Origin of the sequence: Streptomyces sp. NBC_00876, assembly GCF_045207435.1 — a bacterium.
Classification (GTDB): Bacteria; Actinomycetota; Actinomycetes; order Streptomycetales; family Streptomycetaceae; genus Streptomyces.
Genome location: NZ_CP108800.1, coordinates 860,887 through 918,557, shown reverse-complemented (window position 1 = coordinate 918,557; position 57,671 = coordinate 860,887). Strand labels below are relative to the sequence as shown.

At 70.9% G+C, this 57,671-nt stretch carries 38 protein-coding genes, 2 pseudogenes and 1 riboswitch (2 of these 41 only partly in view); of the genes and pseudogenes, 20 read left to right on the top strand and 20 right to left on the bottom strand.

What is annotated here, in order from left to right; translation table 11 throughout:
* The 4 genes from OG782_RS03940 to OG782_RS03925 all read left to right on the top strand — a co-directional run.
* Window positions 1–1,041: the final stretch of a glycosyl hydrolase family 95 catalytic domain-containing protein gene (locus tag OG782_RS03940; RefSeq protein WP_406447989.1), read on the top strand. 1,860 nt of this gene lie to the left of the window's left edge; only the last 1,041 of its 2,901 coding nucleotides appear in the window; the start codon falls outside the window, past its left edge; its stop codon occupies window positions 1,039–1,041.
* A gap of 193 nt (window positions 1,042–1,234) precedes the next feature.
* The gene (locus OG782_RS03935; RefSeq protein ID WP_406447988.1) at window positions 1,235–2,221 is read left to right on the top strand and encodes a hypothetical protein; all 987 of its coding nucleotides are present in this window, start codon (window positions 1,235–1,237) and stop codon (window positions 2,219–2,221) included.
* A gap of 55 nt (window positions 2,222–2,276) precedes the next feature.
* On the top strand, window positions 2,277–4,124 hold the full coding sequence (locus OG782_RS03930) for an HSP90 family protein (protein ID WP_406447987.1): 1,848 nt from the start codon (window positions 2,277–2,279) through the stop codon (window positions 4,122–4,124).
* Between the two features lie 2 nt (window positions 4,125–4,126).
* A complete protein-coding gene (locus OG782_RS03925) occupies window positions 4,127–7,111 on the top strand; it encodes a hypothetical protein (protein WP_406447986.1) in 2,985 nt (994 codons plus the stop codon).
* Window positions 7,112–7,180: 69 nt separating this feature from the next.
* Here OG782_RS03925 and OG782_RS03920 read toward each other — a convergent pair whose 3' ends face one another.
* The 3 genes from OG782_RS03920 to OG782_RS03910 form a co-directional block, all read right to left on the bottom strand.
* The gene (locus OG782_RS03920) at window positions 7,181–8,743 is read right to left on the bottom strand and encodes a mucoidy inhibitor MuiA family protein (protein WP_406447985.1); all 1,563 of its coding nucleotides are present in this window, start codon (window positions 8,741–8,743) and stop codon (window positions 7,181–7,183) included.
* 8 nt (window positions 8,744–8,751) lie between these two features.
* Window positions 8,752–10,779, bottom strand: a complete 2,028-nt coding sequence (locus tag OG782_RS03915) for a DUF4139 domain-containing protein (protein WP_406447984.1) — start codon at window positions 10,777–10,779, stop codon at window positions 8,752–8,754.
* Between the two features lie 150 nt (window positions 10,780–10,929).
* A complete protein-coding gene (locus OG782_RS03910) occupies window positions 10,930–11,985 on the bottom strand; it encodes a PASTA domain-containing protein (protein WP_406447983.1) in 1,056 nt (351 codons plus the stop codon).
* Window positions 11,986–12,302: 317 nt separating this feature from the next.
* On the opposite strand from OG782_RS03910, the gene metG reads away from it, so the two are divergent.
* Window positions 12,303–14,024: a methionine--tRNA ligase gene (gene metG, locus OG782_RS03905; protein ID WP_406447982.1), complete on the top strand. Its 1,722-nt coding sequence runs from the start codon at window positions 12,303–12,305 to the stop codon at window positions 14,022–14,024.
* Between the two features lie 19 nt (window positions 14,025–14,043).
* Here the strand turns inward: metG and OG782_RS03900 are convergent, their stop codons facing one another.
* Window positions 14,044–14,460, bottom strand: coding sequence for a Fur family transcriptional regulator (locus OG782_RS03900; protein WP_406447981.1), 417 nt, complete (start codon window positions 14,458–14,460; stop codon window positions 14,044–14,046).
* Window positions 14,461–14,877: 417 nt separating this feature from the next.
* On the opposite strand from OG782_RS03900, the gene katG reads away from it, so the two are divergent.
* A complete protein-coding gene (gene katG / locus OG782_RS03895) occupies window positions 14,878–17,115 on the top strand; it encodes a catalase/peroxidase HPI (protein WP_406447980.1) in 2,238 nt (745 codons plus the stop codon).
* 62 nt (window positions 17,116–17,177) lie between these two features.
* Here the strand turns inward: katG and OG782_RS03890 are convergent, their stop codons facing one another.
* Window positions 17,178–19,388 (bottom strand): HelD family protein, encoded by a 2,211-nt coding sequence (locus OG782_RS03890; RefSeq protein WP_406447979.1) that lies wholly within the window; start codon window positions 19,386–19,388, stop codon window positions 17,178–17,180.
* A gap of 223 nt (window positions 19,389–19,611) precedes the next feature.
* Window positions 19,612–20,481: a peptidoglycan DD-metalloendopeptidase family protein gene (locus tag OG782_RS03885; RefSeq protein WP_406447978.1), complete on the bottom strand. Its 870-nt coding sequence runs from the start codon at window positions 20,479–20,481 to the stop codon at window positions 19,612–19,614.
* Between the two features lie 128 nt (window positions 20,482–20,609).
* Between OG782_RS03885 and OG782_RS03880 the strand changes: the two genes are divergently transcribed.
* The 6 genes from OG782_RS03880 to OG782_RS03855 all read left to right on the top strand — a co-directional run bounded on the left by OG782_RS03880 (window position 20,610) and on the right by OG782_RS03855 (window position 27,288).
* A complete protein-coding gene (locus tag OG782_RS03880) occupies window positions 20,610–21,698 on the top strand; it encodes a GH25 family lysozyme (RefSeq protein ID WP_406447977.1) in 1,089 nt (362 codons plus the stop codon).
* A 136-nt stretch (window positions 21,699–21,834) separates the two neighbouring features.
* Complete coding sequence (locus OG782_RS03875; RefSeq protein WP_406447976.1) at window positions 21,835–22,386, top strand: FABP family protein; 552 nt, start codon at window positions 21,835–21,837, stop codon at window positions 22,384–22,386.
* A 364-nt stretch (window positions 22,387–22,750) separates the two neighbouring features.
* Window positions 22,751–22,938, top strand: a riboswitch (cyclic di-AMP (ydaO/yuaA leader).
* A gap of 5 nt (window positions 22,939–22,943) precedes the next feature.
* A complete protein-coding gene (locus OG782_RS03870; protein ID WP_406447975.1) occupies window positions 22,944–23,867 on the top strand; it encodes a transglycosylase SLT domain-containing protein in 924 nt (307 codons plus the stop codon).
* Window positions 23,868–24,061: 194 nt separating this feature from the next.
* A complete protein-coding gene (locus OG782_RS03865; RefSeq protein WP_406447974.1) occupies window positions 24,062–25,555 on the top strand; it encodes an FG-GAP repeat protein in 1,494 nt (497 codons plus the stop codon).
* 177 nt (window positions 25,556–25,732) lie between these two features.
* Complete coding sequence (locus OG782_RS03860) at window positions 25,733–26,812, top strand: dihydrodipicolinate reductase (RefSeq protein WP_406447973.1); 1,080 nt, start codon at window positions 25,733–25,735, stop codon at window positions 26,810–26,812.
* Entirely contained in the window at window positions 26,809–27,288 is a 480-nt protein-coding gene (locus tag OG782_RS03855; protein ID WP_406447972.1) for a carboxymuconolactone decarboxylase family protein, read from the top strand. Before OG782_RS03860 ends, OG782_RS03855 begins: the two co-directional genes overlap by 4 nt.
* A 74-nt stretch (window positions 27,289–27,362) precedes the next feature.
* On the opposite strand, the gene OG782_RS03850 is transcribed toward OG782_RS03855, so the two are convergent.
* Window positions 27,363–28,949, bottom strand: coding sequence for a GMC oxidoreductase (locus OG782_RS03850; protein ID WP_406447971.1), 1,587 nt, complete (start codon window positions 28,947–28,949; stop codon window positions 27,363–27,365).
* A gap of 248 nt (window positions 28,950–29,197) precedes the next feature.
* On the opposite strand from OG782_RS03850, the gene OG782_RS03845 reads away from it, so the two are divergent.
* Entirely contained in the window at window positions 29,198–29,386 is a 189-nt protein-coding gene (locus OG782_RS03845) for an antitoxin (protein ID WP_406447970.1), read from the top strand.
* Between the two features lie 179 nt (window positions 29,387–29,565).
* Here the strand turns inward: OG782_RS03845 and OG782_RS03840 are convergent, their stop codons facing one another.
* Window positions 29,566–29,739 carry a hypothetical protein gene (locus OG782_RS03840; RefSeq protein WP_406447969.1) on the bottom strand — a complete coding sequence of 58 codons (174 nt, stop codon included), beginning with the start codon at window positions 29,737–29,739 and terminating at the stop codon, window positions 29,566–29,568.
* 100 nt (window positions 29,740–29,839) lie between these two features.
* Here OG782_RS03840 and OG782_RS03835 point away from each other — a divergent pair, with 100 nt between their 5' ends.
* A complete protein-coding gene (locus OG782_RS03835) occupies window positions 29,840–32,404 on the top strand; it encodes a SpoIIE family protein phosphatase (protein ID WP_406447968.1) in 2,565 nt (854 codons plus the stop codon).
* Window positions 32,405–32,467: 63 nt separating this feature from the next.
* Here OG782_RS03835 and OG782_RS03830 read toward each other — a convergent pair whose 3' ends face one another.
* Together OG782_RS03830 and OG782_RS03825 are read right to left on the bottom strand one after the other, a co-directional pair.
* Window positions 32,468–33,793, bottom strand: a complete 1,326-nt coding sequence (locus OG782_RS03830) for a geranylgeranyl reductase family protein (RefSeq protein WP_406447967.1) — start codon at window positions 33,791–33,793, stop codon at window positions 32,468–32,470.
* Window positions 33,794–34,211: 418 nt separating this feature from the next.
* Window positions 34,212–34,634 (bottom strand): annotated as a pseudogene (locus tag OG782_RS03825) (potassium channel family protein); the annotation flags it as partial.
* Window positions 34,635–35,051: 417 nt separating this feature from the next.
* Here OG782_RS03825 and OG782_RS03820 point away from each other — a divergent pair.
* A complete protein-coding gene (locus OG782_RS03820) occupies window positions 35,052–37,658 on the top strand; it encodes a SpoIIE family protein phosphatase (RefSeq protein WP_406458826.1) in 2,607 nt (868 codons plus the stop codon).
* Window positions 37,659–37,730: 72 nt separating this feature from the next.
* Here OG782_RS03820 and OG782_RS03815 read toward each other — a convergent pair whose 3' ends face one another.
* A complete protein-coding gene (locus OG782_RS03815; protein WP_406447966.1) occupies window positions 37,731–39,914 on the bottom strand; it encodes a discoidin domain-containing protein in 2,184 nt (727 codons plus the stop codon).
* 472 nt (window positions 39,915–40,386) lie between these two features.
* On the opposite strand from OG782_RS03815, the gene OG782_RS03810 reads away from it, so the two are divergent.
* Entirely contained in the window at window positions 40,387–41,823 is a 1,437-nt protein-coding gene (locus tag OG782_RS03810) for a helix-turn-helix domain-containing protein (RefSeq protein ID WP_406447965.1), read from the top strand.
* A gap of 69 nt (window positions 41,824–41,892) precedes the next feature.
* Here the strand turns inward: OG782_RS03810 and OG782_RS03805 are convergent, their stop codons facing one another.
* On the bottom strand, window positions 41,893–45,381 hold the full coding sequence (locus OG782_RS03805) for a M28 family peptidase (RefSeq protein WP_406458824.1): 3,489 nt from the start codon (window positions 45,379–45,381) through the stop codon (window positions 41,893–41,895).
* A gap of 482 nt (window positions 45,382–45,863) precedes the next feature.
* Between OG782_RS03805 and OG782_RS03800 the strand changes: the two genes are divergently transcribed.
* Window positions 45,864–46,778, top strand: coding sequence for an oxidoreductase (locus OG782_RS03800; RefSeq protein WP_406447964.1), 915 nt, complete (start codon window positions 45,864–45,866; stop codon window positions 46,776–46,778).
* Between the two features lie 43 nt (window positions 46,779–46,821).
* Here the strand turns inward: OG782_RS03800 and OG782_RS03795 are convergent, their stop codons facing one another.
* The 4 genes from OG782_RS03795 to OG782_RS03780 form a co-directional block, all read right to left on the bottom strand.
* Entirely contained in the window at window positions 46,822–48,132 is a 1,311-nt protein-coding gene (locus OG782_RS03795; protein WP_406458822.1) for a serine/threonine-protein kinase, read from the bottom strand.
* A 110-nt stretch (window positions 48,133–48,242) separates the two neighbouring features.
* Complete coding sequence (locus tag OG782_RS03790) at window positions 48,243–48,968, bottom strand: HAD family hydrolase (RefSeq protein ID WP_406447963.1); 726 nt, start codon at window positions 48,966–48,968, stop codon at window positions 48,243–48,245.
* 24 nt (window positions 48,969–48,992) lie between these two features.
* Entirely contained in the window at window positions 48,993–49,478 is a 486-nt protein-coding gene (locus OG782_RS03785; protein ID WP_406447962.1) for an Lrp/AsnC family transcriptional regulator, read from the bottom strand.
* Between the two features lie 136 nt (window positions 49,479–49,614).
* Window positions 49,615–50,205: a lytic polysaccharide monooxygenase gene (locus OG782_RS03780; protein WP_406447961.1), complete on the bottom strand. Its 591-nt coding sequence runs from the start codon at window positions 50,203–50,205 to the stop codon at window positions 49,615–49,617.
* Between the two features lie 261 nt (window positions 50,206–50,466).
* On the opposite strand from OG782_RS03780, the gene OG782_RS03775 reads away from it, so the two are divergent.
* Together OG782_RS03775 and OG782_RS03770 are read left to right on the top strand one after the other, a co-directional pair.
* Window positions 50,467–50,628, top strand: coding sequence for a hypothetical protein (locus OG782_RS03775; protein ID WP_406447960.1), 162 nt, complete (start codon window positions 50,467–50,469; stop codon window positions 50,626–50,628).
* Between the two features lie 74 nt (window positions 50,629–50,702).
* Window positions 50,703–52,202, top strand: a pseudogene (locus OG782_RS03770) (heavy metal translocating P-type ATPase); the annotation flags it as partial.
* 61 nt (window positions 52,203–52,263) lie between these two features.
* On the opposite strand, the gene OG782_RS03765 reads toward OG782_RS03770, so the two are convergent.
* The 4 genes from OG782_RS03765 to OG782_RS03750 all read right to left on the bottom strand — a co-directional run bounded on the left by OG782_RS03765 (window position 52,264) and on the right by OG782_RS03750 (window position 57,136).
* On the bottom strand, window positions 52,264–53,859 hold the full coding sequence (locus OG782_RS03765; RefSeq protein ID WP_406447959.1) for an amidohydrolase: 1,596 nt from the start codon (window positions 53,857–53,859) through the stop codon (window positions 52,264–52,266).
* Window positions 53,860–53,941: 82 nt separating this feature from the next.
* Window positions 53,942–55,072 (bottom strand): thiolase family protein, encoded by a 1,131-nt coding sequence (locus OG782_RS03760; RefSeq protein WP_406447958.1) that lies wholly within the window; start codon window positions 55,070–55,072, stop codon window positions 53,942–53,944.
* A complete protein-coding gene (locus OG782_RS03755) occupies window positions 55,065–55,232 on the bottom strand; it encodes a hypothetical protein (RefSeq protein WP_406447957.1) in 168 nt (55 codons plus the stop codon). Before OG782_RS03755 ends, OG782_RS03760 begins: the two co-directional genes overlap by 8 nt.
* A gap of 329 nt (window positions 55,233–55,561) precedes the next feature.
* A complete protein-coding gene (locus OG782_RS03750) occupies window positions 55,562–57,136 on the bottom strand; it encodes a class I adenylate-forming enzyme family protein (protein ID WP_406447956.1) in 1,575 nt (524 codons plus the stop codon).
* Window positions 57,137–57,558: 422 nt separating this feature from the next.
* Here OG782_RS03750 and OG782_RS03745 point away from each other — a divergent pair, with 422 nt between their 5' ends.
* Window positions 57,559–57,671, top strand: the beginning of a protein-coding gene (locus OG782_RS03745) for an MFS transporter (protein ID WP_406447955.1). 1,246 nt of this gene lie beyond the right edge of the window; only the first 113 of its 1,359 coding nucleotides appear in the window; the start codon lies at window positions 57,559–57,561; the stop codon falls past the right edge of the window.

Here is a 57,671-nt window from a genome sequence, read left to right as displayed (position 1 = left end):
CATGTGCAGCACATGTACGGAGCCTGGCCCCTGCACGAGATCAACCCCGAGCAGAAGCCGGATCTGGTGTTCTCGGCACGCAAGGCGCTCAGGCTGCGCGGTGACGAGAACTACTCGGCCCACGGCAGCCTCTACCGCGCGCTGGCCTGGAGCCGGCTGAAGGACGGTGCGGGCGTCTACGACAACATCCGCAAGGTGCTGGGCAGCAACATGGTGTGGCGCTCGCTGGTGACCTCCCACAACCCCGACCTTCACATCTACAACTGCGACGCCGCCAACGCGCTGCCGGCGATCATCGCCGAGTCCCTGGTGTACACCCGGCCGGGCATCCTGGAGATCCTCCCCGCCCTGCCCGAGCAGCTGGCCCGGGGCACGATCCGCGGCGTACGGGGCCGCAACCGCGTCCTCGTCGAGAGCCTCACCTGGGACACCGCCGCCCGCACCGCCACCGTCACGCTGGTCTCGGACCTCACCCAGACCATCACGTTCGTCTCCCGTCGCGGCATCACGTCGCTGTCCACGACGGTGGCCGTGAGTGCCTCCTCGCTGGGGTCCCATGCGAGGGAACTGTCCCTCAAGGCGGGGGTCCGCACCCAGGTCACCGTCGGCATGCTCGCCGGGGTCTGCCGTGTGGTCAACAGCGCCAGCGGCAAGGTCCTCGACGTGGCGGACGAATCGACCGGCAACGGAGCCCCGGTCATCCAGTGGCCCTGGACCGGCGGTGCCAACCAGAAGTGGAGACTGCTGCCGGACTACGACGGATCCTTCCGCCTGTCCAACCTGAACAGCGGCAAGGTCCTCGACAACCCGGCCGCCTCCACGACCCACGGTCAGCCCCTGGACCAGTGGACGGACACGGACGCCCCCAACCAGTGGTGGAAGCTGGTGCCGGCCGGGACGGCGGGTCACTACCACCTGGTCAACGTCTCCAGCGGTCTGTACGCGGCCGTCGAGAACGGCTCGACGGGCGACGGAGCCAGGATCGTCCAGCTGCCGGCCGACGGCTCGGCCGGCCAGGACTGGACGATCGCCGGACTCTGACCCTCCCCGCAGGGAGTTCCCTTCCCACGGCGCCGGCGTGTGCGGTCGCCCCGGTCCAGTGGCCGGGGCGACCGCCGTTCCGCGCCGAGAGGGCCGGATTCATGAAGCAACCGTGAATACCCTGTGGAAGTGATGTCGTAGTGGCCCCTTATGCTGCACCGGACGATCACGCGGGACCAGGGGAGGGCGCGGCATGTTCGGCAAGTTTTTCGGCAGGGGTGGCGAGAGACCGGAGGCGGATCCGCACGCCCTTCCCGTCCCCCGCAGGCAGAAGAACGGGATGTACACGCTGCGCGCGCTCGGGGACACGCGGGTGCTCGCGGCGGTCGAGGCGGCCGGCGCGGGTGACTGGGAAGCGGTCAAGGCGGCCGTGGCGCCCTTCGATCTCGGCAGTGATCACCAGGTCCTGGGTGAACTGGCCGACGTGGACGGTGTGCAGGACTGGATCGGCTGGGCCGTCGAGGAGGACAAGGAGCACCGCGCGACGGCTCTGCTGATATCCGGCACGCGATACATCAACTGGGGCTGGGAGGCGCGCACTTCCGACCGGGCGGTGAACGTGACGCGGGAGCAGTGGCGGGTCTTCCGCGAGCGGCTCGAGATCGCCGAGGAGCAGCTGCTCGAGGCAGCCGAACTGCGGCCGGAATGGGTCACACCGTGGAGCCGGCTCCTCACCTCCGGCCGCGGCATGTCGCTGGGCGTCTCCGTCAACGAGACCCGGCTCGATGCCGCCCTGCGCCGCGCCCCGCTGGACCTGGAGACCCACGTCGAATGGCTTTCGCAGCTGCAGCCCCGCTGGAGCGGTGAACCCGGCGAAGCCATGGCGTTCGCCCGTGACACGTTCGCCCGCGCCCCGCAGGGGGACCGGATCGGCTGTGTGATCGCCATGGCGCACATCGAGAACTGGGTCGAGTCGGACGACGCGCGCTGCCTCAGAACCCCTGAGATCCAGACCGAGTTGAGGAACGCGGCCGACCACAGCATCCTGCACCCCGCCTACGTACGGCGTCCGGGGTGGCAGCACGACTTCAACGTGTTCGCCATGGCGCTGTCACTGGCCGCCGAAGGCCACACGGTCCGGCGCGTCTTCCAGGCGCTCGACGGTGCCTACACCACGTGGCCCTGGACCTACTTCGCGGAGCCCGAGAAGCAGTTCGCCCGTCAGCACCGCCGCGCCTGAGCGCAACGGTCCCGGCCCCGCCCCATCCGCCGCCTCTCCCACACCGGACTGCCCGATGAATCTGCCCGACACCGCCTCGAACCCGGCCGACGCCGACCGCACCTTCCAGGTGGATCTGCGTGGCCTCGTCGATCTTCTCTCCCACCACCTCTACTCCAGCCCCCGCGTCTACCTCCGCGAACTCCTCCAGAACGCGGTGGACGCGCTGACCGCCCGGCACACGCTCGAACCGGGAGCCCCCGCCGACGCCTTCGGTATCCGCCTGTACGCCGACGGCTCGGCCGTACGCGTCGAGGACGACGGCGTCGGTCTCACCGAGGCCGACGTGCACACCTTCCTCGCCACGATCGGCCGCAGCAGCAAGCGTTCCGAGCAGATCGCGGAGCAGCGCGGCGACTTCATCGGCCAGTTCGGCATCGGCCTGCTCTCCTGCTTCCTGGTCGCGGACGAGATCCTTGTCGTGAGCCGCAGCGCCCGCACCCCCGACGCACCGGTGGTGGAGTGGCGGGGGCGCGGCGACGGCAGCTACAAAGTCCGTGCTCTGCCCGCCTCCGCCCGTCCGCACCCCGGAACCACCGTCACACTGACGCCGCGCGCCGACGCGGGCGAATGGACCCGTCCGGCCCAGGTGCACGCGCTGGCCCGGCACTTCGGCTCCCTGCTGCGCCATCCGGTGACCTTCGAGGACGGCTCCGCCGGACCGGGCGCCCGCGTCAATCCCGAACCCGCGCCCTGGACACGTACGTACCCCACTCCGGGATCCCGGTCCCGTGCGCTCGCCGCCTACGGTGAGGAGATCTTCGGGTTCAAGCCGCTGGACACCATCGATCTGGACCTGCCGGCCGTGGGCCTGAAGGGCATCGCCTGTGTGCTGCCCGAGACGGTGCCGACCGGGCGCCGCCACGGCCACCGCGTGCACGTCAAGGGCATGCTCCTGTCGGAGCAGGCCGAGGAGATCCTGCCCGAGTGGGCCTTCTTCGTCCGCTGCGTCGTCGACGCCGAGAGCCTGCGACCGACGGCGTCCCGGGAGTCCCTGTACGAGGACGACACCCTCGCCGCCGTCCGCGACGCCCTGGCCGAGCGGATCCGCGCGTGGATCGCCCGGGCCGCCGCCAGTGATCCGGAGCTGCTCGCCCGCTTCCTGCGGGCCCACCACCTGGCCGTGAAGTCGCTCGCGGTGCACGACGACGAGATCCTGCGGATGCTGCTGCCCTGGCTGCCGTTCGAGACGACCGACGGGTCCACCAGCCTCGACGAGTTCGCGCGCACCCATCGCACCGTGCTCGTGACATCGAGCGTGGAGGAGTTCCGGCAGGTCGCGGCGATCGCCTCGGCCGCCGGGCTGGGCGTGGTCAACGGCGGCTACACCTACGACCGTGAACTGGTCCACCGGCTCCCCGAGATCAGGCCCGAGGTCACTGTCGCCGACCTCGACCCGGCGACCCTGACGGCACACCTCGACCCTGTCGAACGCGAAACGGAACTGGCCGCCGCGGGCTATCTCGCCCAGGCCCGGGACGCCCTCGCCGTCTTCGACTGCGACGTGGCGTTGCGGACCTTCCAGCCCGCCTCCGCCCCCGCCCTCCTCATCGACAGCCGCGAGGCCCGGCACGAGCGCACCCGCTCCCAGCTCGCCCGCGAGCAGGAGGGCGGCCTGTGGGGCGACATCCTCGGCGCCCTGCGCCAGGAGGCCCCGCGGGCCCAGCTGATCCTCAACCAGCTCAACCCGCTCGTGCGCACCGCCCTGGCCATCGATGAACCCGAGCTGGCCCGCACCAGCGCCGAAGCCCTCTACGGTCAGGCCGCGCTGCTGTCCCGGCGGCCACTCAGGCCCGCCGAATCGAGCCTCATCAACCGCTCGTTCCTCGACCTCCTCGCCCACGCCCTCCGCAAGGACAGCTGACGATGCCGACCTCACCCCATCCCCAGAACACGGACGAGCTGTACCAGGCGCTCCAGGACAACCGGCTGCGCCCCTACGGCCGCACCCGCACCGTCAACGCCGAGGAACTCGTCGACGCCGCCGAGCAGTTCGCGGAGCCCCTCGCGCTCGTGCACGCCCTCCTCGAACTCCACGCCGCGTACGCCTACGGTTCCGAGCCGCGCAAGTCGCCCGTGGTCTTCGCCCGTCTGCTCACCGTGTTCGACGAGCAGCCCGACGTCTTCGACGAGCGCCTGCGCCACCAGCTGTTCTGGCGGTTCAAGTGGGTGGCGAACGCCCTGCGCGCACTGCCCGAGGTGCCGCTGGCCAGCCTGCGCCAGTGGCTCACGGAGATGAGGGACCGCTACGAGAAGGCCGGCCTCGGGCTCCAGCCCTACTACGGACAGGCCTACCAGCTCGCCGCGCACCTCGGTGAGGACACCACCCTCGCCTACGAGCTGTGGGCGGGCCGCACCCGCACCCCGCTCAGTGACTGCGAAGCCTGCGAGATCTGTGAGCGCGCCCTGTACCACCTCGCGGCAGGCGACGACGAGCGTGCGCTGCGCACCTGGGAACCCGTCCTGGACGGCAAGGAGTCCTGCCAGGAGGAGCCGGCCCGGTCGCTCTCGTACGCGCTGCTGCCCCTGCTGCGCACCGGCCACGCCGACCGGGCCCGTGAACTGCACCTCTCCGGCTACCGTGGCTGCTGCCGCAACGCCTCCATGGCCGGGGAGGTCGGCCGTCACCTGGAGTTCTGCGCGCTGACCGGCAACGAGGCACGCGGCCTGGAACTGCTGGCCGAGAACCGGAGCCTGTTCGACGAGGTGGACTCGCCGCTGGACCTGTTCGACTTCCTCACGGGTGTGGAGGTCCTCCTCGGGCGCGTCGAGCTCCTCGGCCGCGGCGAACTGCCCGCCGCCGGATACGCGGGCCGCACCTGGACCGTGGCCGGGCTGCGCGCCGAGGTGCGGGGGCGCGCCGACGACCTCGCCGCACGCTTCGACGCCCGCAACGCAACCACCGCCCACACCGACCGCCGCAGGGTCCGCCTCGACCGCGCCCCGCTCCTGGACGCACTCGAACTGACCCTGCGCACCCGCACGCTCGACGACGTGGACCCGGCCGCCGCCCCGGTCGCCGAGCCCGCCACCGGCAAGGCCGCAGACCTCCCCGAGTCGTTGCCCGCACTCGTCCTGCGGGCGAGGGAACTGGACGCGCAGGGGCACCCGGACGCACAGCTCTGCTGGGCCCGGCTGCGCGGGCTCGTCACCGCCCGCGGCTACACCCACCCCGACGACCCGGCCGTGGGCCCGCTCGTACGGCTGCGCGCGGACCTGCTGGCCGATGAGGCGAGCCGGGCGGGTGAGAGGGACGACTCCGCCGAAGCGGCCGCCCTCCATGAGGAGGCCGCGGGCCTGTACGAGGACGCCGGAGCGCCGGGTGACGCGGCGCTCGCCCGCGCCTGCGCCGCGCTCTCCGCCGCCGAAATCCCTGCGGACAGCGACGGAGACGGCAACGGCGGGGCCGACGGAGACGGCGAAGGAAACGGCGGGGCCGGGGCGAAGGCCGCCGCGCTGACCGCCGCCCACGCGTTCATGGTCCGCCTGCACGAGGAGACCCCCGGACTCGCCCCGTACCAGGAGGCCCGCCTGCTGCGGCTGCGGGCGACCGCGCTCGGACTGCGGCTCCAGGAGTCGGGGAGCGAGGACCACGCCGCGGCGTCGTTCGCCGAACTGGAGCTGCTGGACGCGTTCGCCACCCGGCACGACATCGGTGTGCACATCTCCGGAGCCGCTCTCCTGCGGGCCGGCACGTACGCCATCTCCGGCGACCTGCCCACCGCGGTCACCGAACTCGACGCCCTCCTTCTCCGGCTGAAGGAACACGGTCCCGCCTGGCACCTGCCCCGCACCCTCGGGCTGCGCGGCCGGATCGGGCTCGGCCTCCAGGACGCCCGGGCGGCGCACGCGGACCTGACCGAGGGCGTGCGACTGGCCGCCGAGTGGCCGGCCGTCGTGGCCGACACCGGCCGCCTCCACGAGGATCTGGCCCAGGCCTGCATGCACCTGGGCCGCGCCGAAGAGGCACTGCGGCACCTGACCCGCTCGGCGGAGCTGGAACTTCGCCGCGGCAACAGGACGGACGCGTTCTGCGCGTACAGCAACGCGGCCCGGCTCAGCCTCGACCTGGGCCGCATCGAGGACTGCATCGCCCTGCTCGACTCCCTCCTGGCCGATCCGGACGTCGTCGCCGGCGAACTGGACGGCCGGCTCGTGGCCCAGCTGCGCCTGACCCGCGCCCGCGCGCTGCACGCGGGGGAGGACCTCAAGGCCGCCACGGTGGAGTTCGTGGCCCTGTCGGCCGAGTCGGCGGACTGGGACGACGACCCGGGGAGCCACGCCATGATCGCCGCGGAGACGGCCGTACTCCTCGGCGAGTCCGGCGAGTTCGGCCGGGCCCGCGAGGCCATGGAGCAGGCGCTCGCCGCCCATGCCAGGGCTGCGCGCTACGAGCAGCTCAGCAACGCCCTGCGCGAACTCGCCCGCCTCCAGGCCGAGCAGCAGGGTCCCGAAGGCCTGTCCGACGCCCTCCTCCATCTCGCCGACGCCGGCCGGGTGGCCGACGAGGCCCGTGCCGCCGGGTTCGAGGCCGACGGCCGCTCCCTGGACACGGCCCTGGCCTACGAACACGGGCGGGTCCGTGCCTACGCCGGTGAGTACGAGGACTCCCTGGCCGCCCTGGACAAGGCCCTTGCCCTGCTCGGCGAGCCGGGTGCCGATCAGGACCACGCCGGCGAGTGGGCCGAGTGCACCCGTCTCGCGGGCGCCGTGGAGGGCATCTACCTGGAGCGGACCGCCCCCGCGCTCACCCGTCTCGGTGCGGCGGTCTCCCGCCTGACCGCTCTCGGCCACACGACGGAGTCCGGGCCGCTCGCCGCGCTGGCGGCCCGGCTGCGCGACGAGGAGTGAGACGGCGTACCGGGGACGGGAACCGAGGGCCGGCCGCCGCACCAGCAGGTGTGCGGCGGCGCGCCCGCCTCAGAGCCCGGTGACCTTGGCGCTCGCCGACAGCTCGTAGACCAGGGTGACCGTGCGGCGGCCGCCGGGCGGGAGGGTGACGTCCCACCGGACGATGCCCTCGGCGTCGACCATGTCGGGCACCGGGGAGCACGCGTTGTTGTGCAGGCGTATCTCCACCGCCGAGACCTCGGAGACCGGGATCCGCTCCCGCAGAACGACCGACCGTTCGTCGTGCTCCCCGGGGGCGGAGAACCGGGACAGATGCAGCCGGACCGTACGGGTGACCACGGTCCGCTGTGTGATGCCGGCGGTATCGCGGGTCTCCTCGGCATGCCGGACCACCCGGTAGTCGTCACTGCTGCCGAAGGCCAGCTCGCAGGGGGCGCCGGGGGCGGTGAAATCGAGGGTGCCGCGGCCGCTGAATCCACTGCCGCGGACCAGATCGACGGGTCCGGCGAGCAGGGCGTGGCCGGACAGGTTGTCGCAGCGCACCACCTGGGTGACCAGGGGGGACAACTCCGGGGAGCAGGCGTACTCGATGGTCGCGGGCGCGGTGAACGCGGAGAGCCGCACCCGGTGGGCGCGGCCGTCACCCGCCACCGACACCGGTGCGGGGGATCTCAGCACCCGCGCCTCGCCGCCGTCGTCCACCCCCGGCAGACCGAGCACCGGCGCAGGGCCGAGAGTTCCGATCTCCTCCTCGCGCAACTCCACGTCGATGGTGCGGCGCTCCGCCGCCGAGCGGTCCTTGAGCGTCAGCCGGTCCTCGCCCAGCCGCGGCGGATCGGTGGCCAGCGACGAGCGGGCCGTCGACAACGTCAGCCGTACGTCCGACCAGTCCTCGCCGGTGCGCTGCCAGACCATGGCGTCGGTCTCCATGGTCAGGGAGTCACCGTCGAGCACGGCCCGGTAGGCGGGCCGCCACAGCGCACACGGGGTGAGGTGGGTCAGCCGCAGCCCGGCCGGCCCGGCGACCGCGGCTTCCACGGTCAGTTCGATATGGCCCACCAGCTCGGCGGGCTCCTCCTCGGAGAGGTGCATCGCCTGCTGCGCCTCGCCGAGTTCGGCGGAAAGGGAGGCCAACCGGGCCACCACGACGCGTAGTCGCTCTCCGTGCGTGTCGCGCTCGGCGTCCACCCGGTCCAGTTCACGTGCCCAGCGGGGCCGTTCGGTCTCCCCGTAGCCGGCGCCTTCGCCGACCTCCCGCAGCAGATCGGCGGCGAGGCGGCCGAGCAGGTCGAGACGGGCACGCAGCCGGTCGCGTCGCTGCTCCAGGGTCCGCCGCTCCTCATGCAGGGTGTGGACGCGGTGGCGCAGGGCGGAGTCGTCGTCGGTGGGCGCCGCCGGTCCGCGCGGCGTCCAGGTGCGCACGATCCGTACGTCGAGCACGGTCGCGGGATGGTCGCAGGTCAGCTCGGCGTGGAGCGTCCGGTCGACTGCCAGCGCACTGACCGGTCCGAGACGCAGCCGCTGGACCCCGGCCTCCAGGTCGAGCACGGCGGTGCGCTCGATGTGGGCGCGGTCCTCGAGGCATGTGACGGCGGTGACGGGGAGGGCGATCGGCTTCGGGGCCGTGGACATGAGGGGTGTCAGCTCCTGCGGTTTCCGCCGGCCAGGGCCTTGCCGGCCGGGATGCGGATTTCGTAGCCGCCGTCGAGGGCGGCGGTGGCGCCTGCGGGCAGGTCCAGTCGCCGGACGCGGGTGCCGGGCGCATACCGGTCGGGCCCCGCACCTTCCTCGGGTGCCGTCCAGCCGGCCCGTTCCTCGATCCGGACGTCCGGATCGGAGGTGACCGGCACCTGCTCGTGGACTTCCACGGTGACGGGGCGCGCGAGCCGGTTGGCCAGCTCCACATGCACGTGGTGGTCGAGCACGGTGTAGTTGTTGCGCAGGCCCGAGGTGGACTCGAGCAGGTTCGTGCGGCGGGTGACCCCGATCCCCTCGGCCGGCCCGAGCCCCACCCGGCGGATGCCGCCGGGGGCGAGCGTGGGCAGCGCGGTGGTCAGCAGGTAGTCGTCGTCGACGGTGATCTCCACCGGGCCGGCGAGCAGTGCCTGGCCGGTCGCGTTGGAGAGCACCAGCGTGGCGTACACGGTCTGCTCCACGGACGGGACGCAGAGGTACTCGGTACGCAGTCCGACCGGGATCTCGCCGACGACGACGGTGTGCCAGGCGCCGTCCGACGGGATGTCGGCGCGGGCGGCGGCATCGTAGCGGTGGTCGAAGGAACCCGCCGACTCGCGGGGCCGCACGGCCTGTCCGGGCAACGGCAGTGCGGCCACCGCCTCGGCGCGGCGCCGGTACTCGGCCGCCACCGCGTCGAAGGGGGTGCCCGGAAACAGCCGGCCCCTGCGGCCGCCCTGCTCGTCGGGACCGGACAGGACAAGGGCGGCGTAGTCGAGCTCGGCGCCGCTCGGCTGCGGCGGACCGGTCACCGGCGTCGGAGGCGGTGGCGGTGGCGCTGCCCCGCCGGGAGCCATGGCCGCGGGGGCACCCGTGAGGGACCTGGGCGCGGTGCGCTGCATTCCGCCCGGCTGTGCGGGGGCGGGCATCCCGCCCATGGGTGGAGGAGGGGCGCCGTAACTCAGCGGTGCCGGCGGCGGAACGGGGCCGAACTCGGAGACGCCCGCACCGCCCATGGGCGGCGGTGGGCCCCCCGCCGCGACGGCCACGGGTGCGCCGGCCCGCTCCGGGCCGGGCCCTGCCGCGTCGTACCCGGAGAACAGGCCGGCGAGCCCGGCCGGGGGCTCGCGCCAGCCGGAGGGCGCGGGGGCGGGCTGACTGCGTCCGATCCGGACCGAGCGGAGCCTGGGCAGATCGGTGCGGCGCCGGAGATCGGCGGTGGCCAGGGCGATGCGTACGCCGGTCCAGTCCTCGCCGGTCCGCTGGGCGACCGATGCGCGCAGCATCAGACGCCCGCTGTCGGCGTCCTGACGGTGAGCCAGCCGGTAGGCAGGGACCCACACGGCGCCCGGCACCCCGTACTCCAGCTCCAGTTCCACCTCCTCCTCACCGGCGCCGTCGAGGGTCAAGGCCGCGCAGACGGTGGTCTCCACGTGCGCCGACGGTGCGTCGGTGGAGGCGCGCTCGAGCCTGTCCACGGCGACATTGAGCTGGTGCTCGACGTGGCGCAGTGCCTCCTCCAGCTCGACGAGGCGGCTGTGCAGGCCCACCAGCCGCTCGTCGACGAAGTCCGCGAGCTCCAGCCAGGCATCGGCCGGGGTGCGGCGGTGCGGATCCTCCCGTTTGCGGGCGGGCGGGACCGGGTGGAGCGCTTCGACTTCCTTGATCACGCTCAGCTGCCGGTCCCGGCGCGCCCGCGCCGACTCGCACGCGTCGTTCAGCCGCTCGTACTCGAGCCGCAAGGAATCGGGCGCGTCGGTGCCGGCCGGCTCGGCCCCGACCTCCACCCGGGCCTCGGTGACGCGCACTCCGGGTGCGCCCAGGACCCGCGCCCGCAGCGAGCCGGGGTCCAGTGAGCGGGGCAGCCCCGTCACGCGTACCCGGCCCCCGGGCGGCACACTGCCCCGGGCCAGGCGGTGGCAGACCGCGCCCTGCGCGTAGACCACGACCGTATCGAGGGCAGACCCCCACCTCGGTGCCGACTCAGCCGTCATCTGTCTGCTCCGCCCCCGTCGCGTACATGCCGAGCGAAGCCTACGTGGGGGCGGGCTCCGCTTCGAGCGGGATCAGGAGAAGGGCTGCCGGGGCTGCCCGAACAAGCGCCCCCGGGGCGTCGGTAACCGGCCGGAGACCGCTGACCGCCGTCAGCACCAGCGGGTGCGGGGGCAGTTGAAGCCGCCCCCGCCACTGCTGCCGGAGGAGCCTCCGGATTCGTGGGAACTGTCCGGGAGGCCGTTCGGGAAGGCGCTGTCGCGGTTCCGGTCGCCGGGGAACGGGTCGCTGTAGTCGGGGTCGCCGTCCTTGTCCCGGTCCGGGAGCCTCGCAGCGTCACCGTCCTCCCGGCCCGGCTCCGGGCATCCGTTCGCCGGGTCGGTCAGTTCCAGGGTGACCCACATGCCGAGGGTGACGTCCCCGCCCTCGGCGGGTTCGGTCTCGCACACGCGCCACTCGTCGTACTCGCCCTCGTCGGGCAGCCGGTCATTGCCGTACGCCTCATCCGCCCGTACGTGGTCGCCCGCGACGGTCCCGAGGTCCACGACTTCCTTGTGCGCGGTCTTCCAGGTCTTCCGGACCAGATCCGGCATCGTCGGCCACGGGACGGCTCCGCCGTCCGCGTCGGGGCACGGGGCGCCGGTCTGCACCGCGCCGAAGTCGATCGTCCTGGTGCCGGACCGGGTCCAGCCGGTCTCCTGGAAACAGACGGTCCAGTTGGACCGCATCCAGATGCTCCTGCCGTCGTCCGAGGCGTTGTGGTCGCCCACGCCGAACCCGGCGGCCTCGGCCTTGTCCCGGGCCTTGTCCAGCGCCAGGCCGCTGTAGTCCGCCGCCCTCGGCCGGGGCCTGGCGGCAGGACTCCCGTTGCCGGCAGTCGCCGAGGGCGTCGGCGGGACAAGGAGGTCCGCGGGGCTTTGCGTCGCCGAGGCCTTCCCGTCCGCGTGCGGCACGGTGTCCTTGGGCGGGGACGGAAGGACCGCGCCGAGCAGCGCCATGGCTCCGATGGTGGCGACCACCTTGGCGGTCTTCTGCCAGGGGTTGCCCTTCCAGATCAGGGTCACCGCGCAGACCAGCGCCAGGAACCCGAGGAACTCGTTGACCAGCCCGAGCAGGGGCACGGCGATGACGAAGCCGACGCGGGCCGGGGTGGTCAGCCACCACCGGTGGCCGGGAGTCGCCGGGCGGGGGGCAGGCGGGCGGGGCATGAGGGTGTTCTTTTCTGGAGGACCGGAGTGAGGAACGACGGTCCCGCGGGGCCGGCCGGACCGTCTGCCGAACGGCGGCAGCGTGCGGGCGCGGGAAATGCGCCCAACAGGGGAGCATTGTATGACAGTCGCTCATTCTCCTGGTTTACGCCTGATATAGAGAAGTTTCGGGCTGGACCGTTCACCGCAGTTCCGGACTCCTGCCTACGCGAACAGGGACGGCTAAACCGTTCGCCGCGACCGGAACCCGGTACCTACGATGGCGACTGCCGGCAGACCGGATCCGGCCCTCGCGACGTGAAATGGAGCATCCAAGGATGGCTCGACACCTGGTAACCAGCGCGCTTCCCTACATCAACGGGATCAAGCACCTGGGCAACATGGTCGGGTCGATGCTGCCGGCGGACGTGTACTCCCGGTACCTCCGTCAGCGCGGTCATGACGTCCTGTACATCTGTGCCACCGACGAGCACGGCACGCCGGCCGAACTGGCGGCCAGGGCTGCCGGACTGCCGGTCGCGGAGTTCTGCGCGCAGGCCCACGACGCGCAGAAGGCCGTGTACGACGGCTTCCAGCTGGCCTTCGACCACTTCGGGCGCAGTTCCTCGCCGCAGAACACCGAGATCACGCAGCACTTCGCGCGCCGGCTGCACGAGAACGGATTCATCGAGGAGCGGGCGGTCCGCCAGGTGTACTCACCGGCGGACGGCCGCTTCCTGCCCGACCGCTATGTAGAGGGAACCTGTCCGCACTGCGCGTACGACAAGGCCCGCGGCGACCAGTGCGAGAACTGCACCCGCGTCCTGGACCCGACCGACCTCCTGGACCCGCGCTCGGCGATCAGCGGCTCCACCGCGCTCGAGGTCCGTGAGACGACGCACCTGTTCCTGCTGCAGTCCAGGCTCCAGCAAGAGGTCGAGGCGTGGGTCGCGCTCCACGAGGAACAGTGGCCGCAGCTGTCCTCCTCCATCGCCCGCAAGTGGCTGACCGAGGGCCTCCATGACCGTGCCATCACCCGCGACCTGGAATGGGGTGTCCCGGTTCCGGCCGACACCTGGCCACAGCTCGCGGCGGACGGCAAGGTGTTCTACGTCTGGTTCGACGCCCCGATCGCGTACATCGCCGCGACGAAGGAGTGGTCGGACGCGGCCGGGGACGGCGGGACCCGCGACTGGAGGTCGTGGTGGTACGAAGCCGACGACACCGTCCGGTACACCCAGTTCATGGCCAAGGACAACGTCCCTTTCCATACGGTGATGTTCCCCGCCACGGAGCTCGGCGTCCGCGAGCCGTGGAAGAAGGCCGACGTGGTCAAGGGCTTCAACTGGCTCACGTACTACGGCGGAAAGTTCTCCACCTCCCAGAAGCGGGGCGTCTTCACCGACGCCGCGCTGGAGACGCTGCCGGCCGACTACTGGCGCTACTTCCTGATCGCCAACGCCCCGGAGTCGGACGACTCCTCCTTCACCTGGGAGCACTTCGCCGCCACGGTCAACAAGGACCTCGCCGACACGCTCGGCAACTTCGTCAACCGCGTGCTGTCCTTCTCCCGCAAGCGGTTCGGGGACACCGTCCCTGCGGGGAACGCGGCCGGCGCCGCCGAGGCGCGGCTGGGTGAGGAGACCGCGCGCCTGCTCGCCGAGTACGAGGAGCACATGGAGGCCCTCAGGTTCCGCAGGGCCGGGGCCGCGCTGCGTGCCCTGTGGTCCGCGGGCAACTCCTACCTGGAGGAGAAGTCCCCCTGGCTGGAGATCAGGACCGACCCCGAGGGGGCGGCCCTGACCCTGCGTACGGCGATGAACCTCATCCACCTCTACGCGATCGTCTCCGAGCCGTTCGTCCCGGCCTCGGCCGCCGCCATGCGCGGCGCCTTCGCCCTGGAGAGCGACACCCCGACGTGGGTGACCCCCGGGCAGGCCGCGTCACTGGACGCCGTACCGGCCGGCACACCCTTCACGGTGCCGCCGGTCCTCTTCGCCAAGATCTCGCAGGAGGACCTGGAGTCCTTCCGCGAACGCTTCGGCGGGGGCGGCGCCTGACGGTACGTACGGACCCGGGTCAGGGACCTGCGCAGTCGGGGCACAGTCCCCGGTAGGTCACCTCGACCGCGTTGACGGTGAAGCCGAACCGCTCCGAGACGGGCAGCCCGGCCAGCGGATCGCCGGCGGGATGGACGTCGCGGATGGACCCGCAGCCCGAGCAGACCAGGTGCTGGTGGGGGTGGTGGGCGTTCGGGTCGTAGCGCTTGGCGCGGCCCGCGGTCGCCACCTCGGTCACCTCCCCGAGCGATACGAGTTCGCCGAGGGTGTTGTAGACGGTGGCACGGGAGATCTCGGGCAGCCGGGCTGTGGCGCGCAGGAGGATCTCCTCCGCGGTGAAGTGGACGTGTTCGCCGGCGAGTACCTCGGCGACCACCCGGCGCTGAGCGGTCATCCGCCAGCCACGTCCACGGAGCCTTTCCAGCAGGTCACTCATGCGCACCAGCCTATCTGTGCATCATCTGACGAATGATCCGTCCGGGTGTGTGTGTCGTATTGACTTGGACTATGTCCATCGTAGGATCGGTTCCGGCCGACAGCCAAGGGACAGGACAACAGCAGGAGAAAGTGCGTGACTTCAGGAGACGGGGCCGTTCGCCCCGCATCCGGTGCGCCGCTCGCCACCGGCCGGACCGCGAGCAGGCGGCCGCCGTCTGCCGCGTGCCGGTTCAGGTTCCGTCCCCGTTCGAGTCGCGCACGAGATCATCGGCGCGCACTGTGCGGCAGGGCCCGCGTGCGGCGGGTCCTGTTGCGTGTCCGTCCCCGTCCGAGGCTCCACCGGGGCCCGCGCCCCGGCCGCTCCACCGCCCGTCGTTCCTGAGCACCGTGATCCGCCCCGTCCGGAAGGAATTCCATGACTGAGAACCACGACGCGATCGTCACAGACCCGAAGCCGGAGGAGGCCGCCGGCTGCCCGGTCGCGCACGGTCGCGCGGCGCACCCGACCCAGGGCGGCGGAAACCGCCAGTGGTGGCCGGAGCGGCTCAACCTCAAGATCCTCGCCAAGAACCCCGCCGTGGCCAACCCTCTCGGCGAGGACTTCGACTACGCCGAGGCCTTCACCTCCCTCGACCTCCCGGCAGTCAAGCGGGACATCGCCGAGGTGCTGACGACCTCGCAGGACTGGTGGCCCGCCGACTTCGGCAACTACGGCCCGTTCATGATCCGGATGGCCTGGCACAGCGCGGGCACCTACCGGATCAGCGACGGCCGCGGCGGTGCCGGAGCCGGCCAGCAGCGCTTCGCCCCCCTCAACAGCTGGCCGGACAACGGGAACCTCGACAAGGCCCGCCGGCTGCTGTGGCCCGTCAAGAAGAAGTACGGCCGCAACCTCTCCTGGGCCGACCTCCTCATCCTCACCGGCAACGTCGCCCTGGAGTCGATGGGCTTCGAGACCTTCGGCTTCGCCGGCGGCCGCGCGGACGTCTGGGAGCCCGACGAGGACGTCTACTGGGGCCCCGAGACCACCTGGCTCGGCGATGACCGCTACACCGGGGACCGCGAGCTGGAGAACCCCCTCGGCGCGGTCCAGATGGGCCTGATCTACGTCAACCCCGAAGGCCCGAACGGCACCCCGGACCCGATCGCCGCGGCCCGCGACATCCGTGAGACCTTCCGCCGGATGGCGATGAACGACGAGGAGACGGTCGCCCTGATCGCGGGCGGCCACACCTTCGGCAAGACCCACGGCGCCGGACCCGCGGAGAGCGTCGGCGACGACCCCGAGGCCGCCCCGATCGAGGCACAGGGCCTCGGCTGGAGCAACTCCTTCGGCACCGGCAAGGGCGGGGACACGATCACCAGCGGCCTCGAGGGCATCTGGACGAACACCCCCACCGCCTGGGACAACAGCTTCTTCGAGATTCTGTTCGGCCACGAGTGGGAGCTGTTCAAGAGCCCCGCCGGCGCACACCAGTGGCGGCCGAAGAACGGCGGCGGGGAGGGCACCGTCCCCGACGCCCACGACCCGTCGAAGAGCCACGCACCCACCATGCTCACGACGGACCTCTCGCTCCGCCTCGACCCCGCCTACGAGGCCATCTCGCGGCGCTTCCTGGAGAACCCCGACGCGTTCGCGGACGCCTTCGCGCGTGCCTGGTTCAAGCTGACCCACCGTGACATGGGCCCCGTCGTGCGCTACCTCGGCCCGGAGGTCCCGTCCGAGACGCTGCTGTGGCAGGACCCGCTTCCCGCGGCGGCCCACGAGCCGCTCGACGCCGAGGGCGTCGCCGCCCTCAAGGAACTGGTCCTCGCCTCGGACCTGTCGGTCTCCGAGCTCGTCTCCACCGCGTGGGCGGCGGCCTCGTCGTTCCGCGGCAGCGACAAGCGCGGCGGCGCCAACGGTGCGCGCATCCGCCTCCAGCCGCAGAGCAGCTGGGAGGCCAACGACCCCGACCGCCTGGCCACGGCCCTGCGGACGCTGGAGGGCATCCAGGAATCCTTCAACTCCGCCCGGACCGACGGCAAGCAGGTCTCGTTCGCCGACCTGGTCGTGCTCGCCGGCGCCGTGGGCGTCGAGAAGGCTGCCAAGGAGGCCGGCTTCGGCATCGAGGTCCCCTTCGCGCCGGGCCGCGTGGACGCGACGCAGGAGCAGACCGATGTGGAGTCGTTCGCCGCTCTCGAGCCGGCCGCCGACGGATTCCGCAACTACCTCGGCAAGGGCAGCCGGCTGCCGGCCGAGTACCTGCTGCTCGACCGGGCGAACCTGCTGACCCTGAGCGCCCCCGAACTGACGGTCCTCGTCGGCGGTCTGCGCGTACTGGGGGCGAACCACCAGCAGTCCTCGCTGGGCGTCCTCACCACGACCCCGGGGTCGCTGACCAACGACTTCTTCGTCAACCTCCTCGACCTGGGCACGACCTGGCAGGCCACGTCCCAGGACGCCAGCACCTTCGAGGGCCGCGACGCGGCCACCGGAGAGGTGAAGTGGACGGGCAGCCGTGCCGACCTGGTCTTCGGGTCCAACTCCGAGCTGCGCGCACTCGCGGAGGTGTATGCGAGCGATGACGCCAAGGAGAAGTTCGTGAAGGACTTCGTCGCGGCGTGGGACAAGGTCATGAACCTGGACCGGTTCGACCTCGGCCGCTCATGACGCCCGGGCCGGCCGGGCGTCGCCCGGCCGGCCCTCGCCGTCGGCAGCCGGCAGGACCGGCGTCAGCGCAGTGACTCGGGCAGCTCCTCACGGTGGATGATCCCCAGGCGCTGCGTCGCACGGGTCAGCGCCACGTACAGATCACTGGTGCCGAACATGGCGGGCTCCACGACGAGCACATGGTCGAACTCGAGGCCCTTCGCCTGACGGGGGCCGAGCAGGACCACCGGGCGGGTCAGATCGGGGTCGGCTCCGGCCGTGACCCCTGCCAGCGAAGCGGCGATCTCCTCGTGGAGCGCCCGTGGTGCGATCACCGCGAGGCGCCCCTCCTCGGGCGTCAGCTCCGAGACGGCCTGCGCCACCGCGCCCGCCAGGTCCTGCCCGGCGTCCCGCGTCCACGGCACCTCTCCGGTGGAACGGACAGAACCGGGCGGTTCGAACGACGGGTCCTCGGCGCGCAGGACCCGGGCGGCCAGCTCCATGATCTCCGCGGGCGTACGGTAGTTGACCTTGAGAGCGACATGTTCGAACCGGTCGCCGACGTACGGCCCGAGGATCTTCTCCCACGAGCCGACACCGGCCTCCTCGGAGGTCTGCGCGGGGTCGCCGACCAGGGTCAGCGAACGGGTCGGGGAACGGCGCATCAGCAGCCGCCACGCCATCGGGGACAGCTCCTGCGCCTCGTCGACGATGATGTGCCCGAACGCCCAGGTCCGGTCGGCGGCGGCGCGCTCCGCCGCACTGCGGTGATCGGCCTCCTCCTGCCGCTCCGCCATCCGTTCGGCGTCGATGATGTCGTGGGCGGCGAGGACCTCGGACTCCTCGTCCTCGAACTCGTACGTCTCCGAGCCCCGAGTCAGTTCCAGCACGCCCTGCGCATACGCGATCCGGTCCTGGCGCTCGGCCTCGGCCGCCGCCTGCTCGGCACTGTCGTCGACGCCGATGAGCTCCGCGGCCTCGTCGAGGAGCGGGACGTCGGCTGGGGTCCACGTTCCCTCGCCGGGCGTGCGCAGGATGGCGTCCGCGTCCTCGGCCGGTACGTACACGGGGCCGGCCAGATAGTCGGTCAGGAACCCCTCCGGGGTGAGGGGCGGCCACAGCTCGTCGATGGCGTGGTGCACCTCCTTGCTCAGGGCGACGCCCCTGCCGAGCTGGGCGATGTCGTCGGGGCCGAGGAAGTTGGGGCCGCCGTAGGGATCGGCACCGATGCGCTCGGTCAGCTGCGCGGTGAGGGCGTCGATGATCCGGAAGGCGAAGTGCGGGCGGGCGAGATTGTGGGGCAGACGGGTGTCGCGGGCCGCCTGCCGGGCCTCGTAGGCGATCTCCCAGTCCAGGACGAGATCCCCGTCGTCATGCGTGATGACCACGGGCGCTCCGGGCTCGGGCAGCAGCTGCCGGTCGCGTACGGCCATGGCGAGGGCCTCCGCCATCGCCGCACCGCCCTTGACGGCGGCGGCGCGGGGCGTGTCGGTGCCGTCGGCGTGGACACCGGGGAAGAGTTCCGCCTGCGTGGCGAGCAGGACCCCCGTCTCACCGAGCGCGGGCAGTACCTCGCCGATGTAGCTCAGGAAGGCGGGGTTGGGGCCCACGATCAGGACGGCGCGCTTGGCGAGCAGCTCCCGGTGCTCGTACAGCAGGAAGGCCGCCCGGTGCAGCGCCACGGCCGTCTTGCCGGTGCCGGGCCCGCCCTCGACGACGAGAACGCCGCGGTGCGGGGCGCGGATGATGCGGTCCTGCTCCGCCTGGATGGTCCGCACGATGTCGCCCATGCGGCCGGTGCGGGCGGAGTTGACGGCGGCGAGCAGCACGGAGTCGCCGCTCGGATCCTCGAAGCCGGTGCGCTCCCGGTCCCCGACGTCGAGGATCTCGTCGTGCAACTCGGTGACGGTGCGGCCCTCGGTGGTGATGTGCCGGCGCCGGCGCAGTCCCATGGGTGTGTGGCCGGTGGCGAGATAGAAGGGGCGGGCGACGGGCGCACGCCAGTCGATCAGCAGAGGCGTACGCGCGGTGTCGTCCTCACGGATTCCGATGCGGCCGATGTGGTGCGCGGCGCCGTCGGAGAGATCGATGCGTCCGAAACACAGGGAGCCGTCAACCGCGTTGAGGGCGGCCAGCAGACCTGAGCGCTCGGCGAGGAGCACGTCACGTTCCAGGCGTGCCTGGAGGCCGGTCCCGACCGGCGTCAGCGCGTCCTCCACCTGCGCATCGGCGACGCCGCGCAGGTCGTCGACACGGTGGTAGAGCCGGCCGATGAATTCCTGCTCCTTCTGCAATTCGGCACTTTCCCGAGTTGACAACATTGCTCCCTGCCGGATATGGTGTTTCTTAGTGGCCCCCAGTGAGGGGCCTTTTCTGTGGGCACACAGAAACACTCAATATACTCGGGAAAATCCCCGGTCCACCCAGGTGGGCCGGGGATTTTCTTGTGGAGCCGGGGTCGCGGGCGCTTCTGCCGGGTCGCCCGGCGGCCGGTGCTGTTCTCGGGGGCGGAGTGGCTCAGTTCCACTGGTCCTGGTTGATGAAGCGGCTGAAACCGCGCCAGGAGTTGGGGCCCATCGCTCCGTCGATCGGGCCGGTATAGCCATGGGCGGCGGCCAGTCGCTGGACCGCGGCCCAGGTATTGGTTCCTGGTACCCCGTCATCGGGACCGGTGTATCCCCAGTTACGCATGTTCCGCTGGAGCGCGGCGTACGTGTTGGGTCCCGGGACCCCGTCGATCGGGCCGGTGTAACCCGACTCGATCCGCAGCCAGTTCTGCGTCCGCTGCCACATCACCGGACCCGGAACACCATCCTGCTCCGTCGACGTCTTCGGCAACCCACCCCCGCCTCCGCCCAGGTAGTTCAGCGGGTTGACCCGTGTGCCGCCCGGGGTGATGAGGTGCCAGTGCACGTGCGGTCCGGTGGAACTTCCCGAGCCGGGGGCGCCGACGGCGCCCCCGGAGTACCCGACGATGCCGCCCTTGCCGACCGAGGCGCCGTTGGGCAGCAGGAACTGCGACAGATGCATGTACTGCGTCCGGTAGCCGTCGCTGTGGGTGATGGTGACCGTGTGTCCGCCGGTCCCGTTGTCCGGGATGTTGGTGATGACGCCGGCGCCCGCGGCCGGCAGTGCCGTGCCGACGCCCATTCCGTAGTCGAGGCCGCCCAGTGAACCGTCGTTGAGGTGGTCCTGCCAGGTGCCCGTGAGCTGGTAGCCGCTGAACGGGTTGTAGATGTCCAGCGCCTGGGCGGGGCTCCCCGAGAAGAGCACGCCGCCGGCGGCCAGGCCGAGTGTGCCGACCGAGCCGCGAAGCAGTGCGCGCCGGCTCAGCTCCATCCGTGGCCGTTGCTCCTGAGCGCGGTTGGGTCCGTGGTTCTCGTGCATATCAACTCCCTTGTAAACACTACGACTTGAGCTGCCTAAGGGGTTCGGGAGCACGGTAGCCTACGCGCATAGACTTGATAAGCACATGACATGTCCAGCCGGGACCCCACACCTTCACCGGAGGAAACATGCGCAGGAGAACCCTGATTCGCGGCGTCGTGGCGACGGCTCTGGCACCGGCGGGAATCGTCACGGCGGCCGGAGCCGCAGTCGCCGGCGGCCGGGCCCTCGCGCCGGCCGCGGCCGACGTGCAGGGCATGGACGTCTCGAACTACCAGGCCGGCCTCGACTACACCCGCGCCGCCGCGGAAGGCCGGGGCTTCGCCATCGCCAAGGCCGGCGGGTGCCAGCTCGCCGAGGGCCCCTACGTCACGTCCTCGTACGCCGGTCATGTCGACGGTGCACGCGCCGCCGGCCTGCGCGTGGGTCACTACTGGCTGTCGGGGGACTTCCTCACCCCCACGGCCGCCGCCGACTACTTCGTGGACCACCTGCACGACTACCGGGCCGGTGATGTGCTCGCACTCGATGTCGAGGTGCTCGACGACTCCACCCGGCTCTGGAACGACGCGGACGTCTCCGCCTGGTTCAACCGGGTGCGCGCACGGGTCGGTACGTACGTCCCGTGGTTCTACATCGGCGCGGGCGCGCTGCGCGCCGGCACCTGGAGCCGCACCATCGCCGCAGGTGCCCATCTGTGGGCGGCCTCCTGGGGGCCCAATGACGGAACCTGGCACGGCGCGCCCGACCTCGGCGGCCGCTACCCCGACTGGGCGGTCCACCAGTACACCTCGGCCGGTTCCGTCGCCGGGACCTCTCCCGTCGACCTCGACCTCGCCCGCTCCTGGGCGTTCGACTTCACCGAGCCGACCGACCCGCCGCCGACCGGGGGTGGGTTGCCGAAGACGTCGACGGAGCAGGATGGTGTTCCGGGTCCGGTGATGTGGCAGCGGACGCAGAACTGGCTGCGGATCGAGTCGGGTTACACCGGCCCGATCGACGGGGTCCCGGGACCCAACACGTACGCCGCGCTCCAGCGGAACATGCGTAACTGGGGATACACCGGTCCCGATGACGGGGTACCAGGAACCAATACCTGGGCCGCGGTCCAGCGACTGGCCGCCGCCCATGGCTATACCGGCCCGATCGACGGAGCGATGGGCCCCAACTCCTGGCGCGGCTTCAGCCGCTTCATCAACCAGGACCAGTGGAACTGAGCCCCGCACCGATGTCCGGGGCCGGGGCCGGGGCCGCTTCCGGTCCGGGTGGGGGCGCGGCCGCACCGCCCGGGTTCCGGCCGCCCGACGTTCTAGGCTGCCACCCGGTAACGGCCTCGATCCAGGAGTGCGCATCATGTCCGACCCCGCCCGCAAGCACCCGTATCCCGACGCCCTGCGACCGGACGAAGCACCGGCGCCGCATCCGCTGCTCGCACCGCTGACCGGGCTGCTGGGCACCTGGGCCGGCCGGGGCACCGGCGGATACCCGACGCTCGACGAGGAATTCTCGTACGCGCAGGAGGTCACCTTCAGTCACGACGGGCGGCCCTTCCTCCACTACGAGGCGCGCGCATGGCTGCTGGACGCGGAAGGTGCCCCGCTGCGGCCGTCGGCCCGGGAGAGCGGCTGGTGGCGGGTGCAGCCGGACGGCGGGGTGGAGGCGCTGATCGTCCAGCCCACCGGGGTCGCCGAGATCCTGACCGGCCGCGCGGGTGACGGTGCGGTCGACCTCGCCAGCCATCAGGTGGCGCTCACTCCCACCGCCAAGGAGGTCGACGCCACGCGTCGCCGGTACACGCTGACGGACGACGGCACGCTCGACTTCGTCCACGATCTCGCGGCGGTCGGCCGGCCGCTGCAACACCACCTCGCGGCGCGGCTGCGACGTGGGGGAGACCCCGTGTGAGCACGCTCCGGCCGCCGCACCGCTCCTCCCGCGCGGTGCGGCACCGGGGCCGAGGCCCACTCCCTGATGTCCTGAATTGCTCCATTATTCGCAATTGGAGTGAATGTCCATCGAGGTCACTTTTCAATGGGTCATAGTTTCTGAATATTGAGCAAATCGCCCCTTTCGGGCGCAGTGGCCAGCGTCACGTTTCCGGTCGCGGACGCGGCGCCGAAGCCATCGGTTCCCTGTCCTGCCAAGAAAGTTGACTCCGCCGGACGGGGCCGGGTGCGGGCAATTCCTTTAATTGATCTTGCGAATCAATTGCTGTCCGGAATTCAGGGCTTGTTTCGTTCGCCCTTTCTCGCTTACGGTCGCCGTCAATCCGGATGGAACGCCGAATCCTGCCGCCGTCCGGAAACCCGACCCACTCACGTACGGCAGGAGCGGGGGACCCAGGTTTGCCGCCGGTCCGGTTATCCGGAGCGGCTAGGGGTGAAGTCGCCATGACGTGCGGCCGGACATCTCCAGTCCGAACCCGACAGCTCACCTCGCAGGCGGCGGAGAGGAAAAGCGCCATGCCCATCAAGGGTAAGCACCGTCGTTCCAAGTCCATTTCCCTGACCCGCGGGTTCATCGCCGTGAGCACCGGATCGGTCGCTCTCGCGCTCCCCGTCATCGGGGCCGGAGCAGCCTCCGCCGCACCGGCGCACCCGGTCGTCGCCGAAAAGGCCGCAGCTCCGACTTCCGTTGCTGTCAAGGAAGTTGCCGCCAAGGGAATTGCCGCCGCGAAGGCGGGCCCCGCCACCTATTCCGTGGTCTCCGGAGATTCGCTCTACAAGATCGCCCGAGGACATTCCCTCAGCGGCGGCTGGGAGCGTCTGTACGAGGACAACCGGGGTACGGTCGGCGGCAATCCCGACCTGATTCACCCGGGTCTGAAGCTGACGATCGGCGCCAAGTCCGCGGCCGCTTCGGCCAAGGAAGCGCCCAAGGAAGCACCCGAGGCCGAATCCAAGGCCGAATCCACGACGGAGAACGACGCCGCCGCGCAGTCGTCGGCCGACCGGGCCGAGAGCGCAGACCGCGCGGACCGCTCCGAGCGGACGACGGCGCCCGTCGCTCAGGAGACCGCGGCCACCACCCCCGCGGCCGCTCCCGCGCAGACCGCGACGGCGTACACCAATGACCTCGACGGCTGGATCAAGGAGTCGCTGGCGGTCATGGCCCAGAACGGCATCCCGGGCAGCTACGACGCCATCCACCGCAACATCATGCGCGAGTCCTCGGGCAACCCGCAGATCGTCAACAACTGGGACTCGAACGCCGCAGCCGGCACGCCCTCCAAGGGTCTCCTCCAGGTCATCCAGCCCACGTTCGAGGCGTACCACGTGCCCGGTACCTCGATGGACATCCTGGACCCCGTCGCCAACATCACCGCCGCGTGCAACTACGCCGCCGCCACGTACGGCTCGATCGACAACGTGTTCGGCGCCTACTGATCCAGGCGGTTCCGCGCTCGGGGCGGAGCCATGGGCAGGGGTGGAAAGGAGCGGAGACGCTCTTTTCCACCCCTTTTCGCATGCCGTACAACCCTTGCGGCTCGGAGGCGGTCAAACACGGCGCCAGGGAGGCAACGGGCCCTTCCAGGCGTCCCCCCGGACTCGCCCGGTCATCCTTGAACCGAGGAGCCCTTGTGCGCACCCACCGTCCGGCCGCTGTGATCGCGGCCTCTTTTCTGCTGATGGCAGGGGCCGCCATCGCCGCGCCCTCCGCCTACGCCGGCACGCCCGGCGGAACGCACGCGAACGACCGCAACAACGACTTCAACGGCGACGGCTTCGAGGACGTGCTCATCGGCGCGCCCACCGGGACCATCGGCGGGAAGAAGGCCGCCGGGTACGTGACCGTGCAGTACGGCGCCTCGACCGGCCTCCTGACCCACCCCGCTGTCGTCATCGGCCAGAACACCACCGGGGTGCCCGGAGCCGCCGAGGCGGGTGACGGCTTCGGCCGCGCCGTCGCCACCGGCGACCTCGACGGGGACGGCTACGACGACGCGGTCGTGGGTGTGCCGGGCGAGGACATCGAACCGGTGACGGACGCCGGCGGCATCGTCGTCCTGTGGGGCTCCCCGACGGGCCTGTCCGGCGGGGACAGCGACTGGCTGCAGGCCGATGAGCTCACCGCCGGCGCCGGGTTCGGCGGCGCACTCGCGGCGGCCCACTTCAGCCCCGACATCCCGGGTGACCAACTGGCCGTGACCGACCGCAGCAATCTCACCCTCTACCAGTACGAAGCGGCGCCGCAGGGCAGGTCCGCGCGCCAGGCTCCCACCTCGCGCAGCAGCCTGATCCCCGGCACCCCGGGGCGCCCGATCGAGCCCAGGGCCATGACCACCGGCGACTACGACGGCAACGGTCTCGCCGACCTCGTCATCGGCGGAGTCACCACGGGCGACGAACCGGGCCACGGCTGGTCGTCCCTCTTCCTCGCCGAGGTCCAGGGACTGCGCTACGACCGCGATCTGCGCGGCGGCCCGGCGGTGGCCTCCGGCGACATCGACAACGACGGCTACGACGACCTCGTCACCGGGGAGCCCAGCAGCCCCGACGACGGCGGCGAATTCGTGAACGGCGGCGTGGTCGGCGTGTACTACGGAAGGGCCGGTGACGGTCCGGTCGGCGCCGAGGGCCCGGGCACCCCGCCGGTGTGGTGGACCCAGGACACCGCCGGCGTCCCCGGCAAGGACGAGCGCGGCGACGGCTGGGGGGCCGCCGTCTCCGTGGCGGACACCAACGGCGACGGGTACGCGGACGTGGCGATCGGAGCGCCGGGGGAGGACATCTACTCGGTCGCGGACGCCGGGGCCGTGTGGGTGCTGCGCGGTGCGGCCGACGGGCTGACCGCCGACGGCGCCGCCTCGTGGGACCAGGACTCGATCAATGTGCGGGGTGTGCCCGAGAAGGGTGACCACTGGGGCGGTCAGGTCCGGCTGAGCGACCCGGACAGCAACGGCCGCCTCGGCCTGCTCGCCGCTGCACCCGGTGAGGACGCGGGCAACGGCGTCGTCTGGGGTCTCCTGTCGGGTCCGGGCGGGGTGACCGCCTCCGGCTCGTGGACGGTCGACGGCGGATCGCTCGGCGGCCCGGCGGCGGGTGCCTCGTTCGGGGCCGTGATCGACAACTAGGTTCCTTTCCGTCCGGATCGGGGCCGGCCCGGTGGGCCCGTCCCGGTCCGGACGAGAGGCCCCGGGGTTCCGTACGGGCGGACCCGGGAAGGCCCGTCGGGCTGCCCGGGTCCGCCCGTACGATCGGGTGGGCGATGCCACTATGAACCTTTCATCCCGCGCGCTACCCTCCGCCGCATGATTTCCACGGTGGTCTGGGGAACCGGCAATGTCGGCCGCGCGGCCATCCGCGCCGTCGAGGCCCATCCGGCCCTGAAACTCGCGCACGTACTCGTCCACGACCCCGCCAAGGTGGGCCGCGACGCGGGGGAGCTCGGCCTGCTGGGCCGCACCCTGGGCGTCGCGGCGACCGACGACATCGACGCGGTGCTGGCCGCCGCCCCCCGTGCCGTGGTGTACGCCGCCTCCGGCGACATCCGCCCCGACGAGGCCCTGGCCGACATCACCCGGGCGGTCGGGGCGGGCGCCGTCGTCGTGACCCCCGCCCTCTACGCGCTCTACGACCAGCGGGGCGCCCCGCCCGAGCTGCGTGAACCGGTACTGGACGCCGTCGCCGCGGGCGGCGGCTCGCTCTTCGTCTCGGGCGTCGACCCGGGCTGGGGCAACGACGTACTGCCGCTGCTGATCAGCGGACTCGGCACCACGCTCGACGTGATCCGGTGCCAGGAGATCTTCGACTACTCCACCTACGACCAGCCCGACTCGGTCCGCCAGCTGATCGGCATGGGCCACCCCATGGAGTACGAGCCGCTCATGCTCGCACCCTCCGTCCCGACCATGGTCTGGGGCGGCCAGATACGGCTGATGGCCAGGGCCCTGGGCGTGGAGCTCGACGACATCCGCGAGACCATGGCCCGGCGGCCGCTCGAAACCACCGTCGTCACCCGGACCATGGGGAAGTTCGAGGCCGGCACCCAGGGCGCGGTCCGGTTCGAGGTGCAGGGCATCGTCGGGGGAGAACCCCGCATCGTCATCGAGCACATCACCCGCATCCACCCCTCCTGCGCCCCGGACTGGCCGTCGCCGCCGGACGGAGCCGGCGCGCACCGGGTGATCATCGAGGGCCGTCCGCGCATCGAGGTCACGATCGAGGCCACCGACGAGGACGAGAACCGCTCGGCGGGCGGCAACGCCACCGCGGTCGGCCGCCTGGTGAACGCCATCGACTGGCTGGTGGAAGCGGAACCCGGACTGTACGACGCGCTCGACGTCCCCCTGCGTCCCGCAGCCGGCCGACTCGGAAGGAAGCTGCCATGATCATCGACATACCCGAGGGCCAGGAGCCGATCGGATACGTGTGGGGCGACATGGTCCCCGGTATCGGCATGGCCGCCGCGAACTTCTCCCTGTCCGTCTACGAGCACACGACCCTCGGACTCCGTGAGTTCGAGGCGGCCCGGCTGCGCATCGCGCAGATCAACGGCTGTCTCTTCTGCCTGGACTGGCGCACCGAACGCGACGGCCAGAAGGTCGAGGAGGGGTTCGCCGGCGCGGTGAGCGACTGGCGTACCACCGGGGTCTTCGACGACCGGACCAGACTGGCCGCCGAGTACGCCGAGCGGTACGCCCTGGACCACCACGGACTGGACGACGCGTTCTGGAGCCGGATGACGGCCCACTACACCCAGCACGAGATCGTCGAGCTGAGCATGAGCATCGGCTCCTGGCTGGCGTTCGGCCGCCTCAACCATGTCCTGGGCCTCGACGCGGTGTGCGTGCTGCCCGGGCACTGAGGAGCCTCGGCGTACCCGGTAGGAGGCCTGTCCAGCCGGCTCCTACCGGGCGGCTCGTCCTGGGGGGAGCGCTGTCACAGGTCGGTGGCGATGATCTTCTCGATGTTCCGTTCCGCGAGTGCCGTGATGGTGACGAACGGATTGACGCTGGTGTTTCCGGGGATCAGTGAGCCGTCGATGACGTACAGCCCCGAATAGCCGTGCAGACGGCCGTAGTTGTCGGTCGCCCGGTCCAGCACCGCCCCACCGAGCGGGTGGTAGGTGAGATGGTCGCCCCAGACCTTGTAGACGCCGAAGAGGTCGGTCCGGTAGATCGTCCCCTCCCTGGCGTTGATCTTGTCGAAGATCGTCTTCGCCATGTCGATGGAAGGCTGCTTCCAGGCGGCCTGCCAGTTCAGGTCGACCTTGCCCGTGGCGGCGTTCCAGGAGAACTGGGCACGGTTCGGGTTCTTCGTGATCGACAGATAGAACGAGGCGAACGTCTCGATCCCGGTCGGCAGCGGTGCGACCTCGGCGAACGCGCCGCCGGCATCCCAGTTGTCGATGCCGCCGCAGGGGATGCTCGCCTGGACGGCGCCGGTCGCGTCCCATACGTGATTGGCGCGGCCGCACATGACATTGCCGTTGTCGCCCCAGCCCTTGCCGACCTCGTCGCTCAGACCGGACAGCGCGCCCGTGGCCTTCAGCCGGGTCAGCAGCTTGCTGGTGCCGACGCTGCCCGCGGCGAAGAACACCTTGTCCGCGGTCACCGTCTTGGTGGCCGCCACACTCCCGTCGGTGTGGAGTTCGTCGATGACGACCGTGTAGCCGCCACCCGCCGCCGGGGCGACCGAAGTCACCTGGTGCAGTGGCGAGATGGTGACGTTCCCGGTCGCCGCGGCCTGGGCGAGGTAGGTCTTCTGCAGCGACTTCTTGCCGTAGTTGTTGCCGTAGAGGATCTCACCGGCCAGCGCCGACTTGGGTACGGTCCCGGCCGCCTCCTGCTCCATGTAGTCCCAGTCGTACACGTCGGGCACGAAGACGAACGGGAAGCCGGAGCGCTGGGCGTGCTTGCGGCCGACCCGCGCGTACTTGTAGCAGTCCGCGCTCTCGAACCACGCCGGGTCGACGGTGGCGACCCCGAGCCCCGCGTTGGCCCGCGGGTAGTAGGTGGAGTACATCTCGTCGGCGTTCACCGAGGGCAGGATGGCGCCGAAGTTCTCGCGCCTGGGCGTCACCGCCATCCCGCCGTTGACCAGTGACCCGCCGCCTACGCCGCGTCCCTGGTACACCGTGATCCCGCTGAAGTCCTCGGCGTCCAGGATGCCGGTGTAGCGGGGGATCGCCCTGTCGATGGGAATCCCGAAGAAGTTGCTGAGGGGCTGCTTGGTCTTCGTCCGGAGCCAGTACGAACGGGCGTCGGGCGAAGTCGTGTTGGCGAAGATCTTGCCGTCGGAACCGGGGGTGTCCCACGACATCCCCATCTCGACCATGTGCACGTGGACGCCGGCCCGGGCGAGCCGCAGGGCGGCGACGGAGCCGCCGTACCCGGTCCCGATCACCAGGACCGGGACGTGGTCCCCGCTGCCGATCACGGCGGCCGCGCCGGTGGTACGTGCCTGAGCCGCGGTGGCGTGACCCGAGAGCGCCGCAGCTCCCAGGATGAAACCTGTTCTAGTCATGAATCCGCGACGTGAGACACCGCTCGATCCCTTGTGGGGTAAGCTCGAATCCGTCATGTGACGTTCCTCACTCTCGATCGAATGGGAACGAGTTCTACTGGTGCTCGCCAGAGAAGTCACTACATACCTGTGGGTAATTTCCCCGGGCTCCGGCTGTCCGCCGGCCGCCGTGCGCCCCGGTCCCGGGGTGCGGCACCGGGGCATCGCGTGGATGCTGGGACTGCCTGCGTTCCACGAGGAGGACAGCCATGAGCATGCTCGACAAGATCAAGGGCCTGATGAAGGGCCATCCCGACCAGGTCCGTCAGGGGGTCGGGAAGGGTGGCGACTTCGTCGACAAGAAGACGGGAAGCAAGTACAGCGGTCAGGTCGATTCCGTCCAGCAGAAGCTCAATGACCAGCTCGGCGACCGCCGGCCGCCCACCGGTGAACAGTAGGGCGCTCACGGCGGACTGTGGCCTCCCTCGCCCGGCCGGGCGAGGGAGGCCGCAGTCCGTCTCGTGAGGCCGCAGTCCGTCTCGTTTCGCGAAGGAGTGGCAGACGTCGAGGAGCGGCAGACGTCCTGAATGGACGTCTGCCGCTCCCGTGGACTGCGTGGCGACCGTGTGCCGAGAGATCAGTTGTGGCCGAACTTCCGCTCGCGCTTGTGGGAGACCTGTTCGCCGATCGCCTTCACCGCGTCGGGTGTGTCGGGCGCCGTTGCGGTCTGCTCCTTGGCCTCCGCGGCCACGGAATGTTCATGGCCGCCGGTGCGGGCGCCACGGTTCTGCCGGCTCTGCTTCTTGCCCATGATCGCTCCTCCTGTGCGGATGTCGGACGATGGGCCGCTTTCAGACTCGCATATATAGGCAAACGCCGCATGTCGGTCAGGTATGCCGGTCCCGCCTGACATGCGTGCACGAGCGGGCCGGGAGCATGCTGACTGTGTGACCTGGTACGGCGCGGCCCGGCGTATTCCGCTCAGCGAGAGCGGCAGCCTGCCCGGGAGACTGAAGGACGGCCGGGCGCCGGACGAACTGTCCCTGGTGCTCGCCCAGGCCGTCGTGAACGCGATCGAGTCCGCCGGCGGGCAGGCCGGCGGCGTCTACCTGGCCTCGCCCACCGCAGGGCTCCTGCGGCTGGCCGTGCTGGCGGGGCTCCCCGGAGCCCTCTTCCGCCCCTGGTGGCGGATGCATGTGAACCGCCCCTTCCCGGTGGCCGAAGCCTTCCGTTCGGGCCGCGGCGTATTCCTGGCCGACGCGGAGGAGTCCATGCACCGCTTCCCGCAGCTGATGGCCGGCCTTCCGTTCCCGTTCGGCTCCCTGTACGTACCGGTCGTCCTGGGCCGCGAACCGGTCGGAGTCCTGGTCGTGCTGCGCGCGGCGAGCCCGGGGACGCCGGTGGCAGCCGAGGAACGGCACAGGCTGCAAGGCGTCGCCGACAAGCTCGGATCCTCACTCGCCGGCCTGGCGGCCGCTGGGACACAGCCCCAGTGGGACGACGAACCACTCCCGGTTCAGCTGCCCGCGGGCAGCTCGCCCCCGGTCCGGATCGGCCGCTTCGACTGGGACCTCGCCAGCGGTGCCGTCGGAGCGGACGAGGAGCTGTGCGCGATCCTCGGCACCGCACCCGACCGGTTCCCCGGCACCATCGACGCACTGGCCGCACAGCTCGCGCCGGAGGACGTGTACGGCCTGTGGGCCCTGGCCCGCCAGGCGGCGGGGTCGGGCGGCCCGGCCGTGCGCAGGATGCGGCTGCGCGGCCCCGACGGGAGGTCGCACCTGCTCGAGGTCTCGGGCCGCCGGGACGACGGTGCGGGCTCCGGCGCCGCCACCCATCTGACCGGCTTCCTGGTGGACCTCGGGATCGGCCCGGTCGTCCCCGAGGCGGCCGGCCGGCTACCGCGCGGCATCTTCTCGCTCGACCGCTTCGCCCGGATCACCTACCTCAACGACCTCGCCGAGGAACTCCTCGGCAAGGCCCGGTCCGAGCTGGTCGGGCGGGTGCTGTGGGAGGTCCTCCCATGGTTCGCGAACCCCGCGTACGAGGACCACTACCGGGCCGCGATGATTTCCGACGCCCCGGTGCACTTCGTTGCCCGCCGCACCCCGTCGCCCTGGCTCTCCATCTCCCTGTACCCCGGCCACGACGGGCTGACGGCCGTTCTCACCCCCACCGAGCAGCCGGCCTACGCGCCGGGGTCCGTCGCCACGCCGGGGCTGGGGCTGGGGTCCCCGGCCGACCGGTCCGCCGCGCTCTACCGGCCGGTCGCCCTGGCCATCGCCCTCACGGAGGCCGTCACGGCCCGGCAGGTCTCCGCCGTGGTCACCGAGGAGCTGCTGCCCGCCTTCGGCGGCCGGCAGCTCGCGATCTACCTGCTCAAGGAGGGGCACCTCTATCTGGAGTGGGAGACGGGCTTCCCCCGGGGCTTCCTGGACCGGTTCGACGCCGTCGGCCTGGAAGCCCACATCCCCGGCGTGGAGACACTCACCTCCGGGCGCCCCATCTTCTTCGAATCGATGGAGCGCCTGGCCGCCGCGTACCCCGGAATCCCCATGGACGCCGACATCGGCGCCCGTGCCTTCCTGCCACTGATCGCCTCCGGCCGGCTCGTCGGCTCGTGCATCCTCGGCTTCGACCAGCCGCGCGGCTTCAGCCCGGAGGAGCGTACGGTCCTGACCGCACTGGCCGGACTCATCGCCCAGGCCCTGCAACGGGCCCAGCGCTACGACACCGAGGCCGCACTCGCCCGCGGACTTCAGGGCGCCCTGCTTCCGCACCGGCTGCCCGTCGTCGCCGGAGTCGACACCGCGGGCCGGTATCTCGCCGGCACCCAGGGCATGGACGTCGGCGGTGACTGGTACGACGTGATCGAGACCGGCAGCAAGCTGGCCCTGGTCATCGGGGACGTACAGGGCCACGGGGTCGCGGCCGCCGCGACCATGGGCCAACTGCGCAGCGCCGTCCGGGCCTTCGCGCTCAGCGGGCACGACCCGCAGGAGGTCGTGAGCGGGACCAACCGGCTGCTCATCGATCTCGACCCCGGCCAGTTCGCCAGTTGCTGCTACATCGTCATGGACCCGGCCACCGGCCTCACCCAGGCCGTACGGGCCGGACATCCCCAGCCCGTACTGCGCCACCCGGACGGCGCGGCCGAGGTCATGGACCTGCCGGGCGGCATCGTGCTCGGGATCGACGCCGAGGCGTCCTACCCCGTCACCGAACTGCGCTTGCCCCCGGGCGCGATGCTCGCCCTGTACACCGACGGCATGGTCGAGCAGTCGGGAACGGACATCGACGTCGGCGTGGAGCGGCTGCGCAGCACGATCGCCGGGCTCGGCGCGGCCTCCCTGGCCGAAACGGCGGACCAGGTCATCGGCCGGGCCCGCCAGGCCCCGGACCGGCCCGACGACATCGCCCTGCTGCTCGCCGCCCGATGGGCCGGCGCGGACGACGGGCCGGCCCCGAACCCGTGAGTCCGAGCCCCCGGCCGCCGTCGCCGCGGAACGGGGGCCGGCCGGGGCCGGACGGGCCGCCGGTCAGCGTCGGCGTGCGCGCGGGGCAGGAACGAGTCGTACGGCGGTGTTGAGGACGTGGTCGATCACATCGCGCGAGGGCTTGTCCGTGAGGTTGCTGAGCAGTCGCGCCAGCGTGTTCAGCAGGAACGGCGAGCCCATCACATAGCGGTTGAGGACCGGCTGGAAGCCCGACCGGCTGAAGACGAGATCGGCGGCCGTGTTGCCGAGCCGGTAGTAGCTGCCCCAGCGGCGGTTCATCTCGGCCGGATAGTTGTGCAGTGCCCGCTCCCGCCTCGGCCCGGAGGGCAGGGCCAGGGCGAGCGCGGCGGTCTCCGCCGCGACCTCTCCGGCCTCCAGCGCCTGACCGATCCCCTCACCGTTCCACGGGCTGATCATGCCGCCGGAATCGCCGACGAGGAGGAGTCCACGTGTGTACAGCGGATGGCGGTTGAAACCCAGGGGAAGGGCCGCACTGCGGACGGGCCCCTCCGCGTTCTCCTCGCGCAGCCCCCACTCGGCAGGTGTGCGGGCCAGCCACTGGTCCAGGGTCGCCCGCAGGTCGGCGTTGCCGTGGCGGCGGTGGGGGACCGCACCGAGCCCCACGTTGACGCGGCCGTCGCCCATCGGGAAGATCCAGCCGTAACCGGGCAGATAGCGGTCGCTCCGGGGAAAGCGGAGGTCGGCCCAGAGCTCCAGGAACTCCTCCCGGGACCGCTCGGGGCTGCGGTAGTAGCGGCGGGCCGCCGTGGCGATCTGCCGTCGGGTGTCCCGCTGCAGCCCCATCGCGAGGGCGAGCCGGGCAGAGGCACCGTCGGCGGCGACGACGACCGGCGCACGGTGTACGACGGGCCCGCCCGTACCGGAGACCGCGGTGACCCCGATGATCCGGCCCGCCCGGTCGGTCACGGGCTCCTTCACCTTCACCCCGGTGCGCAGCCGGGCCCCGGCGGACACGGCGTGGCGGGCCAGGATGTCGTCGAAGTCGTGCCGGCTGCGGGTCAGGCCGAAGTCCGGGTAGCCGCCCAGCGCGGGCCAGTCGATCTGCACCTGCCGGTCACCGGCCACCCACCGCATCCCGCGTGACCGCGTCCAGCCCGGGGCCTTGATGTCGACGCCCATCCGGATCAGCTGGTGAACCGCACGCGGAGTGAGACCGTCCCCGCACACCTTCTCGCGGGGGAACGCGGACTTCTCCAGAAGCAGGACGTCGACGCCCGCCCGGGCGAGGTGGTACGCGGCGGACGATCCGGCAGGCCCCGCCCCCACCACGATCACCTCGGCCTCCTCGGCCGCACCGTGGCCGGACTGCTCGTCCGACGGGGACTGGTCTGCACGCGTCTCCCGCATGGGGATTCCCTTCCTGGGGCGGACCGGCGCCGTCCGGGGACGGCGGCCCTGTACACCGACATCCTGCCGCTTCGCCCCGCTCCCACGCAGGGTGATCAACAGGACCGGGGGCAGCGTCTCCCGGCCGCCCAGGGCCCGGGGAACGCACGGAACCCGCCCGTCGGCTCGCCCGCGGGTGCCGCACGCGATGCGGCTGCCCACGGGGGCGACGGGCGGGTGACGGACGTGTCAGTAAGGCAGCGGACGCCCGGACGGGGTGCGCAGGTCGAGGGGCGGCGGCCGGGACGGAAGCTGAGGACGTCGGACGATCCTGATGCGGCCCATTGCCACCACCTCCTGTCGGTCACCGGTTCTATGCCCGCCGGTACGCCGTTCACACGTCAGCGCGCCGATCAGCGGGCTCCGCCGACGACAGCCCTCAGGCGGGCGGTCTGCGGTCCGCGTCGGCGAGCAGCCGCTCGATGCGGTCGAATCGCTCGTGCAGGAGCTGCGAGGTCTCGTCCCGGAGCTGACGCGCCGCGTGCTCCGCCGCACCGGCGGGGCGGTGGCGGCGCTTCTGCTCGTGCCCCACGAACCAGGTCGCGAGGGCCGCGGTCACCGTCCCGTACGTCGTGATGCCCACGCCCATCACGGCAACGGCGACGATCCGGTCCCACCGGGTCAGCGGAAAGACGTCGCCGTACCCGACGGTCGTCGCGGTCTCCGCCGACCACCACAGCGCCCGTGGGCAGGGGGTGATCGTGGCGCGCGGAGCGTGCTGTTCGGCCACGAGCACCACCCAGGAGCCCAGGAGCAGGGGCAGCGCGAGGAGCACCGCCGCCCAGCCCACCGCCCTGAGGTGGCGCGCGCCGACGGGGGCCCGTCACCCGAATGTCCCGGCGCACGGGACGGGGACGGCAGCGCGCAGCCCGGCCGCGTACCGCCGGACCAGGCACCGTCGGATCTCGCACAGCCCGGCCGCGTACCGCCGGACCGTGCACCGCCCGGTCGCCTACGGCCGACGGCTCCGGCCCGCCCGTTCCCGCACGCCGATCGGGCCCCACCGATTCGTGTTAAACCTGAAGATGTGGGTGGCACAGGTCGGTTCCGGGCGTGGTTTCACCGCTCCGCCCGGCGGCCCCATCAACACGATGGCGGACGCCAGGGCGGTGACGGACCTGCGCCCTCCGGCCGGAGTACGAAGAAGCCCCCCTCACCGGGACGGCGGCTGCGCGCACTGTTCAGCGTCCGGACCGTGGCCGGCCAGGTCTTCTTCCTGATGCTGGGAATCGTCGCGCTGCTCGTCGCGGCCGCGGTCATCGCTCTGGTGGTGCAGGGGAGACGCGACAGCATGAACGTGGCCCGGGCCCGATCGCTCAGTGTCGCGGAGACCTTCGCGCACGCTCCCGGGGTCGCGGCCGCGCTGGACAGCAGGGATCCGACCCTTGTTCTCCAGCCACGCGCAGAGCAGATCCGGCAGAGTACGGGGGTGGAGTATGTCGTCGTGGCCGGGACCAACGGCATCCGCTACACCCACCCCGACATCGCACTGATCGGGAAACACATACTCGGTCCGTACAAGGAAGCCCTGAAGGGTGAGTCCTTCACCCGCACCGTCACGGCCAGCCGCGGCCTCGCGGTGAACTCGGTCGCCCCTGTCCCACGGCGCGACGGCACGGTCGCCGGGCTGGTGTCCGTGGGTATCAAGGTCGAGACCGTGAACAAACTCGCCTACCCGAGCATCCCGCTCGCCGCCGGCGCCGCCGTGGCCGCGCTGGCCCTCACGGCCGGCGGCGCGGCCGTGGTGAGCCGCCGCCTGGGCCGCCAGACGCGAGGACTCGGCCCGGCCGAGATGACCCGGATGTACGAACACCACGACGCGGTGCTGCACGCGGTCCGCGAGGGGGTCCTCATCATCGGCGCCGACGGCCGGCTGGTCCTGGCCAACGACGAGGCCCGCCGGCTCCTGGAACTGCCGGCCGACGCAGAGGGACGCGCCGTGACGGACCTGGGGCTGGACCCCCGGACCGCGGAACTGCTGGCCTCGGGGCGCGGAGCCACCGACGAGGTGCGGCCCGCCGGGAGCCGGCTGCTGGCCGTCAACCTCCGCCCGACGGGCGAGCGCGGCGGACCGCCCGGCACGGTCGCCACCCTGCGTGACACCACGGAACTGCGGGCCGTCACCGGCCGTGCGGAGACGGTACGCGAGCGTCTGCGGCTCCTGTACCGCGCGGGTGCCCGCATCGGGACCACACTCGACGTCACCACCACCGCGCAGGAGCTGGCGGAGGTCGCCGCACCCGGATTCGCCGACTGCGTGACGGTCGACCTCGCCGACTCCGTACTGCGCGGGGAGGAGCCGGAGCAGCCGTCCGCCGCGGTGATGGACATGCGCCGCACGGCCGTGTGCGGCGTCGGCCGGGATCATCCGCTCTACCCGCTGGGCCGCGTCATCGGATTCGTCCCCACCAGCGCCGAGGGCATCGGCAGCATCAGCGGCCACACCTGGGTGGTGCCCGACCTGACCGCGTCCCAGCAGTGGCGCCTGCCCGATCCCGGGCAGGCCGAGCGGCTCCTGGAATACGGATTCCACTCGCTGCTCTCCGTACCGCTGCACGCGCGCGGCGTCATCCTCGGCATGGCCAACTTCTGGCGGGCTCAGAACGAGGCCCCCTTCGACGCCGAGGATCTGTCCTTCGCCGAGGAACTGGTGGCCCGGGCGGCGGTCAGCGTCGACAACGCCCGGCGCTACACCCGCGAGCACGAGATGGCGGTGACCCTGCAGCGCAGCCTGCTCCCGCGCGGGCTTCCGGAACAGAACGCCCTGGACGTCGCCTACCGCTATCTGCCGGCGCAGGCCGGGGTGGGCGGGGACTGGTTCGACGTGATCCCGCTGTCGGGCGCCCGGGTGGCCCTCGTCGTGGGCGATGTGGTCGGACACGGTCTGCACGCCGCGGCGACCATGGGGCGGCTGCGCACCACGGTGCACAACTTCTCCACCCTGGACCTGCCGCCCGACGAACTCCTCAGTCACCTCGACGAACTCGTCGTCCGGATGGACCAGGACGAGGAGGCCGACAGCGGCAAGGCGATCACCGGGGCCACCTGTCTGTACGCGATCTACGACGCCGTCTCCGGGCGCTGCACGGTCTCCCGGGCCGGCCACCCCGGGCCCGCCCTCGTGCTGCCCGACGGAACCGTCGAGTTCCCCGACATCCCGGCGGGCCTGCCGCTCGGGATCGGCGGAATGCCCTTCGAAACGACCGAGCTTGAGGTGCCGGAGGGGAGCCGTCTGGTCCTGTACACGGACGGTCTGGTGGAGCGCCGCGACCGGGACATCGACGAGGGCCTGGAGCTGCTGCGCGGCTCGCTGGCCGGCCGGGGCCGGACGCCGGAGGAGACCTGCGAGGACGTGCTGGAGGCCATGCTGCCCTCCCGTCCCGGCGATGATGTCGCCCTGCTGGTCGCCCGCACCCGCATCCTCGACCCGGCCCGCCGCGTCCAGTGGGAGGTGACCCCCGATCCCTCGGCCGTCGCCGGGGTCCGCAAGCAGGCCACCCGCTGGCTCGCCGACCAGGGGCTCGACGAGGAGGGGTTCGTCACCGAACTGATCCTGAGCGAGCTCGTCACCAACGCGATCCGCTACGGCAACGAGCCGATCCGGGTGCGGCTGCTCCACGACCGGGCACTGATCTGCGAGGTGTCGGACTGCAGCAGCACCTCTCCGCACCTGCGTTACGCCGCGACGACGGACGAGGGCGGGCGCGGCCTGTTCCTCGTCGCCCAGTTCGCCGAGCGCTGGGGTACCCGCTACACCGACCGGGGCAAGGTCATCTGGTCCGAGCAGACGATCGAGGAGACGCCGGCGCCCGACGAGCAGCAGTAGCCGCCGCACCGCGGGACGGGGCCCGGCAACAGCCGCCGGGCCCCGCGCCGTTCGGTCACCTCAGTCGTCGTGTCACGGGAAGGACACCACGTTGGACGGGACGGTGGTGGTGCCGGAGGTGGGTGTTCCGGTGTTGTTGATGACGTGTTCGTACTGGCCCTGGCCGCCGAGTGAGACGACGAGCAGGTCGTGGAACTTCACGCCGGGTTTTACGGGTGCCTCGAAGCCGTGGTCCTGGCGGATGGTCGGGTCGACGTTGTAGTAGCAGTAGCTGCCCAGGCCCCAGCCTTCGTGGGTGGTGACGGAGTCGTCGACCTTGTAGGCCGCGTATCCCTTGGTGCCACCGTTCTGGACGGCTGCCTGGTTGGGGGCGTCGTACGACTTCTCGTTCTGGAAGAAGATCGTCTTGCCCCTTTCGCCGGACCAGCGGACGTCGTACTTGTTGAAGTGTTCGACGAACAGCCCGGTGGCCAGGACGTCGTCGCCGTTGACCTGGAGGCCGTAGTCGGAGCGGTTGGTCTCCCAGCCGACGCCGTCGCCGTGGTCGGCGCGCCACAGCCAGGTGTGGTCGACGATCGTGTCGTCGTTGTTGATCACCATGGCGGTGGTGGCCTTGCCGGCTCCCGCGCCGCCGACGCGGACGAACACGTCCTGGACGGTGGTGGGGTTCGCCGAGTGGTCGGCCGATGCGCCGTCGGGGCCGACCTGGACCAGCACCTGGGAGTTCTGCGGACCGGCGTCGACGAGCAGGCCGGCGAGTTTCACGCCGTCCACGTCGCCGACGTTGATGGCGGTGACGCCGTTGTCCGGGATGATCGTGGCCAGGCCCAGACCGAGGACGACGGTGTTGGCGCGGTCGATGTTGATGGTCTGGTCGACGTGGTAGATGCCGGGTGTGAACAGCAGGTGCAGGCCCTGCTGGACGGCCGCGTTGATGGTGGCGGCGGAGGCGCCGGGCTTGACCACGTAGAACTGGTCCAGCGGGATGGATTCGCCCTGCGGTGTGCCGTTCCAGGAGACGCCGCGTGCGTTGGTGCGCTTGGCGGGGACGAACACCTTGTAGTCGTTGCCGTCGAGGTAGAGGAACGGCTTCTCGCGGGAGACCGGGGTGTTCTCCAGCGTGGTGTACGGGGGGTTGGGGAAGCTCTGGGCGGGTGCGCCCTCGACGCCGGAGAACGTCATGTTCCAGACGCCGTTGCCCCAGCTGCCGATGGTGCTGTCGCGGGTGTACCACTGCTGCTGCGAGTACGGTGCGACCTGGCCGTCGATCTTGCTGTCGGCGATGTACCCGCCGCTCGCCCAGCCGTAGCCGTTGGGTGCGAGGTTGAGCCCGCCCTTGACGTGCATCCGGCGGAAGGGTGCGGCCTGCGAGACGGCCCAGCGGTCCGTGCCGCTGACCGGGTTGAGCGCGAGGTTCTCCGCCGAACGCCAGAAGTTCTGCGTGGCGTTCCCGTTGAACCAGCCGGCGTCGACGGTCACATCGCCGTTGAACGTGGTGTCGTCGGGCTTGAGCCCGAGACCGGCGATCGAGGTGTAGAAGCCGATCTGCGCGTTGATGTTGTTGTACGTGCCCGGCTTGAACATCAACGCGTAGCGGCCGGTGCCGAACTGCGCCGACTCCTGCTGCTTGAACACCTCGTCGACCTTGGCCTGGATGTCCGGCGTCGACGGGTCGAAGACCAGGACATTGGGGCCGAGATCGCCGCCGCCGGGGATCTGCGGGCCGCCTCCGCCGCCGGTGGTGCCGAACACCTGGAACTCCCAGAGGGAGTACCCGTACTGGGTGGCCCGGGTGGTGCCGGTCAGCCGGACGTAGCGGGCGGTGCCGGAGACGTTGAGCGTCTCGTTGCCGCCGGGGCCGGTCGTGGTCGAGTAGGCGGTGGACCAAGTGCTGTTGTCCGTGGAGAACTCGATCCGGTAGCTCTTGGCGTAGGCGGTCTCCCACTTCAGCGCGATCTGGCTGACGGAGGCGGCGGAGCCCAGGTCGACCTTGATCCACTGAGGGTCGGAGGCCGCGCTCGACCAACGGGTTCCGTTGTCGCCGTCCACGGCGGAGGTGGCCGGAGTGCCGTAGTTCTCCTGGGTCGAGGCGGTCACCGTCTTGCCCTGCGAGAGCAGCGAGGGCGCCGCGCTCGCGGAGGTCGAGGGCGCGAAGGCCAGGAGCGAGACGACGAGTCCGGCGACGGCGGCCAGCACGCCGGTGCGTCTTCTTCCGGTCGGGGGTGCGGCTCTGTGGAACACGGGGGGTGCGTTCATGGGGGTCTTCTCCTGAGTCGCGGTGCGGGTGCACGACACGAAGCCGGAGAGCGCTCTCTCCGGCAGATGGGGATACTTCTCCCTTGGATCCCACGCGTCAATAGGTGTGCAACAACCGCTTGATCAGGGGCTGTTGAGAACAAGAATTGACGACTGATACCTCCCGATTGAGCGCATTCGATCTGTCTTGGGAGGTTAGTTGGGTAAAATCTGATGCACCGTCAATTTAGATGATGATGTGGCGCGCACGGGGAGTGAGGAATCGGGAACAAGTCGTTGCCACCGCAACCGAACGGCGGTCCCGCACGCGTGTGAAGGGCTCGTGGATCCATGTACCGGAAACCACTGCACCTGTTATTGGACATCTTGCGGCCACTTCGGGGACAGCGGGCGAGGGTGCTCGCTATTCTCCGGGCATGAGCCGTGAGCGTGGCACGCGCAGCGCCCTTGACCAGGCGCGACGGGGTTCCGGGTGACCGAGGACATGGGGCCGGTTCCGGCGGACGGCCGGACGGCGGAGGCGTGGCGGTCGTTCGGGGCCCGGCTTCGGCAGTGGCGCCGGCGGGCCGGGCTCACCCAGGCCCAGGTGGGCGCCCGCGTCGGCTACGACCACACCGCCATCAGCAAACTCGAGCACGGCAGCCGCCGGACACCGCTTCCGCTCGCCCGGCGGCTGGACGACCTGCTGACGGCGGGCGGTGACCTGCTGGCCGCCTGCGAGTCCGCCGACGCGCAGGGGAGGCCGGCCGGCCCGCAAACCGTGCCGGCAGCGGTCCCCGTGCGCCAGGGGCCGCTGCCCGGCGAGCCCGCGGGCGGCGCTCTCCTGGCGATGCTTCCACCGGGCACCGTCCTGCCGGCGAACCTGCCCGCATACGGACTCGTCTGCCCGCTGCACGGCCGGGACGGCTGCGCGGTCCCCGCTCTCACCGACGTCATCGCCCTGCACGCCGACTTCTGCGCGCTCGGCCCCGGCCTGTCGTCCCGCCCGGCGCTGGACACCGACACCGTCCATGCCCTGACCGCCCTGCTCGCCGTCTGTCTGCGTGCCGACGAGGAACGTGCCTGGCCGGGAGCGACCGCCGTCGTCGAACGCACGCTGCACGCCATGCTCCGCTGGATGGCCCTCCCGGCCGCGCCCTACCAGCGCCAACTCGCGCCGCTGGCGGCCGAGTACGCGCAGTCGGCGGGCTGTCTGCGGCTGCTGTGGGGCCGTAACGGAACAGCCATGGCCTGGCTCGACCGGTCTCTGCTCTGGGCCGCCATGGCCGGTCACGTCGGGACGCAGGTAGCGGCGCTCAGCGACATGAGCACCCTGGCCCGGCTGGAGGGAGACGGCCCTTCGGCGCTGGCCTACGGCGCCGCCATCGGGCAGACCGCCGCGGGCCGTCCCTGGGCCGGCGCCATGAGCGATCTGTACCAGGCGCGCGGTCACGCCGTACGCGGCGACGCCGCCCGGACCCTGCTCCACATCGACCGTTCCCGGTCACAGATGGACCGTGCCGGTGAACGGGACGAGACCGAGGCGCCCTGGCTCTCCGTCGCCTCCGTGCGCCTGCGGGTGGAGTCCGGTGCGGCCGGAGCCCTGCGCGATCTGGCCGTCGCCACCGGGGACCGCCGGTTCGCGCTCCGCGCCGTCGACGCGGCCGGTTCCGCGATAGGGCTGCTGCCGCCCGGCATGCACTCGGCACGGATGCTCTTCCTCACGCGGATGGCCGATGCCCACGCCTGCGCCGGTGACGCCTCGGCCGCCGCAGCCGTGGCGGGCCCGGTCCTGGACACCACCGAGGTGAATCCGGCGACGCTGCTCGGCCAGGAACTGCGCGGGCTGCACGGACGGCTGGCGGGCCGCGCCGGCGGGCCCCCGGAGGCCGACGACTTCGTCAGCAGACTGGCGGCGGCCATCCGCTGATGATCCAAACGAGAGACCCTGGGGGCGGGACGTATGGATCACGCCCCGCCCCCGTGTGCTGATGGTCGGTCAGCTGGCGTCCAGCGTCACGTCGTCCACGACGAAGCTGGTCTGCAGGTAGGCGTCCTCCTTACTGGTGAAGCCCAGCGTCACCGTCTGGCCCGCGGCGGAGCCGACGTCGAAGGACTGCTGGACATAGCCGCTGCTCGCGTCGAGGTTCGAGTACGTGGCCAGCGTCCGGGTGCCCAGCTTGACGGTGAACGTGTCATAGGCGGTCGAGTCGGCCGCGGACTCGTCGGTGTCGGTGCGCAGGTAGAACGACAGCTTGTACGTCGAGCATCCTGCGGGAACGGTCAGCGACTGCGAGGCGCTGTCGCTGTGGGTGCTGCCCCAGCCGCCGAACCAGGCCTGGTAGGCGCCGCTGTGCGCGGGCTTCTCGGAGGTCCGGTTGTTGATGACGCCGTCCGTCTGGGTCCACGGCGTCGTTCCGTTCTCGAAGCCGCCGTTGGCCACGACCTGCCGCGCCGTGCAGCTGCCGCCGCCCCCGACGACCAGGGAGTACGTGGTGGTGTGGGTGGCGGTGCCGGTTCCCGTCACGGTGAGCGTGTACGTACCCGCGGCGGCCTGCGCCCCGGCGGAGACAGTCATCGTGGACGCGGATCCCGACTGCACGGATGACGGTGCGAAGGAGACGGTGACCCCGCTCGGTGCACCCGATGCCGTCAGCCGCACACTCTGTGCGGAGCCGCCGGTGGTGGCCGTGGAAACGGTCGCGGTGACGGAGGCGCCCGGCTGCACGCTGCCGGAGACCGGGTTCACCGAAACGGAGAAGTCGTCGGCGGGAGCGGTGGTGCCGACGGCGGTCTTCCACACCGTGTAGGCCACTCCGTCGGCGCTGCGGTCGAGCGCGGTGGCGTTGATGTTGGCCGTGGTGTCGCACGACTGGTGGTAGCAGGGGTCGTACGAACGCCCTGCCGTTCCGCCCCACTTGGCAGCCTGGGCCGAGGACTTGGTGTCACTCGCGCCGGTCGCGTACCCGGACGTGGCGATCCCGCCCTGCTGGAAGGAGTAGTCGTCGGAGCGTCCCTGGCCCTCGACGTTCTCCTCCGGAGCGAGGCCGAGCGAGGTCCAGTACTCCTTCATCGGGGCCGAGGCGGCCGAGTTGAGGTTGTTGATGAAGTAGCCGCCGTTGACCGAGGCGACCATGTCGAAGTTGTAGTACGCGGTGATGGCGGTCCGCTGGGCGGTGGTGAGCTGGCCGACGTAGTACTCGGAGCCCTCCAGGCCCTGCTCCTCACCGTTCCACCAGGCGAAGCGCACATGCTTGGTCATCGTCGGGTTCTGCTGGGCCAGGGTGAGGGCGTTCTCCAGCAGGGTGGCGGAGCCGGAGCCGTTGTCGTTGATTCCGGGACCGGCGGCCACCCCGTCGAGGTGGGCGCCGAACATCACGGTCCGGTCGGCCGGACCGCCCGGCCAGTCCGCGATCAGGTTCTTGCCGGAGTAGGTGCAGCTGGTGCAGGTCTGCTCGCTGACGGTGTAACCGGCCGCCTGGAGCTTGCCCTTCACATAGGCGAGGGAGGCGGTGTAGCCGGCGCTGCCGGCCCGCCGGTTGCCGCCGTTCTGCGAGGCGATGGTGTTGAGCTGTGAGAGATGCGACTGCACGTTGGCGACGCTGATGTCGGGGGGCGTGCCGCCCGGGTTGCCGCCGCCGTCACTGACGGTGAGCGTGTACTGGACGGTGTGCTCCTGCGTACCCGCGCCCTTCACGGTGAGGGTGTACGTCCCGGGTGCCGCGGCCGACGTCGTCGACACGGTCATGGCCGAGGTCGCGCCGGACTGGACCGAAGAGGGGCTGAACGAGACGGTCACACCGCTCGGCTGGCCGCTCGCGGACAGCGTCACGCTCTGCGCGCTGCCGGACGAGACGGTCGTGCGGACGGTGGACGTCACCGAGCTGCCGGGCTTCACCGATCCGGCGGCCGGGTCGAGCGACATCGAGAAGTCGTTGTTGCCGCTCGGGGCGCAGACCGGATCGCCGCTCTGCGCGGGGATGCTCACCGCGTCCCAGGCGGCCTTCGTCCGGTTGAACAGGACGCAGGTGGCGTCGAGGTTCTTGGCCGAGGTGAGTGTGGCGGTGCGGTAGCGCTTGTACGTCATGCCGCTGGTCTTGAGCAGCATGCCCCCGTAGAAGACCTTGCCGGCGCTCTGGATGCCCACGCCGGTGACGGTGGAGCTGTTACAGGTGGGGCTGGACGGCTTGCCGCCACCAGGGTTCGATCCCTCCGCCAGCAGGTAGAACCAGTGGTTGAGGGGACCGGCCGCCGCGTGCTCCTCGGTGCTGGGTATGGAGGAGCTGTAGCAGTTCGGGTCGCCGATCTGCCCCGGGTTGTACATGATCCGGATCGGCCCGTTGCCCACGAGGTCGATCTTCTCGCCGACGGTGTAGTCCGGGTCGTCGTACGGGGCGGGCTCGTTGGTGTACGCCTCGGTGAGCGCGCCCATGATGTCGCCGGTGGCCTCGCCGAGCCCGGACTCGTTGTTGGCGCCGCCGGGTGTGTACTGGTCGATGCCGTGGCCGAACTCGTGGCCCACGACGTCCATGGCGCCGATCCACTGATTGGCGTTGTTGTGGCCGATGGAGACGGTGGAGCCGTCCCAGTAGGCGTTGACGTCGTTGAGCCCGACCTTGACCGGCCAGCTGCGGCCGTTTCCGTCGTGGCCGTTGCGCCCCAGCCAGTCACGGAGCATGTCCCACTCGTGCTGGGCCGCCCACATGACATCGACGCAGCCGGTCTCCTTGCTGGTGGCGCTGCCCGTTCCCCAGGAGTCGCTCGACTTGGTGAAGACGCTCCCGGTGCTGTAGTCGGCGCAGGTCAGCCCCGGCCTGTTCGGATCACGCAGGGAGTAACTGCCGCCCGAGGAAGTGGTGTTGATGGAGAGCGGGGACGGGCCGTTCCACTGGCTGTTTCCGGTGCCGGCCTTGACGTCGTCGTAGCTGTCGAGCAGCGCGCCGGTGCCGGCGTCGACGAAGACGTGCAGCCGGCCGGGCGCCTTCGCGGTCCGGCCGGTGAGCACGGTCTCCCAGGCGAGCCTGGACTTCCTGCCCGTGGCCCGGACGACCAGCCGGTGGCTGTCGACCCGCTCCACCGAACGGAGTTCCTTGCGCGAGGTGGCCTCGGCCGTCTTCGCGGAGACGGTCGCGGTGGTGGGCACGTTGATGCGCCGGGAAACCGCCGACTGGGACCCCCGGACCCGGCCCTTGGAGTCGGCCACCACGACGGCGTCCCCGCCGACGACCGGCAGGCCCCGGTAGGTGCGCTCGTACGCGATGGAGTAGAGCCCGTTGACCCACGGGGTCACCATCTGCCGTTCGTAGCGCTCGTCGGGCCCCTTGGCCAGGGCGTCGAGGCCGCCGGCCGCTGCCCGGTCGGCGGCCGAGACGGCGGCGGTGAGTGCGGTCGGGCTCGGGGCGGGCGGAGACGGTTCTGCAGAAGCTGACTGGCCACTGGTGGCGACCAGCATTCCGGCGAGGACGGCCAGGGTTGTCCCGGCCGTCATCGGTCTGCGTTTCATCGAGGCTCCTCGGTTCGTGGGGACCTCGGCCACGGGCAACGGCGTGGGGAGACGCGTCCAACCGTGCGTCCGGCGCGGGCCGTCCGCCCAGGTGGTGTCCGTGATCGGGCGACCGAACACTCACACGCCGCCATGAACTCGTCAACGAACTAAGGGCCACCGAAAGGGAGTTGGCAAGTCTGGTCAAGTCACCCCGGTGGGATCGCACAGCCGGCACACAGGAATGGGGCGGTGGAGGGGGAGGGGTGACGCGCTCGGTGACCTCCTCGGCTGATGCGCCGGGGGGAGTGCGGAGCGAGGAAGGGCTGGACGGATCGGCAGAGTGGCTCTATTCTGCACTCGCGTCAAGTTGGAAAAATACACAACTGTTGAGGCGAAGGTATCACGAATGCATTCTCGATGCAAGCCTTCTGTCGCACCATCACTTGGCTGTCCTCGGTCCAACGCTCATACGGAAGGCATCAGCCTTGACTTCGCAACCCATCACCGCAGCGGCTGCCGGTACCTGGCAGCTCGGCGACCTGACCGTCAACCGGATCGGCTTCGGCGCCATGCGGCTGACCCAGAACGGTGCGGCGTTCGGCGACGACCGCGGCCCGCACGACCGGGACCGGGCCCTTGCGGTGCTGCGCCGGGCCGTTGAGCTCGGGGTGAATCACATCGACACGGCCGCCTTCTACTTCTCACCGCTGCGCTCGGCCAACGAGCTGATCAACCGGGCGCTGGGCCCGTACCCGGACGACCTGGTCATCACCACCAAGGTCGGCCCCGGGCGTGGGCCGTCGGGGGACTGGCTGGACTGGGCCAGGCCCGAGCAGCTGCGCGGGCAGGTCGAGGAGAACCTCCGTCAGCTCGGCCGCGACCACCTCGACGTGGTGAACCTCCGGGTGAACGGCCCCGCCCCGGTCGCCGAATCGTTCGGCGCACTGGCCGAGCTGCGCAAGGAGGGCTTCATCCGTCACCTCGGACTCTCCAACGTATGGCCCGATCAGATCGCCGAGGCCCGAGCCATCGCACCCGTCGTCTGTGTGCAGAACCGGTACGGGATCAGCGCCCGCCGCGCCGGCTCCGAGGAGGTGCTGCGGACCTGCGGCGAACTGGGTATCGCCTTCGTGCCGTTCTTCGCGATCGCGGGTGACGGCAGGGAGTCCGGTGCGGGCGCGGCGGCGGACAACGAGGCGCTGCTCGATGTCGCCAGGGCCCACGGCGCCTCGCCCGCCCAGGTCCGGCTCGCCTGGACGCTCCAGCAGGGCCCGCATGTCCTGGCCATCCCGGGCACGGGCAATCCCGGTCACCTGGAGGCCAATGTGGCGGCGGGCGCCCTGCGGCTCACCGAGGACGAGCTGCGGCGGCTGGCCGCACTGGGCCAGGACGCGGACTGATCAGGAGAGCACCCGGCCGCCGCGCCACCGCCCGCGGCCGGGGCTACGGGCCCGTGACCTGTCCCGCCGCGGGACTGCTCGCCGGTCCGTTGTCCTGCGGCGTGGTGGCCGAGCTGGAATCGGGGGAGAACAGACTCATCCCGAGGTAGACGGCGGCCAGGAACGCGACCGTACCCGCGATGGCGCTGGCGACTCTGGGCCGGCGTCTGATCGCCTCACGCGTGCTGCGCCGCTTGCTGCCGCTGCGGGAGCGGCCCGCCGCCCGCCGCCCGTGGCCGCTGGGTGCCTGGGGCAGACGGTACGTGGTCGGGGCGCCGGAGTCCGTTCCGGAGTGCCGGCCGGTGGCGGAGGGCGGCGCGGTGGCCGGAGGGTAGGCCGGGGCCGGTGCCCGTGGGGGAGCGGGACGGTGCAGCGGCAGGGGTTCCGCCTGGCCCCGCCAGGCCTCGCTGTGGAACCAGTCGGCGACCTGCTGGGCGGTGGGCCGGTCCTCCGGCTGCTTCGCCAGCAGGCCCAGAAGGTAGGAGTCGAAGGCCGCGGACACGTCGACGCCCCGCTGCCGCAGGGGCACGGGAGGCGTGTCCACGTGCTGGTACAGGGTCGCGGTCGCGGTGTCCGAACGGAAGGGTGGCTGACCGAGCAGCAGTTGGTAGACGACGCAGCCGAGGGAGTACATGTCCGAGGCGGCACCGGCCGTGTGGCCGAGGGCCCGCTCCGGTGCGAGGTAGAGACTCGTGCCGACGATGTGGCCCGTCGTGGTGAGGGCTGCCGAGGGATCGTCGACGAACTGGGCGATGCCGAAGTCGCCGATCTTGACCGAGCCATCGGCGTCCAGCATCAGGTTTCCCGGCTTGATGTCCCGGTGGACGATGCCCTGCCGGTGTGCCGCGGCCAGACCGGCGGCGGCCTGGCCCGCGATCCGGGCCACCTGATCCGGGGCCAGCCGTTCCTGCGCCAGGAGCAGATCGCCGAGGCTCCTGCCCTCGACGAGCTCCATCACGAGAAAGAGCCGGTCCTCCCAGGACCCGAAGTCGAACACGGCCACCAGATGCGGGTGGCTCAGCCGGGCGGCGGTCTGGGCCTCCAGCCGGAACCGTGCGGTGGCCGACTCGTCGGCATGCTCGCCCAGCAGCAGCTTCACGGCGACGGCCCTGCCGAGGACCTCGTCCGTGGCCCGCCAGACCTCACCCATCCCGCCACGGCCGATGGCGGATATCAATCGGTACCGACCAGCAACCAGCACCTGTGCACACCTATCTCGAATGGCTCGCGTATCTCGAACAGCTCGGGCCGAGGACCGCTTCGGCCGCCGCAGCGGTCCTCGCCGGGAACGGGGACGGGGTGGGGTACGCGGCAGGATTCAGGATATCCGGCACACGGACCGTGTACGACCGGCCGTCACCCCTTCCCCGCCTCCCGGACGGTGACGGACCGGCAACCGGCGGTGCCGGCACGGCGCAAGCCGGGTCAGGAAGCCGCGTTCCGCCCGGACGCCACCGGTACGGAGCCGGGGAAGAGCCAGGCGAACGCGGCCTCGGCGGTGAACTCGTCCTGCCCGCCCGGGAAGAGCAGCCCCGCCGCCGCGAACGCCGGATCACCGGCGGTCGCGGGCACGTACGGGACCGCGATGCACCGCATCCCCGCCGCGTGCGCGGCCCGGGCGCCGGGTGCCGCGTCCTCCACCACCACGCAGTCGGCGGGCGCGGCGCCGAGGCGCCGGGCGGCCTCCAGGAACACATCCGGTTCCGGCTTTCCGCGTGCGACCTCCTCGGCGGAGACGTACTCGGTGAGGTACGCGTCGAGGCCGGTGCTCTTGAGTACGGCCTCGATCACGGCCAGGGAGGAACCCGATGCCACCGCCATGCCGACGCCCCGGGCGTGCAGCATCTCCACGAACCTGCCCATCCGGGGGAAGACTTCGGTCGATGTCCGTGCCAGCTCCAGATAGATCGCCTCCTGGCCTGCCAGCAGCTCGTCGACGGGCGCCTCGATGGCGTACTCGGTGCGCAGGACGGTCAGCGCCTCGAGGTTGCTGATTCCGATGAACCGGGCGTTCTGCTCCCAGGTGAAGTCGGGCACTCCGTACCGTTCGAGCAGCAGACGCGCCGACTCGTAGGCGTTCGGTTCACTGTCCACGAGCGTGCCGTCGAGGTCGAAGACGACCCAAGGTGGCCCCATGTGTGATGAGTTCATGGCAGCCATGATCTCAGTGGGCGATCATGCCTGGCCGGCCGGAGCCGCCCGGCCCACCGATTCCACCAGCGGCAGCAGCCGGTGCGCGACCCGCTCGCGCAGGGCCACTTCGGTCCGGGTCCTGACCACGCCCGGCAGTTGGATCAGCTGCTGGATCACGTCCTCCAGGTGCCCGTTGTCCCGCGCCACGACCCGTGTCAGCAGATCGCCGCCGCCCGTGGTCGAGAAGGCTTCGACGATCTCCGGCACGGCGGCGAGCGCCTCGCCGACATCGTCGAGGTGTCCCTGCGTGACCTCCAGATGCACGAAGGCGAGCACCGGGTGGCCGAGGGCGGCGGGGGAGAGGACCGGACCGCTGCCGGTGATCACACCGTCCCGCTCCAGCCGGTCGATCCGGGCCTGGAGGGTGCCCCGGGCGATGGACAGGATGCGGGCGTACTCGCGCACGCTCGTCTGCGGCTGCTCGATGAGCAGCCGCAGAATCCGGGTGTCGAGTGCGTCCACCGCCATGCTTCGCCGGCCTCTTTCGGGTACGTCGGTCGGGGCAGCGACTGTATCAACGGCGCAGCTCAGGGCCGCGGTGACGGGGCCACCGCCCCTTACCCGTGCCCGCGTACGGAGACGGGTAAGGGGCGGCCGCGGGGTGTCAGAACTGCACGTCGGAGCAGGCGTAGAAGGCGTTGCCCGTGTCGGAGATCGTCCAGACGCCGAGGATCAGGTGCTTGCCGGACTTCTGCGGCAGCACGCCCGAGTGGCTCACGGTGGAGCCGGGGAGTCTGCCGCCGAAGGGCACGGTGAGGAACGGCTGCGGCTCCAGGTCGGCCCGGGTGAGCGGCTGCGTGGGGTCGTAGCCGTCCTTGGTGATGTAGTAGCGGAAGTCGGTCGTGGCGTGCCGGGCTTCGATCCGCCAGTTGAACGTGTAGTTCTCTCCGGCGGTGACCGGGGTGGCGGGCCAGGCGCCCCCGCGCGGGTCGTCGAGCTGGGAGAAGCGGCCGATACCGCCCGAGCAGATGTGGCCGTCGGCCGGTCCGCGGGTGGGGAATCCCTTGGGACCCTCGACGCTCGGGGGCTCCCACTGGATCTGTCCGCAGTGCTTGACCGTGCCGAGTCCGCAGAGCTGCTGGCGGCTGACGGGGGAGTCGGTGTAGCCGTGGCTCTGCGCGCTGCCGGAGGTGGCGAACAGCGCCACGCCGGCCAGGCCGAGCCCGGCCAGTAAGGAAGTGATCTTTCTGCGCATACGTCGCTCCTGGAGATGTGGGGTGATGTCCGGAGAGTGCTGCGGTCTAGACCAAGGGTGAGCGTAGTGATGTCAATTCAACATGTCTAGACCAGCAGAAGATGACGGTTCCGGACCCCGTGGGCGTTTGCCGGACTCCGTCAGCGTCGAAGTCGGGCGGGATGTTGGACATGGCGCTGTAGGGAGATCCTTGGTACGGATCATGAGAAGGCCGATGACACTTGCGGCGAACCCGAGGACGGCACAGAGGTCCATGGCGCTGTGGAAGGCGTCCATATAGGCGTCCTGTCCGGCGCGCCGCATCTGCTCGTACTCGGCGCCGGCAGAGCCGAGGAGGTCGCCCACGCGATCAGCTCCGGTTCCCTGGAAACCGTCGTCGAAGGGAGCGGCGCGCTGCGCGCTCGCCGGCTTCGGAGCGGGTGAAGCCGGCGGTGACGCGGTTCTGGAAGAAGGCGCCGACAGCCGCGATACCCACGGCGATGCCGACCTGCTGGAAGGTACCGGTCATCGCGATGGCCATGGTCCCCGCGTTCCAGTTCGAATACTGGCAGTGGCTGTCTCTCACCCTGACGGCTCCGTTGGTCACCTACGCGGCCTGGCCCTTCCACCGTGCCGCGTGGACCAACGCCAGGCACGGTGCCGCGACCATGGACACCCTGATCTCGGTCGGGACCACGGCCGCGCTGCTCTGGTCGCTGTGGGCGCTGTTCTTCGGCACCGCGGGCACCCCGGGGATGACGCACGCCGTCGAGCTGACCATCGCCCGGAGCGACGGTGCCGGCAACATCTGAACGGGAAGGCTGCCGCTCAGCTGCTCGCTGACCGGATCTCGGCCGTCTTCGTGCCCGTGGTGATCACGCTCGCACTCGGCACGTTCGGATTCTGGCTCGGCAACGGTGCCGGATTGTCGGCGGCGTTCACGGCCGCCGTTGCCGTCCTCATCATCGCCTGCCCGTGCGCCCTCGGGCTGGCCACCCCCACAGCCTTGATGGTGGGTACCGGCCGCGGCGCCCAGGTGGGGATCCTGATCAAGGGGCCCGAAGCCCTCGAAACGGCCCGCAAGGTCGACACGGTCGTACTGGACAAGATGGGCACGGTCACGACGGGGCAGATGACACTGATCGCCGTGCGGACCGAGGAGGACGAGGCCGAGGTCCTGCGGCTGGCAGGCGCGCTGGAGAACGCCTCCGAGCACCCGATCGCCCGCGCCGTCGCCGAGGGTGCGAAGGAAGAGGTCGGCGCGCTCCCGGTCCCTGAGGACTTCACCGATGTCGCCGGTCTGGGCATCCAGGGGGTCGTGGAGGGGCGCGCGGTGCTCGTGGGCCGCCGGAAGCTGCTGGACGAGTGGGAGATCCGCCTGCCGCCCGGCATGGAGCGGGCCAGGACCGAGTCCGAGGCCGCAGGGCGAACCGCCGTCCTGGTGGCCTGGGACGGCAAGGCGCGCGCGGTACTGGAAGTCGCGGACGCGATCGAGGAGTCCAGCCCCGAGGCCGTCCGCCGGCTGCGCGCGCTCGGCCTCACCCCGATCCTGCTCACCGGCGACAACAAGACGGTTGCCGCCACCGTCGCGGCGGAGGTCGGGATCACCGAGGTGATCGCCGAGGTGATGCCCGAGGGCAAGGCGGATGTGGCAAGCGCCTTCAGGGGGGGGCAGCATCGCGATGGTCGGGGACGGCATCAACGACGCGGCCGCACTCGCTCAGGCCGACCTGGGCCTGGCCATGGGGACAGGGACGGACGTGGCGATCGAGGCAAGTGATCTCACCCTCGTCCGGGGCGACTTGCGAACGGCGGCGGACGCCATCCGTCTCTCCCGTAAGACCCTCGGAACCATCCACTCGAACCTCTTCTGGGCCGTCCTGTGCAACGTGACAGCCCTGCCGCCGGCCGCAGCGGGCCTGCTGAACCCGATGATCGCCGGAGCCGCCATGGCCTTCTCATCGGTTTCCGTGGTGGGCAACTCCCTGCGGCTGCGCCGCTTCACCGCGCAGTCCTGAGGCCTGCCCCGCCGTCCGTCCACCCGGTCCGCGGTCCCGGCCGGGACCGCGGACCGGGTGCTCACGCCGCGAAGACGGTATCGCCGCCGACCACGGTGCGCATGACCCGCAGACCGGACAGCTCCACCGGCTCCGCCCGGAGCGGGTCGCCGTCGAGCACCACGAAGTCCGCCAGCCGGCCCACCGCGATCGTGCCCTTGCCGGAGTGTTCTCCGGTGACGCGCGCCGCGGCGGTGGTGTAGCCGGCCAGCGCATCGTAGGAGGTGACGCGCTGCTCCGCGCCCAGCAGTTCGCCGTTGCGCGTGAGGCGATGCACCGCGGTGTTCATGGTGAAGAGCGGATTCACCGGTGTGACCGGGCAGTCGCAGTGCAGCCCGTAGGGAAGGTCGGCGGCCGCCACCGACGCCACAGGGCTGATCCGCTCGCTACGGGCCGGGCCGAGGAACCGGTCCCGATGCCTGTCGCCCCAGTAGTAGACGTGATTGACGAAGATCGAAGCGGCGACACCCAGCTCACTCATCCGTCCGATCTGGTCCTCGCGAAGGGTCTGTACGTGTTCGAGGCGGTGGGGCAGTACCTGATCGGGGTGGGCGGCCTGCGCCCGGCCGATCGCGTCGAGGGCGAAGTCGATGGCCTGATCGCCGTTGGTATGGATGGCGACAGGACGGCCGGCCGCGTGGTTCTCGGCCACCAGGGTGTCCAGCCGGCCGGGCGGGATCGCCATGGAGCCGCAGTGGCAGCCGCCCAGGTCCTGGTACGGATCGGTCAGCGCGGCGGTGTGGAGCTGGATGGAGCCGTCGGAGATGAGCTTGACGCCGCCGACCACCAGGTGATCCGTCGGATCGGCCGGCTCCACGAGCTGATCGTGCACGCCATGGGCGAGGTACAGCCGCGCCCGCAGACGCAGATCACCGTCCGCGTCCAGCCGGCGGTAGGCGGCATACATCTCGGCGGTGACGAACATGTCGTGGAAACTTGTCACCCCCACCCGGGCCATCGCCTCCTGCGCGCGCAGCATCGCCTGACGCCCCCGCTCGAGATCCATCCGCGGCACGGAATCGGGGAACAACAGCATCGCGGGCATCTCGCGCAGTTCCCCGGTGGGCGATCCGTCCGCGGCGCGGATGAGCACGCCACCGGCCGGATCCGGGGTCTGCCCGGTGATCCCCGCTGCCGCCAGGGCGGCCGAGTTGACGTAGACGGCGTGCGCGGAAGCGTGCCGTACGAGAACGGGGTGGCGCGTCGACGCCCTGTCGAGATCCGCGACGGTCAGGCCGCGGTCGTCCGCGACCAGGCTGTCGTCGAACCCCCACGCATCGATGAGCTGCCCTTCCGGGGTTCGCCCGGCGCGCGCCGCCAGCGCCTCGATGAGTCCGTCGATCGTCGGGCAGGCGGCCGGAGTGGCATCGACACCGTCCAGCATCAGTCCCCACATCATCGGGTGCAGATGCGTCTCGATGAATCCAGGGACCACCACGGCGCCGCCCAGATCCACCACCTCGACGCCGTCGGAGGCCAGGGCCAGGATCTCGGCATCGGAGCCTGTGGCCACGAACCGGCCGTTCGCACAGGCCATTGCCGTCGGCGCGACCGGCTCCGGACCGGCCATCGTGCGGATGTCACCGTTGATGTAGACACGGACACCTTCGCGGTTCATGCCGTTCTTTCCCTCTCGTCGTGCGTGCGTGGGGACCGGTCCACCGGCCCCCACGCACGGTCGCTCAGGTTGCTGTCCGGGGTCAGTCCTCGCCGATCAGGACGTGTGCGTAGTTCACCCCGCCGGCCCCGATCATCTGGGCGAACCCGATCCTCGCCCCGGCGTGCTGACGCTCACCGCAGCCGCCTCGGAGCTGCCGGGTGATCTCCACGAACTGGGCGAGTCCCGTGGCTCCCCCCGGATGGCCGCGACCGATGAGCCCACCACTGGGGCTGACCGCCACGCGGCCACCGATGTGGAACTCGCCGTCGGTCATGAGGGACGGAGCCTGTCCGGCGGGGGCGAGTCCGAGATCCTCGATGTACTGCAACTCCTCGACGCTGAAAGCCTCATGGACCTCCACGATGTCCAACTGGCCGGGGCGGATGCCTGCCTGCTCGTAGGCCTGTGCGGACACCCTCCCCGTGACCCCGAGATCCGGCATGAAGGCGCCGGCTCCGTGCCATTTGTCCGTCTCGGCCACCGCCGCCGCGACCCGCACCGTGCGCTGCCCGGATGCGGAACCGCTGCTGGTGAGGATGGCTGCGGCGGCGCCGTCGCCGATGGGGCAGGACTCGACCCGTCGCAGCGGATCCACCAGCATCGGGGCCGACTTCAGTTCGTCCATGGTGAGCGCCCTGTCGCGCTGGGCCACGGGATTGCGGCTCGCGTTGAGCAGGTTCTTCTCGACCACCAGCAGCGCGGCATCGGCCGATTCGCCGTACCGGTGCATACGCGCCTGCTTCATCAGCGCGAAGGACACGGCCGGGACCGCCATACCGGACACCGAGATCAGGTCCGGTGCCCGCTCGTCCTGCGCGGCGCGGCTCATCAGCAGGGACCCCAGGCTCCCGATGCCGACCGCGGCGGCCGTCTCCACCCGCCCGGATGCGACGGCCTGCCGCGCCTGCTCGAACGCCGCCGTGCCCGTGGCCGAGGCGTTCTCCACGGCGACCGCCGGAATCCCGGTCCAGGCCATCTCGTGCAGCACCAGCGGCGCCGAGGACATGCCCGTACCGACCGCGCCGACGACGAGCAGGCCGACCTCGGACCAGTCCACGCCGGAGTCCGCGAGTGCCGACCTGAGGGCCCGGCCGCCCTGGACGTGGGCGGGAGTCTGCGTCCTGGAAACGATCGGTGTCATTCCGACGCCGGATATGTATACGTCACGCATGGTCGGTCCGGGCCTCGAATCCATAAGCGGTGAACCGGGCGCCGTCCATGCCGACGACGCGGGGTACCACGGCCACGGGATCACCGATCCGCATCGCGCCCGCACCGACACCGAGCACTTCGACGTCGCAGTCGTCCATGCGGACCTGCACGAGGGTCACGGGAGGCTCTGCCCAGGCAATCGGGAACATCGCGGTGCAGTGGGAGGCGACAACTCCGCTGCCGGGAAGGTCGATCGGCGCTGCCGGGGCGTAGCACCGCACACACCGGTCCCGGGAGGGAAAGCCCACGGTGTCGCAGCTGGAGCAACGGGCGGCCCGGAGGGTGACACCGGTGTCATCGCACCGCAGTGCCGCATCGTCGAACGAGGGAGGCATGACGAGTTACATCTCCTGGATTTTCGGAGTACTGGAAGGCCGGCGCGGGCCGGGCAGATGCTCAGGGCTGCGTACGAGAGGTCCTCACGGAGGGAATCCGGTTACGGCCCCGGTCAGATCCGCCGGGTCCGGTCCGTCCAGTACAGCTCGCGAAGGTCCTTCTTGAGTACCTTCCCGTTGACGCTCCGCGGCAGCCGTTCGACGAGGTCCACCCGCTTCGGAGTCCGTACCGGCCCCAGCTTGGTGCGGCACAGATCGATCAGTTCGGCCACGTCGATGTGAGCGCCCTCGTTGAGTTCCACGACCGCGGTGACGGCCTCTCCCCAGGTCTCGTCCGGGACGCCGATCACCGCGCAGTCCTGCACCGCCGGATGGGACCAGATGACCTGCTCGACCTCGGCGGGGTAGACGTTGAACCCACCCGAGACGATCATGTCCTTCTTGCGGTCGGTGAGGGTGAGGTAGCCCTGCGCATCCAGGAAGCCGATGTCGCCGGTGTACAGCCATCCGTCCCGGACCGCCTCGGCCGTCGCCTCGGGATTGTCGTAGTAGCCCTTCATGACCAGGTCGCCGCGCACGCAGATCTCGCCCCGCTCGCCGGTGTTCACCGCGGTGCCCTGCTCGTCGCGGATCTCGACCCGGATCAACGGCGACGGCCGTCCGCAGGAGAGCAGGCGGGCGTCCCCGGCGACCTCACCGCCGACGAAATGCTCTTCCGGACGCAGGAAGCTGATGGAGCCGGGAGCCTCGGTCTGCCCGAACGTTTCGAGCATCACCGGCCCGAACGTCTCCAGACACTCGCGCAGCTTCTCGGTGGACATGGGGGCCGCCCCGTAGAGGAAGTACCGCAGTGACGTGAGGTCGTAGCCGGCCAGGCCGGGCTGCTGGAGCAGCCGGTAGATCACGGTGGGGGGCAGGAACAGATCGGTGACCGCATACCGCTCGACGGATTCGAGCAGGGTCACCGGGTCCGGCCGCTTGAGCACCACGACGGATCCGCCCCGGGCGCTGGCGGGCAGGGTCAGCATGCCTGCCGAATGCGTCATCGGTGCCGCGGCCAGGTTGACCACCGGCTCGTCCGCGCGGTACTGCATCACCAGCATCAACTGGGCGATGCAGGTGCCGAAGCTCCGGTGCGTGTTCATCACGCCCTTGGGCCGGCCCGTCGTTCCCCCCGTGGGCGAGATCATCGCGACGGTGTCCAGCGGCACATCGACGGCCGGCCGGGTGGCGGGGGCGTCGCCGAGCCACTCGGCCAGCGGGGTCGCGTACCGGCGCGCCTCGGCAGCGGCCTGGTCGCCCTCCAGCCGGATGAACCGAACGCTGTCGCCGACCTCGGCCTGGATCTCATCCACGGCCGCAGACAACGACGGGTGGTAGAAGAGCACGTCGCAGTCGAACTGCTTGATGAATCCGATGCTTTCGCTGACGGGGCTCATGGGGTTGAGCGGCACCCAGGTTCCGCCGACCCGCCAGGCGGCGACGACACACAGCCAGGCGGCCGGATCGTTGGGTGACAGGACCGCGACCTTGGTCTCGAGTTCGAGTCCGTCCCGGTGAAGCGCGTTCGCGATGCGGCAGGAGAGCGTGCCTGCCTCCTCGAAGGTCCAGTCGATCTCGCCGTGGCGGTAGGCGACCGCCTCCGGATCGAGGTTCCATCCTTGATCGAAGAAGTGTGAGAGAAGCATGGGATCAGTCCTTCCCATCCTGCCGGCCGCGGCTGTGCGGGGGCGTTTCCAGGAGCTGTCTGCGAATGCAATCGAATCGGGTTGCGCCCGGGGCGGCGGAGCGCGAACAGGGCTGACCCTGCGCACTTCCGGCCGGGGAGGTCTCCGTCGTAGCCATCCACACGCTAAACCATTGGTCATTAGGTTTACAGGGCGTGTGATCCACGTCACAGCTCTCCGTTCGCTCGAAATGTCTGCGGCGCAGGCGTTGACGCGTAAACCAACGGGCATTAGTTTTGCGCTGCGCCCTGAGTCACAGTTGAAGCCGTGTCACTGATGGCCTCCTCCGACTCCGTTCTGGCTGCATCCTTCTCGGTCCCCCTGGTGGGCAATTGGTCGAGCGGTCGTGCCTGTGTGCGCCACCTCGGCAGGTTAGGAAACCGATGATTTCAGCGCGAGAATTGATCGACAGCTCACCGATCAGCCGACTCCAGGTACGGGTGATCGTGCTCTGTGCGCTGGTCAGTATGGCCGAGGGCTACGACATCATCTCGAT

Excerpts from the sequence above, each read along its gene's own strand:
- OG782_RS03935 (WP_406447988.1), top strand. The coding sequence starts at position 1,235 with ATGTTCGGCAAGTTTTTCGGCAGGGGTGGCGAGAGACCGGAGGCGGAT.
- OG782_RS03930 (WP_406447987.1), top strand. The coding sequence starts at position 2,277 with ATGAATCTGCCCGACACCGCCTCGAACCCGGCCGACGCCGACCGCACC.
- OG782_RS03925 (WP_406447986.1), top strand. The coding sequence starts at position 4,127 with ATGCCGACCTCACCCCATCCCCAGAACACGGACGAGCTGTACCAGGCG.
- OG782_RS03920 (WP_406447985.1), bottom strand. The coding sequence starts at position 8,743 with ATGTCCACGGCCCCGAAGCCGATCGCCCTCCCCGTCACCGCCGTCACA.
- OG782_RS03915 (WP_406447984.1), bottom strand. The coding sequence starts at position 10,779 with ATGACGGCTGAGTCGGCACCGAGGTGGGGGTCTGCCCTCGATACGGTC.
- OG782_RS03910 (WP_406447983.1), bottom strand. The coding sequence starts at position 11,985 with ATGCCCCGCCCGCCTGCCCCCCGCCCGGCGACTCCCGGCCACCGGTGG.
- metG (WP_406447982.1), top strand. The coding sequence starts at position 12,303 with ATGGCTCGACACCTGGTAACCAGCGCGCTTCCCTACATCAACGGGATC.
- OG782_RS03900 (WP_406447981.1), bottom strand. The coding sequence starts at position 14,460 with ATGAGTGACCTGCTGGAAAGGCTCCGTGGACGTGGCTGGCGGATGACC.
- katG (WP_406447980.1), top strand. The coding sequence starts at position 14,878 with ATGACTGAGAACCACGACGCGATCGTCACAGACCCGAAGCCGGAGGAG.
- OG782_RS03885 (WP_406447978.1), bottom strand. The coding sequence starts at position 20,481 with ATGCACGAGAACCACGGACCCAACCGCGCTCAGGAGCAACGGCCACGG.
- OG782_RS03880 (WP_406447977.1), top strand. The coding sequence starts at position 20,610 with ATGCGCAGGAGAACCCTGATTCGCGGCGTCGTGGCGACGGCTCTGGCA.
- OG782_RS03875 (WP_406447976.1), top strand. The coding sequence starts at position 21,835 with ATGTCCGACCCCGCCCGCAAGCACCCGTATCCCGACGCCCTGCGACCG.
- OG782_RS03870 (WP_406447975.1), top strand. The coding sequence starts at position 22,944 with ATGCCCATCAAGGGTAAGCACCGTCGTTCCAAGTCCATTTCCCTGACC.
- OG782_RS03860 (WP_406447973.1), top strand. The coding sequence starts at position 25,733 with ATGATTTCCACGGTGGTCTGGGGAACCGGCAATGTCGGCCGCGCGGCC.
- OG782_RS03855 (WP_406447972.1), top strand. The coding sequence starts at position 26,809 with ATGATCATCGACATACCCGAGGGCCAGGAGCCGATCGGATACGTGTGG.
- OG782_RS03850 (WP_406447971.1), bottom strand. The coding sequence starts at position 28,949 with ATGACTAGAACAGGTTTCATCCTGGGAGCTGCGGCGCTCTCGGGTCAC.
- OG782_RS03845 (WP_406447970.1), top strand. The coding sequence starts at position 29,198 with ATGAGCATGCTCGACAAGATCAAGGGCCTGATGAAGGGCCATCCCGAC.
- OG782_RS03840 (WP_406447969.1), bottom strand. The coding sequence starts at position 29,739 with ATGGGCAAGAAGCAGAGCCGGCAGAACCGTGGCGCCCGCACCGGCGGC.
- OG782_RS03835 (WP_406447968.1), top strand. The coding sequence starts at position 29,840 with ATGCGTGCACGAGCGGGCCGGGAGCATGCTGACTGTGTGACCTGGTAC.
- OG782_RS03830 (WP_406447967.1), bottom strand. The coding sequence starts at position 33,793 with ATGCGGGAGACGCGTGCAGACCAGTCCCCGTCGGACGAGCAGTCCGGC.
- OG782_RS03820 (WP_406458826.1), top strand. The coding sequence starts at position 35,052 with ATGCTGGGAATCGTCGCGCTGCTCGTCGCGGCCGCGGTCATCGCTCTG.
- OG782_RS03815 (WP_406447966.1), bottom strand. The coding sequence starts at position 39,914 with ATGAACGCACCCCCCGTGTTCCACAGAGCCGCACCCCCGACCGGAAGA.
- OG782_RS03805 (WP_406458824.1), bottom strand. The coding sequence starts at position 45,381 with ATGACGGCCGGGACAACCCTGGCCGTCCTCGCCGGAATGCTGGTCGCC.
- OG782_RS03790 (WP_406447963.1), bottom strand. The coding sequence starts at position 48,968 with ATGAACTCATCACACATGGGGCCACCTTGGGTCGTCTTCGACCTCGAC.
- OG782_RS03785 (WP_406447962.1), bottom strand. The coding sequence starts at position 49,478 with ATGGCGGTGGACGCACTCGACACCCGGATTCTGCGGCTGCTCATCGAG.
- OG782_RS03780 (WP_406447961.1), bottom strand. The coding sequence starts at position 50,205 with ATGCGCAGAAAGATCACTTCCTTACTGGCCGGGCTCGGCCTGGCCGGC.
- OG782_RS03765 (WP_406447959.1), bottom strand. The coding sequence starts at position 53,859 with ATGAACCGCGAAGGTGTCCGTGTCTACATCAACGGTGACATCCGCACG.
- OG782_RS03760 (WP_406447958.1), bottom strand. The coding sequence starts at position 55,072 with ATGCGTGACGTATACATATCCGGCGTCGGAATGACACCGATCGTTTCC.
- OG782_RS03750 (WP_406447956.1), bottom strand. The coding sequence starts at position 57,136 with ATGCTTCTCTCACACTTCTTCGATCAAGGATGGAACCTCGATCCGGAG.